Source organism: Kluyvera sp. 1366 (genome assembly GCF_054823405.1).
Genome location: NZ_JBTRDW010000001.1, coordinates 114,773 through 171,663 on the forward strand (window position 1 = coordinate 114,773; position 56,891 = coordinate 171,663).

Genomic DNA, 56,891 nt, shown 5'->3' on the forward strand with positions numbered 1-56,891 from the left:
ATGTCCCGTAAGTCGGCCTACCGCTGCGGCCATAAAGGCAGCATTTGCCTCATGCCTGACAGGGATGAGTTGAATGGGAGAATCCACTAATGAATCAAACACTTTGTCGATTTTGGCTCCGGGGATGCCAAACACGTGGTTTACGCCTTGTGCTTCAAGCTGCGCGACCACGAGATCCGCGCCGCTGTTCCAGTGAGTGTGGGTTTTTAACGTTTTCATATTGCCCCCTATTGTTAGCTTTCGACGGCGCGAATGGCTTCATCAAGATTGTGCGGCGTGAGCTCTGCCTGAAGAAATTCGGTATCCCGGGGAAGATCAATGACCAGCTTGTTAATGGAGCCAAAGGTCAGCGTTCCCTCCTTCAGCACATAATCAAGGATGTGCCCACCGCCTTGCCGGTCATCCGTAATAAAGTGCTCGTGATAACCCGCCACGTTGATTCCCTGCATGTACTGCGGCGTACGGAAGCCAATCAGTTCACCCTGCGTCTCTTTAAATGCGAAGGTTGGCTGATCGCCCAGCACTTCCGGCATCGAGCGATAAGGGCGACATTGGCAGGGAACGGTTCGAGTCCGTACGGCATGAAAGCGACCACTGATACGCATGGCACAGAATTGGTTATCTGAAGTGATTTTGCTGTCGATAACCTGATGAACCTCTTCTCGCGTGGCGGTTTCAGTAAAGAGGTGGCGATTTTCAGGTTTGAAAAAAGTCATCACAGCAAACGGCGTTTGTTGCTCGGGCTGGGCAGGATTGGCGCTGCCATCGGAGCGTAACTGATAGACCTGGCTGTCGAAGGCGATGAGTTCTCCATCCAGCTGGTTGAACGTACCCAGGCCAAAATCGCCTTTCTTTAACAGATCGGACACCGTGGTGGAACCGTCATAAACACCGCTCAGCAGCGCGCTCATCAGTGAAGTCTGATAGATAACCTTTTCTGGTGAATCATCATGGAGTTTAAAGACGGTTTCTTTCAGCTGTTCCTCACATGAACAGGCAGATACAAAATTACACATTTGCCACCTCGCAAACCAATAGTTAAGCCGTGTTAATATCATGGTGGGCTTTTTGGCTTAACGAATCCAATAGCGAAACCTGTTAACTTTGAGACGTTTTTGATATGGAACTTCGCCATCTGCGTTATTTTGTTGCTGTCGCCGAGACGCTTCATTTCACCCGCGCTGCAGAAATGCTCGGCATTTCTCAGCCACCGCTGAGCCAGCAAATACAGCGGCTGGAACATGAGATTGGGACACCATTGCTGAAACGTCTGACGCGCGGCGTTGAACTCACCGAGGCGGGAAGGGCATTCCTAAATGACGCCACTGAGATTGTGCAGCTGGCCGACCATGCGCTTGAGAAAGCCCGTGGTATGGCGCGGGGTATAAGCGGACAGATGTCGCTCGGGTTTGCCAGTTCTGTCGCTTTCGGGGCACCCGTGTTTGACCTTCTTCAGCGTTTTAGAACGCGTTATCCAGCAATGGAACTCATTGCCAGGGAAGAGAATATGGCTTTGCTGATGCAGGATCTGCGGGATGGGTTGCTTGATGCGGCGTTTATTCGTTTGCCGTGTGAAAGCAGCAAAGCGTTCAATTTGAAAGTCATCGCTACCGAAAGAATGATGATTGCGTTACCTGCGGGCCATGCATGTAGCTCCCAAGGCACCATTGCATTAGCGCAGCTGGTGGACGAAACATTGATTATGTTTCCGCGTGAAGTCGCTCCCAGCCTGTATGAGCTCATCGTAAGCACCTGTCTGCGCGCGGGGTTCACCACAACACGATTTATTCAGGCTCCCCAAATCACCTCGTCTCTCGGCATGGTCGGAGCAGGTTGCGGCATCGCGTTGGTACCAGAGTCCATGTGCTGTGTGAACAACCCGCATGTTACGTTTTGCGAAATAGAGAATAACACCCTGTTTACCGATATCGCCTTTGCCTGGCGGCGCAACAATCCCTCCAGGACGGTGATGCATCTACTCAGTTTGATTAGCCAGTGATACGGCTAACTCTGTGACATTGATGCAGTGCCTGAACATCGAAATGAGATACTCAGTCTCTTTTGTGCAAAACGCGTGAGGCCATCGCAGCTTACTTTTTTTGTTGCGACACCAGTGCAAAGTAAGGATGTTGACCAGCCAGCAACAATAACAATTCATATTCGCCTTGGCTGAGCTGCCCTGGATTCTTCGCAGACTCTTTCGACTGCCAAACACGCAGGCTAAGATCGAAACGCTCAGCGGCACTCTGTTGTGAAAGGCCAGCGGCAAGCCTGAGATCACGAATATTATGCTGTACGGCCACGGGCCGCTCTAAAAGTTGATTTCTCAAAGAAAACTCCTTAAATACGGGATGGAGTGAATTTGGGTGTATCGCTCACCCGCCTCTAAACATCACGTTAACTTGACCTGGATGCAGTGTTTTAATTTTCTCATTTATCAGAGGCTTATTAAGAAGAAATGAAAATAATTTTTTTTTAGTTTAATGAAATAGATATTGTTAACACATGTCAGAATAAATCGCTGGCCTCGCCAGGATTACTCTCCTTTTTTATCCCCACCTCAACAGCAAGAATATTCCTCTATTTTATCCAGGGTGATTGTTCAATATAGGGAATGTATTGCGCTGGCAAGCCTCATGCCGGGCGTTCCTACATAAAACAGAAAAGGATAAAAATAATGAAAAACCGTCAATACATTCAGCGGCGTATTCCCGCAGACCTCAGTCAGGTAGAGATACGCGAGCAGTGGCAAATCACGTTCTGGACTCTGAAGTTAAGCACCACACAAGACCGACTGAGTCAGGCCCTGCGCGAAGTCGGGCCGGACCTGGAGAACGTGCGCGCGTGGCTTGAGACAACCCCCACTTCTCGCCCAAAACGTTAGTGCCGGTCAACCGTTAACCACCCCCGTGAGGGTGGCGAACGGACCTTGTGGTAGCGAAGTGCTGCTTATACATGCCCGCGATAACTTGCGGCGCGTCGTAAACCTGCCCAACAAAAGCGTGTGTGCATAAGGTTTTCCCCGGTGTTGTCACTATAAATAAGAATTTTTATCATTTATATATATTGCGTGCTTTATAATAGCGCGCTATTTATGTAGCTTTTTTATTGTGACAGTTAGCTGGAAAAAGTAAAACGTTTGCACGATGAAATAAATGTATCGTCATTAGATAATTATTTCGTTAAAGAAAGTACAAATGGCTGCTTTCCCGACGGGACACTCTTTATGTTCCAGAATAATCATTCAGGCACGCCTTCCCTAAGCGGCAATACACTTCCACTGAGTAGATAAATTGAAATTCCGGTCGTTGCTCTTGGCTAGCCAGATAAAGGAATGAATTTAAAAAGTAACCAATTGATAACCAGCGCGGGAGATCTGTTTTTTTTTGCTACCTTCAAACTATCCATAACACCAGTGGATGAAGGGATATTCAGGCTCAGGTAACACCTGCACATATCGCTGTTACGTTAAGCAACCTCCGCAGGGGCTGCAGCATCATAAATTACATTCACGTGAGCCGAGTTTGTATGAGCAAAAAAAATCATCGCACAGTACCAGGTGTACACCCCTATGATGGCCCGGCAGGCGGCTGGGGAGCACTTAAGGCAACCGCAATAGCTGTTAAAAACCAAATGGATACCTTAAAAGCGCCGCCTACGCTGATGCGCACTAATCAGCCCGATGGGTTTGATTGCCCCGGATGTGCCTGGCCGGATAAGGATCATGGCTCAACCTTCCAGTTCTGTGAAAATGGCGCTAAGGCGGTCACATGGGAAGCGACCACCAAGCGCGTTACGCCGGCATTTCTTGCCGAAAACACTATCACGTCGCTGCTACAGCGTTCCGATTATGAGCTGGAGGGATACGGCAGGTTAACCACGCCGCTGCGCTATGATGCAGCAAGCGACACCTTCATCGAAGTGAGCTGGGAAGAGGCTTTTACGCGTATTGCCAATAAGTTAGCTGCACTGCCGCCAGATGAGGTTGAGTTCTATACCTCCGGTCGCGCATCAAACGAGGCGGCCTATTTGTTTCAGCTTTTTGCCCGGGAGTATGGCACTAACAATTTTCCTGATTGTTCAAATATGTGCCACGAGGCAACCAGCGTAGGTTTGCCTCAGTCGATTGGGATCGGTAAGGGCACCGTATCTCTGGACGATTTCGATAGTGCAGAGCTTATTCTCTCAATGGGTCATAACCCAGGGACCAATCATCCTCGCATGATGGGAACGCTGCACGAGCTGGCGCGCCGTGACGTACCGATTATCGTGTTTAATCCGCTGCGCGAACGCGCGCTTGAGCGTTTTGCCGACCCGCAGAATGTCATGGAGATGGCGACCAACAGCTCAACCGATATCGCGTCAACGTATTATTTGGTCCGTGCCGGTGGCGATTCGGCTGCGCTTAAGGGTATCGCCAAAGCGGTGCTGGCGATTGAGGCTGAAACCGGTACGGCACTGGATCATGCCTTTATCCGCGAGCATACAGAAGGGTTTGAGCGCTTCGCGGCGGACATCGAAGCCACATCCTGGGCATTAATCGAGCAAGACTCTGGCCTGAAGCAGGCAGATCTCAGGCGCGTCGCTGAAGCTTACGTCAAATCGAATGCCACTATCCTGACGTATGGTATGGGTATTACACAGCACAACCGCGGTACGGATAATGTGCGCCTGTTGGTCAATCTGCTGCTAATGCGAGGCAATATCGGTAAACCCGGCGCAGGCGTTTGTCCGTTACGAGGACACTCCAACGTGCAGGGTAACCGTACCGTGGGGATCACTGAGAAACCGTCGTCCGATTTTCTCAATAAGCTGGAAAACGTGTTTGGATTTACACCACCGTCGCATCATGGTCATGATGCGGTGCAGGCGATGAAAGCGATAGTCGACAAGCAGGCGAAGGCGCTCATTTGCCTCGGAGGAAATTTTGCCGTGGCGCTGCCCGATTCAGACGTGACCTTTCCGGCGATGCGTGAACTTGAACTCAGTGTTCACATCGCGACCAAGTTGAACCGTACTCATCTTCTGACCGGGAAAGAGACACTACTGCTGCCGTGCCTCGGCCGTACCGAACTGGATGAGCAGTCTGGCAATCGCCAGTCGATCACTGTTGAAGATTCCATGTCGATGGTGCACGCCTCTTCCGGAAAGTTGAAGCCAGCGTCGCCGCTGCTGCGTTCTGAACCGGCCATTGTTGCCGGGATGGCCAGCGCGGCTCTGCCGAGAACGCGGGTTAACTGGAATGAGTTGATAGCCGATTACGATCTCATCCGCGACCTGATCGAAAAAACCATACCCGGATTCGATGATTACAATGCCCGCATTCGCCAACCCGGTGGTTTTCAGATGCCACTGCCGCCGCGGGATCGCATCTGGCCGACCCCGAGCGGTAAAGCGATGTTTTCGCTTTATCAAGGCACGCATGAGGACCTGACGGTGCCGGGCGACGACGTGCTACGTCTGATTACGCTTCGCAGTCACGATCAATACAACACGACGATTTACGCCATGGATGATCGCTACCGCGGAGTATTTGGCCGCCGTGATGTCCTGTTTATGTGTGACTTTGATCTGGAACGTCTGGGGCTTGAGCACGGGGATGTTGTGGATCTGGAGTCAGCAGTGCCGGGCTACCGTATGCGTCTGGAATCCATGACGGTAATTCGCTATGCCATCTCACAGGGATCGATTGGAGCCTATTATCCGGAGGCTAACGTCCTGATCCCGCTGGATTACATCGACAAGGAGAGCGGTACGCCATCGTATAAATCTGCGCCGGTACGTATCACGCTGCGGTCACGCGACGTTGTCACTCCGCAGGCTGTTGAATCCCATTAAAGTGAAAATAAGGCAGGCTTGCCTGCCTTCTGATTGCCACAACCGCGGCAAAAGGGGCGCTAGTTTGCAATGTCTTGAGGTCTGCTATGAGTGAGGAGCAGAGCCCTCATCGTAAGGACAGCAAATGTCTACGGGAACGTGGTCACTCCAGAATGTCAACAAGCCGGTATGACATGCAGGGAACAGCAACTTATAAAAGGAGGATTAATTGTTTGACAGTTTAGTCTACCTACTAGTAGATTTGCAGGGCATCTTAAATAACTTCTGAATGTCATCCTGTTATCAAAAGCAAAATCTTAATGATTACGCTCGGATGAACAGTGAACTAAATTCTGCAATGTTGAGTGTTTTCATGAATAAACCTTTTCTTTCTGTCGGTCATAAAATAGTGCGCTTGGCGATAATAATTGTGATCCCATTACTGGTGATCGCCTTGTTCGTGTGGGCGGGCGGGTGGCTGGATACTGGCAGGCTGACATCGGATAAGCTGATTACTGCCTTAGAAAAATCTAATGGCAATCACCCGGGTTATCGCCGTAATCATGCAAAGGGCGTCTGTATCCTGGGGGATTTTTCTGCCAACGGTAACGCCAGCGCCTTGTCACGTGCGGCACTGTTTGCCTCAGGCGTTACGCCTGTGGTGGGCCGTTTAGCTATCGCAGGCGGAAATCCGAATGCGCCTGATTATGCAGTACCGATACGCAGTATGGCGCTGGCTTTCTATCAGAAAAATGGTGAACAGTGGCGCACAGGCATGAATGCAATGCCTTTTTTTCCGGTACAAAGCGTGCAGGGCTTCTATGACCTGCAAACCGCCACGCTACCAGATGCAAAAACCGGTAAACCTGATCCAGCCAGAATGCAGGCTTTTGTACGACAGCATCCAGAGATCAAACCTTTCTTTGCCTGGGCAAAGCAATATGTTCCCTCTTCCAGCTGGGTCCGCGATCAATTTAACAGTTTGAATGCCTTTAATTTCATTGATAAAGAGGGCCATTCCCACCTGGTGCGCTGGAGTATGGTGCCGCACGCTCATTATCAGGCGATGGATGAAAATGAGAAAAACGACGCCAATTTCTTGCAGCGTGATTTACAGCAGCGGCTAGCGAACGGGCCCCAGAAATGGGATCTGATGGTTACAGTGGCGGGCTCTGGTGATAAAGGCAATGACGCATCGATTGGCTGGCCTGCCGATCGTCAGGTGATCAATGCCGGAACGCTGACAATTAATAAGACAACGGCACAACAGCAGGGCGTTTGTAACGACATTAACTATGACCCGCTGATTTTACCTGAGGGTATTACGGCTTCGGATGACCCGCTTCTTAATGCCCGCTCATCCGCTTACGCTAAATCCTATAATGCACGCACTCATGAACAGGCCGGAGCCCACTGATGAAACATAACAACACTTTTCACCCGGCACTGCGCGTACTTCACTGGGTGATGGCTGCGGCTATTATGGCCATGTTATTTATTGGTGTCGCAATGGTGTCCACGGTTTCATCATTGCACGGCCTGCTGGTTGCGATTCATAAGCCGCTGGGTTTGATGATTTTAATGCTGGTCATTGTGCGGCTTTGGCTGAGATTCAGCACTGCTAAGCCAGCACTTCCAGCCACGCTGCCTGCCTGGCAGAAATTCTTAGCGCATCTGTCTCATTGGGCACTGTATGCCATGATGCTGGCTCAGCCCCTGATCGGTTGGGCGATGCTGTCGGCGGCGGGGTATCCCGTCACACTGGGTCATGTTGTGCTGCCGCCCATTGTTCCGATCAGCAACAACGCTTATGCCATTTTACGTCCGCTTCACAGCCTGGTAGCAATGGCGCTTTTCATCACTGTTATGTTGCATCTTGCCGCAGCTTTGTACCACGCTTTGATTCTGCGCGACGGCGTATTTAGCAGTATGGCGGGTGCCTATAAACGCAAACGCTTGACGCGCGGTGCGCTTGACAATCCGACTGACGCTGAGTAGGTTCGTGGCCGTTTATCGATTTGCAGTTATTTTACCGTTGCTGCTGGAGCAAGCATGAGTACAGAACGTTCACAGAAAGCCGAAGAGATTATGCACCACACCAGAATTCTGCTGACAGCGGGCGGTTATAACAGCTTCAGTTATGCTGATTTAGCCGAGCGGGTGCAGATTCGTAAGTCGAGTATTCACCACCATTTCCCTGGCAAAGCGGATCTGGTTCAGGCAGTCGTGAGTGATTATCGACAGCAGGCACAAGCAGGAATGGCGGCAACCAGCCAGCATTTCTCCGGTGATGCATTAGGTGAAATTAACAGCTACGTGAATTTCTGGGCGACCTGCATACGTGAGAACAATTCTCCTTTCTGCATTTGCGTGATGCTGGCTGTTGAATTAACGATTTTACCTAAAGAAGTGGCTAAGGAAGTCAGTGGGCATTTCAACGATCTCACTAACTGGCTCACTGATGTACTGAGCAGAGGTGAAAAAAATGGCGTTTTTATTCTGCGGGAAAGTGCAGCCACAGAGGCCAAATCGCTAATGGCTACGGTGCATGGTGCAATTATATCTTCGCGTGCCTTTAATAACGCTGATGTATTTCAGCAAATTGTCGAGCCAGTGATTAAAAGATTAACGAAAACCAGCTGAAGTAACTCAGACAATAAAACGTTACTAGCCGAACTCTTCACGTGTTCGGCTACTCGGGCTGAAATAGTTGATGAGCAGCCTTTATGTCGGTTAGATATTTGACTGGAATTCGTGACTATTTCGTGACGTTGAATGAAATATCCGGGTGATAGAAAGAATAACTGCACGTGGCATTGTAGTAATTCAACCTACCTTCTAGTAGGTTTATGGCGCAGTGTTTGTTCGTACCGACGTAAGCATGATTTGGAGGAAGTGATATAGCCAGCGAGGACTTTAATTGAGGCTATTTCAATGTGACTTTACTTTGATGGAGAAATTATTAATGAACACTATCCGTGCTTTGCATTCAATGCCGGGCCTGGCAGCATTAAACATCGAAAGAATGAATTCCCGATCTTCTGTTACCACTGCGTCAGGTTTTCAGCCCTTTTTACAGACTCAGCTCAAACTTTCCGGGAATTCTGGATTGAATGAGCCAGCCGTATTAAAGCAATCGATCAGTATGCCACCTCACCTGGCAGACATCGACTCGCTGGTTGCTCAACTACTCGCTAGCAGGAAGATGTTATTACAGCCATTCAGGTCAGTTTCTTTTTCAGGAAAACAGTATTGTGAACACCTTAGACAACGTAGCGTAACTGGCGGTTTTTGCAGGGAGATAGCTGACGTCATTAAGACGGAATATGTTCCTGAATCCGTTTCTGGTTCGTGTGTGATAATGAACAAAAAACATCCTGAAGTACGCAGGGATTCCTGCAATTATTCACTAAATACCGATTTCAAATATGAATGTCAGCAAACGATCCCGGTTGCTGTGATGGCGCCTTTAACCTACTTTTTTATCGGAGTTTTTCCTGATTTAGTCCAGATCTCTGTGTCAGGTTACATAAAGCAGCCCTTGCGTATACGCAGACTGCGTAGGTTAGACAGAACAGGTTACCGCCAGAATGCTTGCGACCTAAACCTATATCGTTAATCCAAGACTGTATAAAAAATTAAGATTAATTTTTTGACACAGTGTCGTCTTTTTTATCGAACAACCATTTTTATACGCTCTGTTTTTCCTTAAAAGTTGGTTGTTATAAGTTTTACACATTTTCTTAATCCTGCGACTGAATAATTGCCGACTCTAATTCGGCCATCATTCGTCTGGAATATTCTGTGAAGTCCAACCTATTTCGGAGAATCATCATGAAATCCAATTTCGCTACATCTACCTACATTCAAAATCAATGGCTTCAATCTTATTATTACATCCGTGCTGCGGGTTCAATTATCTGGATTGCACTTGCGCTATTCATTGGCAAACATAATCCCACAGTTGGTGGCATTCTGCTTGTTTTGTATCCTACATGGGACGCATTCGCCAATTATCTTGATGCAAGACAGTCAGGGGGCTTAGCACTAAACCCACCCCAAAAATTCAACTTTATTGTTAGTCTGGTGGTCGCAGCAGCTATTATCTGGGCTCTTTCTGTCAGCATGAATACAACCATTAAAGTCTTTGGAATATGGGCGATTTTTTCTGGTGTACTGCAGCTTTCTGCTTCCATCCGTCGCTGGAAAAATTCAAATGGACAATGGGCTATGGTCTTGAGTGGAGCGCAATCTGCGTTGGCGGGTGTGTTTATGTTTAAACAGGCGAGTAGTAATGCTGCTCTGGATGTCACCACGGTTGCACCCTACGCCGCTTTTGGTGTTCTCTATTTCCTGATTTCAGCCATCACGCTGACCATTAAGAATGGGCGTAAAGACAAAGCTGCCTGCTGAGTGTTCAGAAAAATGGTGCGACTGTTAGTATTTAATGGGCGGCTTAGGGCGAACTTGATAACCCGGCATGTAGGATAATCCATCTGGTCGACATTTTGATTATTATCAATTCGTCGTAAGTTAGCCCATGTCTTTGCTCAGATGAGTGTTCGTGAGGAAACGCACAAACATACCTGAAGCGCTTTTGCACGCTGGTTTCACCAGGATGCCCCGCCACGTCAGGCTATTCCTGTTGTGAAGCCAGCATACTATCTGCGATATCCAGCAATGCGCGCAAGCGATCCATATGACGAAGATCCTGATGGTAGCCGACCCAGATGTCTCTTGAAGGCGGAATGTCAGGCATTTCAATACGCTGCAGCCCGGTGGTGGCATCACCCAAAGGCCGTGGCAGCACGGCTACGCCCATCCCCCGCAGACACATCTGCGCCTGAACCGCACGGCTTGTGCTTTTAAAGGCAGGTTTTGACTGCGGGAAATGATCAAGAAGCCATGAGACGTCAGGAAAGTGTGACTGCCCAGTATTCATCAGGATCAGCCCCACCGAAGAGGGGGCTGTGAGCAGTGCCTGTGCATTCTGTGGCGTGCCATAAAGTGCGTAGGGCACACGCATCAAACGGCGCTGAACAATATTCGGATCGGTAAAAGGTACGATGCGAAACGCGATGTCGGCATCACGGCGCGACAGATCGAGCAGGCGGTAACCTGCAATAATTTCCGGCACAATCGCCGGATGACGACATGTCAATTCACTCAGCACGGGGGCCAGCACATAGTTAGTAAACCATTCTGCTGATGATATTCTCAGTATTCCTTCAAGGCGATCGTGATTGCCTGCCAGACGGCGTTCCATGGCAAGCGCGGAATTTTCCATCGCTTCTGCCAGCTTCATGATCCCGTCTCCGGCATCTGTCAGCACCAATCCCTCCGTTGTCCGGCGAAACAGCGCCTGCTGCGCTTCATCCTCAAGCGCCTTGATACGGCGTCCTACTGTAGGATGACTTACGCCCAGACTCAGGGCTGCTTTCCCGAAAGAGCCGTTACGCATGACCGCAAGCAATACCTGAACATCCCCCCAATCCATGCTTCGATTCCGCCGTTCAAAAATGAACATCCAATATACAAAAGTGTCAGTTCTCAAACAACTTTGTAGGCATCACCATGGCTTCTTTAAATTCGTCGCCTCAGGCGACACGAACAGGAAGCTGAGATTATGCATAAATTAAAAGACAAAGTTGCTCTGGTTACCGGAGGTTCAAAAGGTATCGGAGCAGGTATAGCCCGTCAGCTGGCAGCTGATGGTGCAAGGGTTATCGTCAATTACGCCTCAGATAGAGACGCTGCTGAAAAGGTTGTTGTCGATATCAAAGCCACCAAGGGTGAGGCTGTGGCAGTCGCAGCGGATGTCACCAGTCAGAAAGAGGTCGAGGCACTAATAAATACCAGCATTGCTCTTTTCGGGCGGCTCGACATCGTGGTGAACAACGCCGGTGTTTACCAGTTCGCCAAAATTGAAGAGAGCACTGAAGCGCTGTACCGCAGGCAATTTGATATCAATGTGCTTGGACCCTTGTTAGTAAGCGCCGCGGCCGCACCGCACCTGGGTCACGGCAGCAGCATCATCAATATCAGTTCATTCGTCACCCGTGTCTTTATTGCTGAAAGTGCCATCTACAGCGGTGCTAAGGGGGCGATTGATGCCATTACCGGAGTGCTTTCACTTGAGCTCGGTCCGCGGGGAATTCGCGTGAATGCGGTCAACCCGGGCCTGATCGAAACGGAAGGGAGCCATAGCGCAGGCGCAATAGGCTTGGACTTCCAAACCTGGAATGAAGAGCAAACGCCGCTTGGCCGTATAGGTCAGGTAGAGGACATCGCCCCAATCGTCTCATTTCTCGCCTCCGATGAGGCCAGATGGATCACTGGGGAGATTATTTTGGCTTCCGGCGGCATGCGCTGAACGGAGCGGTGTTGCGCTTCCCGGAGGCGGCCTCACCTGCACTGATTGGTCAACTGCGCATTCTGCGATGACCACACATCCCTAACAGGGACCGTACCGTTCCATAAGGAGTGATCTATGTCGGCACATAGCATCCTGCAAGCCGAGCCACGCCGTTGGGCTATGTTTGTCATTTTATTGGTAGGTGCATTTTTGCCGCCGCTCGATTTTTTTATCGTTAATGTGGCACTGCCTGCTATTCATAATGAATTGAGCACATCTTCCTCAGCGGAACAGCTGGTCATTTCATCGTACGCCGCTGTGTATGCCGTGACATTAATCACCGGAGGTCGCCTGGGCGATATTTATGGTCGGGGAAAAATGTTCTTTCTTGGGCTGATAGGTTTTACCGCGGCATCATTGCTGTGTGGTTTTGCCTGGTCATCCTGGATACTGATTGCTGGACGCATATTACAGGGCGCCACGGCCGCCATTATGGCTCCTCAGGCGCTCGCCGCCGTGCAGGTCATTTTCCCCGAAGCGGAGCGACCCTTAGCGCTCAGTATATATGGAGCCGTGTTTGGTCTGGCCTCTGTTATTGGACAGGTTCTGGGCGGCATTCTGATATCAGCCGATCTCTTCCACCTTGGATGGCGGACGATTTTTCTCGTTAATCTGCCTGTGACGCTACTGGTGATTCTCTTTGGCCTGCCGCTGCTGAAAGAAACACGGGCGCGAGCTGCTCAGCGACTTGACCCCGTTGGCACACTGCTGGCCACATTAACGCTGAGTACACTGATTGTGCCGCTAATAGAAGGGCGTGAGGCGGGGTGGCCCTGGTGGACGAGGCTGTTATTTTTTGCTTTCCCGCTGCTGGCCTCACTGTTATGGCGATATGAGCACCACCTCAGTCGCAAAGGGGGATCGCCACTGCTCAACCCGAGCGTATTACGTGCGCCAGGGCTGGGACAGGGACTTATGATTGTTTTATTGTTTTATTCAATCGGCGCGTTCTTTCTTCTGTTTTCTGTCTATCTGCAGAGTGCCTTACATTTAAATGCCTTGGTTGCAGGCACGCTTTTTCTACCCTTTGGTGTCGGCTTTCTCATTGGTCCGTTACTGACACCGTACCTGAGGCAGTATGCCGGGAATTACCTTAGCGCCATCGGAATGGGATGTGAAACCGCAGGTTTGGCAGGTATGGCAGGATTGATCGCTACGACGATGCCCGGTCACTCTCCCGCGATGCTGCCGCTCGCCATGCTGCTTTTCCTGACTGGGCTGGGGCAGGGGCTGGCGATGCCAACTCTGGTGCGGATGGTGACAGGCCGGGTCGCGCCACAGTTTTCAGGTATGATTGCTGGCGTAACCAGCTCGACATTACAAATTAGCACTGCGTTAAGTGTCGCGGTTATCGGCGGCATTTTTTACAGCATGCTGGGGAACGGTAACAGCGTCGCAATAATTACCCATGCTTTTATCGTCGCGCTTCTGACGATGGCTATCTGCCTGGCTGTAGGGGCAGGGTTAAGTATCAGGCTAATTCGGCGCTCCTTTGATCGCTCCATGACTGCGGATGGCTTATCTCAAAGGTAACGCGACAGTTCTCAGCTGACGGTAAGCGCCATATAATTAGGCAGCAAGCTGAGAACTTTTTTTATTTTTAGTTTCCTGACAGGCTGTTCAGTTTCTGCAGTTAATATGCACAACGATAATTCTTCGTTTTGCACGTACTTCAGGCAGATTATTTGTTTTATCGTATCAGAGGTTTATTCGGTATTCATGAATAAATCGTGACATCAGAGTCGTCCGCTACTGGCACAATAAGGATATGCGCGCATGGCAATATCTTCTATGAGCAATCAACAATGAGCAATGGGTGGATGGGTTGAACATCCTGAGCGCCGAGGGCATTTAATGTTGAAAATGCTGACATTTATCAACTCATCAACTGGTGATGAAATTATGAAAAAATCTATCGTCCCTGAAGAATTTCAACACTATTTCGATGATTGGCACTTTTCCCCCGTTATCGAAGCAGATGGCACAGTATATCTTTCCGGTGTTACCGCAGCACGAAGAGATAAACCTATAAGTAAGCATCCTGAAGAACAATTTCATGATGCCTTTTATAAGCTTGGCGTTTATTTAAATGCCGCTGGTTTAAACTATGAACACATACTTGAGATGACCACTTTTCACATTGACCTCAAAAAACATATCGACGTTTTTTCCAGAGTAAAAGATGAGTATGTAAAGGCGCCATATCCAGCTTGGTCAGCTATAGGCGTGTCAGAGTTCATTCCTGAAAATGCCCTTGTGGAAATGCGGATTGTAGCCAAAAGATAGTTTTAGGCGTGGGCCCTAAAATAATAGTTGTGTCGGTTTCTGGCATTAAGCGGACCGGTATGTCAGGTCCGCTATGAGCGAGAAGCGGACATCCGACTTTTCCATAAAAACCGTTAGCTTTCAGTTAATCAAACAAAAGAGGGCGGAAATTCTCCTAAACTTTCTTCCTCCCTTTTATGGAAAATTAATTATTTTTAAACGACTGGTCGTAGATAATGCAATTTCTACCTGCTCTCTTAGCTCTGTACAGGGCATCATCAGCTGCATTGATAGCAGAAGAAGATGAGTCATGTTTAAGCTTGGTTGCCACACCAATACTTAGCGTGATACCGAAACTTCCGTTGCATGCATCTGAAACCGAAGTTTTAATTTTTCTGATGATATCTTCTGCATTGATATTATCAAAGATAACGATGGCAAATTCTTCACCACCCGATCTTGCAATAAAAACATTCTCGCTTACAAGATTACTTAGCCTCAGCCCGGTATCTCTCAACACCCTGTCTCCAGCCTCATGACCATATGTGTCATTAATTTTTTTAAAGTGGTCAATATCAGCAATGCAGATAGTTCCTGACCGGTTCTCCAATCCTCTCAATATAACATTCAAATGTCTTCTGTTAGGCAACCCTGTTAATTCGTCTGTAAGTGAAAGATTAACCGCTGATTTATAATTATGGTTCACATAGGATATAAATTTTTCAAATAAAAAAATAATCATTAATATGGCTGGAATATAAATAATTGAAGCAATTAATGATGCTGTATCTCTTTCTATTAACCCCAGTCCGCCTGCCATTGAAGCCAGGGATGAGTTCAAAAGCAGAAACAAACTCACTCTAAAAACAAGCAAGTTCACCTCAGTAGATTGGATATTAAAAGATTTCCTGATAAACCATGCCATCACTGCTACAGTGCAAGAATTAATGAAGAAATAAAAGTTGATTTTTGAAGTGTCACCAACAGCAAAAGAGAGAACAATAATCAAGGTTGCCATAAAGCAAGTATAAGTGATCACCATCCTATAAAGAAGTCCTTTAGGAGATTCAACTTCATGTATGAGTTTGTCATGTATCTTGAAATTCATCACGCTATCCTGTTTTGGTCAGGTATAAATAGTACCACATAATTATTTATGGAGGTGATGGTTTGCGTGGCTGAGGTGACTAACCAGGTATGCTAATTTATTGTTTCAAATGAATAAAAAAGGCTTCCAACTCAATCCTGCTGATTTGCTTTCTATTTATGATTAGATACTTATGGTTTCAATATTGTTCAGGATATACCTGACCTGCTCTGAGACTATTAATGCAATGCAGGACTACCAGCGCCCATTTCTGGCACAAAGGGGACATGTTTAGAAATGAGGTCTGCAATGAGTGAAGAGGGAAAAATAACGCTTCAGGCTCCGTTCATACAGTCTAACCTTACTGACATATGCAGCATAAAAACTTGGCGGCTTTATACTCAGCGCCATAAGTCGGTGGATCTTTCCGTCAGCCCCGGTAACTTCCGCAACTGCGCGTGCGCGATTCCACCAGCGTCCTCAAGGCCGAAAACCCGCATACTGACGTCAAGTTCACCGGCAAATACTCCCAGCCGCTGCCTGTTTCTGCCGGCAAGGATAATATTCAGGCTGGCACTTTTAGCCTGGGCGGCGGTCATGTGTCCCGTGTATCCGGTGGCGCCATAAATCAGTAGTGTTTTCATGATTGAGGGTGCTGCCATTCTTTAAAGACAAATTCAAGGCTGTAGCCATCGGGGTCGAAAACGCCGGCGGCGTAGTAGCGGGGATCGTAGTGAAGCCGGGCGCCAGGTGCGCCATTGTCAGACGCGCCGGCACGCATGGCTGAAGCATAGGCTTCATTCACCATTGTTTGATTTCGCGCGACAAACCCGACATGTACAGCAGCTGGCGCAACAGTTCCTTCGCGTAGCCAGAAAAAGATCCGGCCCTGAGCACCGAACCCTTTCAAATCCGGATGGCCTGGCGGCCCCTCTTTTCCGTCATAATCATGACGAACCGTGATGCCGAGAGGAGCAAGCGCTTCCGTATAAAAACGGACAGAACGGTCTGTATCGCTGACCGTTAAAAACAGATGATCGAGCATAAAACCTCCGGAAGGATTCAGATTTGGTAGCCGCCGGCGACCTCGATGGATTGTGCGTTGATCCAGACGCTGTCATCAGAGACCAGGCCTGCGATTACCCGGCCGACATCATCCGGCTCCCCCACGCGTTCCAGCGCGGTCTGTGAGGCGAGCAGTTTCTCAAATTCTTCGTTCAGTCCTCCGCCCAGCGACGTACGGATTGCACCCGGAGAGACTGCGTTTGCCCGGATGCGCCGCGACCCGAACTCTTTGGCCATATAACGGGTCAGTACTTCAAGGCCGCCTTTAAAGGCAGCGTAGGGCGCAACACCTGTCGTGGCCATGCGCGTGGTGGCGCTGGTAACGTTGATGATGTGTCCTCCATCACAAATCAGAGGCAGCAGCTTTTGAGTCAGGAAAAAAGGGCCCTTCAGGTGTACGGCAAAAAGAGTGTCGAACTCACTCTCCGTCACCGTTTCAATCGGGTTGAAGAGTCCAAACCCGGCGTTGTTAACCAGCACGTCAATGTGCTCACGTTCCCAGGTGATATTGGCTATCTCCAGTAAGGCATCGCGGAAAGTGCCGAAGGTTTCGGTGCGAGCCACATCCAGATGCAGCGCAACGGCATGTCTGCCTGACGCTTCAATCTCCTTCACAACCCTCAGGGCAGATTCAGGATGGCTGTTATAAGTCACAATCACCCCCATCCCTTTAGCCGCGCACTGCTGCGCCACACTGGCGCCAATTCCGCCACTGCCGCCGGTAATCAGTACAATTTTCAAGGTTTCATCCTTTCTGTCTGCGAGAGGAAAAAGGATAAAACCTCCGGGACAGCTCTGCCTCTGCGTTCCTGCTCGATTCTTGCCTTTTTCTGCTTTATGCTCGCTTTAATCATCATACTGAGGAGGCTGACCTTGGCACTGGAACCCCTGCTTGACGAACTGCGCCTTCTGGCCGCTCATGCCCGAAACTGGCGAACCGAAACCGGTATACCGCGTGTGGCAATGGTGCAGGGGGACGTTCCCGCGCATGCGCTGGCTGCGGTCTATGAGCCGATGGTTAATCTCATACTGCGGGGAAGTAAATCCATGACGGTAGGTGACCGGATATTCCACTACAATCCTGCTTCTTACTTTGTCATGTCAGTAGATTTGCCAGCCGTAGGCGAAGTCCTTCCCGAGGCCACCGGTGCTCCTTATCTCGCGATCAGTCTGACCCTGAAACCTGAGCGGATAGCGACGTTGTTGGCTGATTTACCTCCCGTGAAGGCTGATCCACAGTCGAGTGCTTTTTCCGTTGCTGCCGTCACGCCCGAGCTGCTGAATGCCTGGGTAAGAATGCTTCGCCTGATGAAGAGCCCTGAGGATATCCCGGCTCTCGCACCGGTATATGAACGTGAAATCCTATATTATGTTTTGAAAGGCCCACATGGCTGGATGCTGAGGGATATCGCTTCACCGGGAACCATGCTGGCGCGGATAGGTAATGCGATTCGCTGGATAAGACATAATTTTGCTGATGAATTTGTGGTTGAATCACTGGCCGCACAGGAAGCCATGAGCGTATCGGCTTTTCATCGTCATTTTAAGTCCGTGACAAACATGAGTCCGGTCCAGTATCAGAAGCGCGTCCGTCTTCTCCATGCCAGAACCAAATTACTGGCGCGCCAGCAGAGCGTCACGTCTGTTGCCATGGAGGTGGGTTATCGCAGCGTGCCTCAGTTTAATCGCGAGTACGCCCGTTTCTTTGGCCGCTCTCCTTTGAAAGACGTTGCAAGTCTAAGGTACGACGCTGATGGTGCAGAAAGCCCGCTGAATCACCACGTTTGATGCGGCAGTAAATTTTGCTGCCGTAACAAAGCAATAACTCACCACACGATATTTCACTTCGCGGGTAGCAGCCAGGCGAAACTAACAGGCCGTAATTCAAATGGGGTTCAATTTCGCAAAGTGTCGTCCGGCCATCTTACTCATCCTTTCTGACAGACGACTTCGATGTTATTACCGTCAGGGTCTAAGATATAAGCGGCGTAATAGTGAGAGTGGTAATGATGGCGAATTCCCGGTTCGCCATTGTCTCTACCGCCTACCTGTAGAGCGGCACGCCAGAATTCGTCGACTATGGCCCGTTCACTGGCAGCAAAAGCCAGATGTGTTGAAGCGCCTGTTATGTCTTTATCATGAAGCCAGAGCCTCGATGCAGGGAACGTATACCCGCTATGAGTAAGAAGTGTCAGTTCATGATGCTGACTTTTGCTATCAGCCCTATGGATATTTCATCTCTTTCATCAAGTGAAAAGGAAGTCTTCAGCCTAAAGCTGTAGGGCTAGAGGGCATCTTATGCACCCGGATTATGATGGCGATACGGACGTTGTCTGACTGTCAGACGGGCCGGTAAGGGCAGGTGTATTTACAGTCCCGGCAGAGGCTAAATTTTCTTCAAACCATCCCAGAAAATTCTGCAGCTTTGGCCTGCTCCGGTAGCCCAGCGGCATGACGAGATGATGTGCGCTGATGGTATGGCTAAACTGCTCAGGAAGGATCCTGACCAACGTACCCTGACGCAGGAATTTCTCTGCCAGAAGCTCGCTTTCAAGCACTACACCGTGCCCCATCGCGGCGGCTTCCAGGCTCATGTATGAACGATCAAACCTGAAAAGCCAGGGCTGGGCGGGCTGGGCGATGTTATGTGCCCGGAACCACTCAGGCCAGCGTAGTAATGTATTTTCCGAATAGATAAGCCTGCGTGAGATCAAATCCTCAGGCGCACTAACGGGTGCGTGCGCAAGGTACTCCGGTGATGCCATGGGCAGAATGCGTTCATTTCTCACGGACCTGATATCGAAACCTTCCCATGACGGAAAGCCATGTCGGATAGCGATATCCACTTCGCCGCGTCCGAAATCCACGTCCTCATACGAGCATGCCAGCGTAACTTCGGTGCCGGGATACTGCTGCTGAAATGACTGAATGCGCGGTAAAAGCCACAGGTACCCGAGGACGCGCCGGTAACCAGTGCAACACGTTTTTTTGCCATGCTGAATAAGGCCTTCATGAGATGTTTCAGGTTTCTCATCGCTGATGAGACGACAGGCTGTAATTGATTTATGTCGGATTTACCGCTGTGCAGAACAGCCGGAAGACCGTTCTGCACAGGACACCTCATTGATTACAGTGATTTATATCGTTCTGCGGATTCATCTTGTTTGATGTCTGAAAGCAGAGCCTGACGCGAAGCATCCAGGGTGTCCCAGCGGGCAGCACTATGTAAAGGCGGAATGGTGACCCGTTCACGGCGGTCAAAACCTACCAGTGCGGCATCCACTAATTCGCCCACTTCCATGAATTTTGCCGAGTTAGTGATGTCGATACCCGCACGGTCCCAGATTTCCGTGTAAGTGCCGGCAGGGAGCACCGCCTGGATATAAATGCCTTTAGATGACAGCTCGACATTCATTCCCTGAGACAGGAAAAGCACGAAGGCTTTGGTGGCGCCGTAAACCGTCATGGCAAATTCTGGGGCGAGGCCGACGATGGAACTGATGTTGACGATCGATCCCTCGCCCGCTTGCACAAAGCGTGGTGCCACGGCACTGGCAAGTCTCGTCAGCGCAGTAACATTAAGCGCGATAAGGCTTTCTATTGAATCAGGTGTCTGCTCTGTAAAACTGCCGGACTGTGCAATACCCGCGTTATTGATAAGAATGCCAATCTGCGCGTCTTCACGCAGGCGAGCTTCGACCACAGCTAAATCGCTCGTTTGCGTAAGGTCAGCAGGCAAAACATCGACAGAAATGCCATTTTCCTGTCGCAGGCGATCGGCCAGTATTTCTAACTTCGTTTTGTCGCGCGCAACCAAAACCAGGTCGTGGCCCCGGCGGGCGAACCGTTCAGCGTAAACCGCACCAATACCCGTGGATGCGCCTGTAATGAGAACTGAAGCTTTAGTCATAATTTGATCTTCTTTATTAAAGTGTAAACAGAATTCGCCATGTGCGATGTATGAAGAACCGTCACACCGGTGCTTTACTTACTGGTCTCAGTCAGCGACGGGTAATCGGTATATCCCGCTGCGCCACCGCCATAAAGTGTTTCAGGATTGATTGAGGCCAGAGGTGCGCCCGTCTTCAGCCTTTCGACCAGATCGGGGTTGGAGATGAATGGGCGACCAAACGCGAACAGATCGGCTTTACCCTGCGCAAGCTGAGCGGACGCCAGTTCCAGGTCATAGCCATTGTTGCCAATGTAGGTGTTTTTAAAACGCTGGCGCAGGGAGTCGTAATTGAACGGGGATACATCACGCGGGCCGCCCGTCGCACCTTCAACTACATGGAGGTACACGATGCCTAATGCGCTGAGTTGGTCAGCGACGTAATCATATTGCTGCTGCGGATCACTGCACGAAATCGCATTAGCAGGAGAAACCGGTGAAATACGTACGCCGGTGCGGTCAGCACCAATCTCATCTTTTACAGCCGCCGTGACTTCCAGCAACAGGCGCGCACGATTCTCAACAGAGCCGCCGTATTCATCAGTACGCTGATTTGCGCCATCTTTGAGGAACTGTTCCAGTAGATAACCATTCGCGCCGTGAATCTCTACGCCGTCAAAGCCGGCGGCAATGGCATTGGCCGATGCCGTTCTGAAATCGTCGATAATCCCCGGTATTTCCTGCAACTCCAGCGCACGTGGCTCAGAAACATCAGCAAAGCCATTGTTCACAAAGGTTTTTGTCTCGGCGCGAATGGCTGACGGCGCGACCGGTGCAGCGCCACCCGGCTGTAAATCGACATGAGAAATTCGTCCTACGTGCCATAACTGTACAAATATGCGCCCACCTTTGGCATGCACCGCGTCAGTCACTTTACGCCAGCCATCGATCTGAGCCTGCGTGTAAATCCCCGGCGTATCCTGATAGCCCTGCGCCTGTGCGGAGATCTGCGTGGCTTCAGTGATCAGCAATCCTGCTGTGGCACGCTGGGCGTAGTAGGTCGCCGCCAGTTCGCCCGGCACCAGCCCCGTTCCGGCCCGGTTACGTGTCAGCGGTGCCATCACGATGTGGTTGGCCAGTGTTAGTGAGCCAAGTTCATAGGGTTGAAATAATGTCTGATTCGTCATGCTTATTCGCCCGTTAATGGTGGGTTGAGGTGTCAATATAATGATGATGATCATAATCTATAATGTCAACTCGTTTGATTACGGTCATCATCAATGTATACTTAAACTCAACTTTTAAGAGGGGCTGGAAAGCATGAAAGTGTCGAAAGAGCAGGTTCGGGAAAACCGGACACGCATTGTTGAAACGGCCTCAGAACTCTTTCGCGAACGCGGTTACGATGGCGTGGGCGTGGCGGAACTGATGTCAGCGGCAGGCTTAACCCATGGCGGGTTTTACAAGCACTTTGGTTCAAAGGCAGACCTGATGGCGGAAGCGATGAGCTGCGGATTTACGCGTACTGCAGAAAGCACGGCAGGTGTGGACCGGGAAAAATTTATTGCATACTACCTCTCCCGACAACATCGCGATGATATGGGAAAAGGGTGCGTGATGTCAGCACTGGGCACCGATACATCCCGTCAGTCTGAATCAATTAAGGCGACATTTGCCGCTGGAATTGAACGCCAACTCGCCGTTTTAGGAACTGAAAATGGCACGCGCGCTGACCTGATAGATACCATCGCCCATCTTGTGGGTGCACTGGTGTTGTCTCGTGCCTGCCCAGATAATTCCGCTCTGGCTGATGAAATTCTGGATGTCTGCCGTGCGCGTCTTGTTAATCATGAAGCCAGTGAGGATTGAATGTGTTGGGCTAAGGGGACTTGTTTTCAGCAGTGCATATAAATAAATCACCAACGTCCGCTTCTGGCACAGAGCGGACATGCTCTCGTGGCAAGGTCTGATGTGAGCGAGAAGCGGACGAACCATTACTTTCTTTGTTAGGACGTAACTGTAACCAGTACTTTCGTTAGAAGTTGTATCCATTCCTTTACGCTCGTACCCCTTATGATAAATCTGTCTCTTAGACTGAAACGCTCCCGTTTATCAGGATAAAGAAATCATAAGGAACACACTCATGGGAATAAGTATCCGGACTCCTCTTATACATTCACTGCCTTTAAGTCAGCATTGCGAATGCCATGTCTGGCTTAAAATGGAATCTTCCCAGCCGACGGGCTCGTTCAAGCTCAGGAGCGCGGAGAATATTTGTCGTCACTACGCGGAAAGGGGCGCAACAGCCTTCATCAGTTCATCTGGCGGCAATGCAGGCATAGCGGTGGCACATTGCGGCCGCAAACTGGGGTTGCCGGTCACTGTCGTGGTGCCAGAAAGCACGTCTGCCAAGGCAAAAGAGCTTATCGAGCAGGAAGGCGCGAGGCTTATTGTGCACGGGAAGGTATGGAGTGAGGCGAACGACTACGCCCTGTCACTGGCGACAGATGACATCATCTGTGTGCATCCCTTTGATCATCCACTTTTGTGGGAGGGCATCAGCACAATCGTGGATGAGGTCATCAGCGAAGGGGTAAAGCCTGATGCGGTGATCCTTTCCATTGGTGGCGGAAGCATGCTGTCCGGCATCGCTCAGGGGCTGGAGAAACATCAGCTTGGCCATATTCCGCTTTACGCCGTGGAAACCCACGGCACGGCCTCTCTTCACGCCTCGCTTAATGCCGGTAAGCTGGTGCGTCTTGATAAGGTCAGCGGCATAGCCACGACGCTGGCCGCAAGTCAGGTGTGCGAAAATGTTTTCAATGTGGCCAGACGGCTGGATGTCAGAAGTATGCTGGTTTCCGACCAGGAAGCGTTGCAAGCCTGCCGGCGCTTTCTCGATGACCATCGAGTACTTACTGAGCCGGCATGCGGCGTGTCACTCTCACTCTTGTACGACCGTAAAATCAGGTTTAACGCTGCTGATAACGTACTGGTCATTGTTTGCGGCGGAGCATCGGTCACGCTGGAAGGGATAGCGGGCTGAGAGAAAAGCAAATTGATTCTGCCAGGGTTTATGCACAAAAAGGTTTTGCGAATTGTCGGTTAGCTAACCTTTAAAGTAAATTGAGTCCGCTTTGGCACAACGCAAACAGGCTCGCGAGTCAAAGCCCGCTATGAGCGAGAAGCGGACTCTTTTGCTTTGGATTACATCATCTTCTTAGCATGGTTTAAAATCACAACCAGTGGCGGGTTCTGCAAAAAGAATGTCTGGTAAAGTCTGCGTCAGAAAGTCATAAGGATTCGTGCTCCCTTCTATGCGTATACGTACCATAACTCCTTCATAACTATGAATGAGCAGCTTTGCCGCGCTTTCCGGCGACATCACCGGCGATAAAGTCTGAGCATGCTGAGCGTCATTAAATACGTTTATCAGATCGCGCTCCCAGCAGGAAAAAAACGACAGCAGTTTTTGCCGAATTTTTTCACTGTTTACCGAACTTGTCTGTCCAATAATACCCGCCAGGCAGCCTGTTGCTTCAGGATCTCGCTCAATATATTCCCTATGCCCGTTAAGCCAGCTCATCAGGCGCATGCGGGGAATCATGGCACTGCCCAGCAACGTATCTGTCCGGAGCTGAGCAAAAGTCTCGATATAGGCGTCGAGCGTGGCACAGGCAAATTCTTCTTTACTCGGAAAGAGATTATAAAAAGACCCTTTAGGCATTCCTGCCTCACTCAGAATCGTCGTGATCCCCCCGCCTTCGTAACCCTCCCTCATGAAAACTCGTATACCAGCTTGCAAAAGACGTTTGCGCGTGTCACTTTTCGCCATAATAATTAGACCATTCTACTTTTTTTATAAGACTAACATAGGCAGGGATAAAAGATGCCACTTATTAAGACCGTGAGCAGGCACACTCTGGGGCTGATTATGGTGTGCCTTTCTGCCCTCCTGTGGAGTTCAGCGGGATTTTTCGTGAGAATGATCGATATGAACACATGGGCTATGGTCGCATGGCGCTCACTGTTTGCTTTCCTGTCGCTGATTCTTTTGCTTGCGTGGGGCGGGTATCTACGCCGCTTTTCATTCCGTAATGATGTGGGCTTAAAAGGTCTGATAACTGCTGCCGTAATGGCAATTTCTATGTTCTGCTACGTAGCGGCACTGAAACTCACCAGCGTCGCAGGCGTGATGACCGTCTATGCCACAATTCCTTTTTTTGCTATGGGGTTGGGCTGGCTGATACAGAGTAAAGAAATTACGAAACGCGCGCTTATCTCCGCAGCAGTTAGCCTCGTCGGCGTTGTAGTTATGGCTGCCTCCGCATCAGGTACGGGCGATACGGCAGGTAACGCTTTGGCTCTTATAATGACTGCCGGGTTTGCCGCCAGCATAGTTATGTCCGGAAAGTGGCCGGAAATGAACCTGCCTGCAGTCACAGCTCTGGCTTGCGCCCTCTGCGGAGCGTTCAGCGTTGCGATGATGCCACAGGGTCTCCCTGTTCCAGGTATGCATGACATCTTATGGTTAATTGCTTTTGCGATGTCCACACAGAGTATCAGCTATCTATTGTTCATGGCAGGAAGCCGGCATCTTGACCCTGCAGAGGCCAGTTTGATTGCACAAGCTGACATCGTATTGGGGCCGATGTGGGTTTGGGTGTTCTTCAGTGAATTGCCAGCCAATAATACGTTGTTGGGTGGAGCAATAACCTTTGTTGCAGTCACGGGTTACCTTGCAGGTGAGTATTACCTGAAAAGAAATTCAGCACGGAAAAACTGAACGCTTTCGTTGTGTATGGATATACCTGATCGTTTTCAAATCATTCGCTTACAACGTCCGCTTCTGGCACAGGGCTGCTGTTGCAGCCCTGACATGTTCGACTTCAATCGATTCAGATATCTCCAGGGCATCATCGACTTCAATGCCAAGATACGAACTGTGCTTTCGAGTTTTTTATGGCCCAACAGTAGCTGGATTACCCTCAGATTTTTTGTTTTCTTGTAGATTAGATAAGGTTTAGTTCTGCGCATAGAATGCGTGCTGTAAAGCGAATCGTCGAGACCGAGCTTATCAATCCATCCGTGAAAAATAGGGTTATATTGCCGGGTTGAGATGTGACATTCTGAGCTGACGCGGGACTGGAATAGATAGCCGCCACTTCGCAGGTGAGCCATTTTGATCCAAGCCGTTACTGCCTCCTTGGTTCCTTATGTCAGTTCAAACTGAACAGAACTCCCCGTTTTTTTCTGGAGCAAAGCCGCTCTGCCCGAAACTGAGTGCCCATAGACTACATCAGAAACCTTCAGCTTCACCAAATCACAGCCGCGAAGTTTACCGTCCAGAGCCATGTTAAACAGAGCTAAGTCGCGTACTTTGCCTTCGAGCTCAAGTCGGATACGAATTCCCCAAATATGAGATATCTGAAGAGGTCGTTTCTGGCCAATGATACGGCTTTTGTTCCAGGGGGGGACGTTGTCATGTTCAATCTCCATTGTGATAGGAGATTTGATTGTGGATGTCCCATATGAGCGAAAAGCAGACTTCAGTGCTTTGGACAAACCCATAATGCAACTAAGGATCATTTGTGTTAAAAAAATGTTTCTTGGTAGTTATGTCTGAAACCTAATGGAACAGAAATGAGAACGCAGAAGCGATGCATGGGATATGTGGCCATAGTCGTTGATGACTATGATCGGGCAATTGAGTATTACACGGAAACGCTGGGGTTTACTCTCGTTGAAGATACACCTCAGCCGGGTAAACGTTGGGTCGTAGTCACACCTAACCCGGAAAGCGATTGCAATCTTCTACTGGCACGCGCTTCAAATGAGAGGCAGGAAGATTTTATAGGCAATCAATGTGGTGGAAGGGTATTCCTTTTTCTGCAAACTGATGACTTTTGGCGCGACTACAACTCCATGAAATTAAAAGGCGTTACATTCTCCCAAGAGCCTCGCGAAGAGGAGTACGGAACAGTAGTTGTATTTGAGGACCTGTACGGCAACCGCTGGGATCTTTACCAGAACAAGCAAAATTAAAACTCCCTAACGGTTGAGTCATTACGACGTTTCCGCCCCCAAATTAATGTCCGCTTTTCGCTCATAGCGGACATGGGCCTGCACAACGTCCGTTATGAGCGAATAGCGGACATTGCCAGAAGCATTTTATGAGAATTATCAGGGAGCAGGTCGATCTTGGGATATTATGTTAAGCAACATATTAGTGAAAATCTAAACAGGATGTCATTCCAGTGAATGTAAACAGTTGCCAGACCTGCGGCCAACCGATGAGCAAAACACCAGAAACTATGAATTTTGACTGTGGTGGCGATTGTTTATATTGCATGGCTCGCTATGGTGATCCAGACGCAATTGAGGCCATTGAGAGACTTACTGGCAAAAAAGTTAATGTCTGGGGAAGTTTATATAGTTCAAGTGAGGCTAAGGGACGGTCATGAGCGAAAAGCGGAAGCCAATTCGATACTACGATCAAAGTTATCCTGCTGGACGTTTAACGATTTTGTCCAGCTAAAGATAATTCACATTACTGAATGAATCTGCGTACCCAAAAATTCTATAACCGGTTGCAGTCTCCATTCCAGGTAGATGAATAGTCCGAAGAATAGCGCCAACTGAAGCATGCTGATCAGCTGAATTTGTTATCACATCAAGATAGTAGATGTCTAAATAGCCGCCCTCGCTGAAATGATAAAACCACTCGCCATCAACTGCAGTTTCATAGCCATTGATATAAGTGATTTTCCATATAGGAGGCGATTTCATACTGACCATTGCCAGCCTGATCTCATTCCATTTTGTGTTATTCATGCAGCTATAGCGCATTCAATTAACCTCCTAAGAGCAGCTTCGTAGAAGTTAGCACACCTTGCTTTTAACAACGTCCGCTATTGGCACAAAGCCGACATGCGCACTGCACGATCCACTTTAACCACGAAGCAGGTCATGTGTTTACAGCTCGGAGAGCGATGAGAAGAAAGCAAAGTATGATGACTCAATACTCACCTATAATTGCCCGACTGAAGACGGAGCGGTGAATATTGCCCAGGCATTTTCAGTCGCGCCCACGCGTATGGCATGAGCATCAGATGTCGCTGGATAATACCTGCTCGATAAAAAGCACGAAGCGAAACGCCGTGTCGAGGTCGGCGATGTTTAATGCGGGGCACTAAAGATCCTGAACTCATCAGCCGATAAAGAGAGATCAGCTTTTGCAGCCCTAAGATGCCTGATAACAGGCTCTGGCAGTGCTGCGATGGAAAGCATGACGTTATCATTATCAGGCACTTTTTCAGCACCTGATGGGTTTTAGCAGCAGAAATAAATGTGTTCAGCATCATCGGCAAACAACGGAATCACCAGCATGAATATCGCGATCAAACCCACACTTTCTGCCGTTTGGTCGACGGATGCACGGGGCATTTGCATTGCCAGCCAGGAAAGCCCTGAAGGCTTATTGCCCCTACTTAAAGGCATAACGCTTTGTGAGTGGCTTAGCCTTGCGCTGGTAGAGGAAGATGCAAAAATCGCGATGCAGCTGACAGCGGCATTAGAGTTTAAGACGCCATTTAATATAGAGGTGCCGATCAAGTGTCTGGATGGAACGATGCGCCATGTGATTGTTTCAGGTCTGCCGGCATGCCAACCAGGTGATTCTCATACACAGTTTAGCGGCTTCGTTTTAGATGTTACCGGACAGCGCAAAGCCCTTCAGGACGCGCTGCGCACGGCGACAGAATATCGTTTGTTGATTGAAAACAGTACTGATCTGATCGCCCACTGTGATGCGGATGGTCGGTACGTTTCGATCTCTCCTTCGTATAGCGAAATGATAGGCTGGTCAGCCGATGAAATAGTGGGCCAGCTGGTGGTGGACTTCCTGCATATCGACGATCAAAAGCCTGCTGCGGCAGTTCTGGCAAATATCTTCAACGGTGCTGAGTTACCAGACGTCGTCGAGGTGCGTAAAAGGCATCGTAACGGTCACTACATTACACTTGGCACTAAGGCCTGCGGCGTAAGCGATCCCTCTACAGGTAAAAATATCGGAGCAGTGCTGGTTTCGCGTGACATCACCCGTGATAAAGAAAAGATGTTGATGCTTGAGCTGCTCGCGACCCGCGACACCTTAACCGGACTGCCAAACCGAGCCTGGATCAACGACAAAGTGCAATCCATGCTTACGCACGTAGAAGATCCTGCGTATACGACTGTCCTGTTTATCGATCTGAATGGATTCAAAGCAGTTAACGATTCGATGGGGCACGCAATAGGGGATATGTTGCTGCAGCAGGTAAGCGAACGGCTACAAAGTTGCATGCGCCAGGGCGACTCGTTAGCACGTCAGGGAGGAGACGAGTTTGTCGTGGCAGCAAAGTGCAGTAGTCATGATGCTGCAGCCGCTATTGCACTGCGCCTCATAGACGGCCTGAAGGGTCCTTTTGCTATCAATGGCGTAGAAGTAAAGATCGGCGCATCGATTGGCATCAGCCTGGCACGATTTGGGACAAAAACGGTAAATACGTTATTTGAAAATGCCGATACAGCGATGTATCAGGCTAAAGCACGACGTGATGGGTCATATCAATTTTTCCAACCTGATACGCTGCCAATGTGAGATTAAGCCAGCCCGTTTCACATGCTCTCTCCGGCGCTCAACTTCTTTTCCATTTAGCATGATCTTCAAGTATGTGATGAAGTTGGCCAGAGGAGGGCATGCCGGTCGCCGTTACCACGGTGAGGACAAAATAGGACAGACTTTCAGTATGATTATGGCGTTTTCTGGTATTACAGGAAGCTGTCGTTTCCTTTTCAATCCAATCTGAGTAATGGTAAGAGCGTAACATAAGTTAAATTTTCTCGAAGTAAGCGTGTTTTTAAAACACGCTTCGTTTTTAAAATAATGTAACTAAAAAAATATAAAATATTTTCCCTAAAATAAAGGTTAATTTAAATTGAGTTATTTACGGGGTTAAATTAATCCAAAGCATTTAAAAATGCCAAATTTAACTTAAGTAATCCGTGATAACTCAAGCAGTTCTTATATTTTCCGTGCGTGATGAATTTGAGTGAAGCCCTTATTAATTTGTCGCGCAGGCAGGGTTAATTTCACTGTCTATAATTCCTCTTCTTCGGCAAAGCATCTTGAACTTTAAGAGAATTATAAATGAAAATATCTACACGTCTGGCTGCGGGTTTCAGTCTGCTCATTATTCTTTTCGTATTGTGCACGGGGATTGCTCTGAACGCATTATGGCAGGCGCGGGATGGGATGGAAGATACGGTCAATAACAAGATGAAGCGCTTTACGCTGGTTCAGGATATGCGGGGAATTGCTCGAGATATGGCCATTGCCGTGCGCAACCTGGCTTTACTGAGCGATCCCGTAGAAATGCAGCCTGAATGGCAAAGATTAATCTCGCAGCAGAAAAATTATATTGAGAAGCGCCGTGAGCTGGTAGATAGCATGAGGTTCAATGTTTCCTCTCACGGGAAGGAGGCTCTTGAAAAAGTCGTTGCCTCTGAGAGCGCCGCGATGGAGACGTTAATGATCGCAGGGCAGATGGGACTCGATAACCGTCAGCAGGAAGCAACGGTTTACCTCATGAAAACGGCGCGACCGGCGCAGCAGGCATTAATGGGATCGCTGGATGCGCTAACAAACATCGAAATGACACTCAGCAAGGATACGATGGCTGAGAACAGTGCATCCACGACACGCACAGCGTTTATTTTATTAATAATGGCGGCGCTTTCAGTGATTATTTCTGTGGTGACCGGTTATTTAATCGTACGTGTACTGATGCGTCAGCTAGGCGGCGAGCCCGGCCAGGCACAGGCACTTGCGGCAGCCATCGCCGCGGGGAATCTGACAACCTCAATAACCTTGCGCCGTAACGATAAGCACAGCCTACTGGCATCGTTAGATCGTATGCAGGAGAGTCTACGTGGACTGGTATCACAAATTAAAGACTCGGCTGGATCCGTTGCTCTAGCCGCGGATGAGATATCAAAAGGCAACACTGAACTTTCATCCCGTACTGAACAGCAGGCCGCTGCGCTTCAGGAAACGGCCGCGAGTATGGAGCAACTCACGGCAACGGTGAAAAGTAATACTGCAGGTGCACAGCAGACGGCACAAGTTGCACGTGGGACAGCAGAGCTGGCGCGAGCTGGCGAGGCGGATGTGCAGAAAATGTCGGATACGATGAACGAGATTTCTCTCAGCGCGACAAAAGTGAGGGATATTACTTCCGTCATTGAAAGCATTGCCTTCCAGACCAATATTCTTGCACTCAATGCCGCCGTTGAAGCTGCTCGCGCCGGTGAAGAAGGAAGGGGATTTGCCGTGGTTGCCGGTGAAGTCAGAACGTTAGCACAACGAAGTGCGACTGCTGCACGGGATATCAAACAACTCATTGAGCAGGCCGTAGGGCAGGTGGAAAGTGGTGTGAACGTGGCGACTGGAACCGGGCAGAGCATCATGAAAATCGTCAGCATGGTAGGTGAACTCGCGGATGCGATGGACGAGATATCTCTGGCTTCTTCCGAACAAATGCAGGGAATTTCACAGGTCAGCATCGCCGTCAGCCAAATGGATGGCGTAACACAGAACAATGCTGCATTGGTTGAAGAGTCCTCCTCTGCGTCGCAAGAGCTTTCTGCTCAGGCACATGCTTTACGAGGCATGGTTGAAGCGTTCCAGGTTTAATATTTTCATTCACATTGGGCTCTTATTTAATCTGGGCCCCGCATTGTTTGATTTCTTTCGTTCGACTCCGTGTGAAAACAGCCTCAGGCAAGCTTACTCTGTGGCTCTTCCTGTTAAGGATGGGTCGCTGAGATGGCGCTAAATACCTCGTCAGTGACGATGGCCGGGTATTACCGCAATATGAACTGCTCAGTTAACAATAAACACGATGCCAACAATGTCCGCTCCTGCCAAAGGGGACGCTGTGCATGACAGCGTCCCCTATGAGCGAAAAGTGGGTCTTCGCGTTTAAAGCAGGGTTTATTAACATTGTCGATGAATGGCAATGCAATCAACTCAGGATTGCCTGGGCTTAGCATTCAGCCTTTATTTACCCTTTTCAGCAAGCCGCTAAGCTTTTGCACAGCCGATGTGATAATCACAAAAAATACGGGCACAAAGAAGATGGCCAGCAGCGTACCGCTAAGCATCCCGCCGAACACGCCTGTGCCAATCGCATTCTGGGTGCTCTTACTGGCACCGTTTGCCATCATCAGGGGAACCACACCAAGAGTAAAAGCCAGTGACGTCATGATAATTGGCCGCAGGCGTAGTCGGGCTGCTTGCTTGGTTGCCTCAAGCAGCGGTTCACCCTGCGCATAAAGTTGTCGCGCAAACTCTACAATGAGGATGGCGTTTTTGGTTGAAAGTCCGATTAGTGTGATCATACCGACCTTGAAAAAAACATCGTTAGACATACCTGCGAGAAATACTGCCAGTAGAGCGCCAGCCATACCCAGCGGAACGACAAGTATTACTGAAAGCGGTACTGACCAGCTCTCATACAGCGCGGCAAGCACCAGGAAAACAACAAGAACGGATAAGGCGATCAGCAGCGGCATTTGAGCCGCTGAGCTACGTTCCTGCAGCGAGGTGCCAGTCCACTCGGCGTAATAGCCTGCTGGAAGAGAAGCGGCAAGTCGGTCCATTTCAGCCATCGCTGCCCCGCTGGAGTAGCCAGCAGCGGCGCTGCCAGTGATTTTAATCGCCGGATAGCCCTGATAACGACTGAGCTGCTGCGGCGACTGGGTCCAGTCCGTCGAGATAAAGGCCGACAGCGGCACCATCTCACCCGAGGCATTCCTGACGTAAAGCTTAAGTAAATCTGCCAGTTGCATACGGTAACGGGAGTCCGCCTGCACAATAACCTGTTGTACTCGCCCGTTATCTACGTAGTCATTGACGTAGTTTGAGCCAATCGCGACTGACAGCATCTGATTAATGTCGTCAAAGCTGACGCCCATTGCCTGCGCTTTTTCTCTGTCTACCTCAAGAGTGGCACTTACACCCGCAGGTAAACCCTCAATGTAGACATCACTGACCACGCCACTGTTATTGGCTTTCTCCGTTAGCTCTGAGGCTGTCTGCAACAATGCTGCAAAACCGCGGCCGGCACGATCTTCGAGGTAGAGATCAAAACCCGATGAAGTCCCCATATCAGAAATCGCGGGCGGCATCAGGCTCATTACCGTGGCGGCGGGATCGTCATTCATCTTCGTCTGGACAAATTTTGCTTCACCATCAGCGGTTGCGCCTTGCCGTTCGCCCCATTCTTTCAGGGTGGTAAAGGCCATCGCGGTGTTCGGACCGGATCCGGAAAAACCAAAGCCAAAGATGGAGATATTACTGGCAATGCCGGGCCTTTCCATGATCGTTTTTTCAAGCCGATCAACCACATGACGGGTTCTTTCTTGTGTGGCATCTGACGGCAACTGGATCGACGTCATAAAGTAGCCCTGATCGTCTTCAGGGATAAAGGATGAAGGCAGCGCCAGATAGGCAGCAAAAATCACCGCACTCAGCATGGCATAAATCAGCATGACGCGGCCGCCACGGCGTAGCGTGGCGTGCAATGCCCGCTCATAGCTTGTCGTTAGGGCACTGAAGCGGCGGTTAAACACGCCTGCAAAGCCTTTCTTTTCTTCGCCGTGCTGCGCAATCGGCTTCAGCAGGGAAGCACACAGTGCAGGGGTCATCGTCAGCGCAAGAAAAGCCGAGACCAAAATGGAAACAGCCATCGAAAGTGTGAACTGCCGATAGATGACGCCAACCGAGCCGGTGGCGAATCCCATGGGAATAAACACGGCGGTAAGCACCAGCGTAATACCGATAATCGCTGGCGTAATCTCGCGCATCGACTCACGTGTTGCTTCTTTTGGCGACAGGCCTTTTTCAACCATCAGGCGCTCAACGCTCTCCACTACCAAAATCGCATCGTCAACAATGATGCCGATAGCCAGCACCATGCCAAACATGGTCAGCACATTAATGGAAAATCCGCTCATCAGCATTACGGTAAAAGTGCCGAGCAGCGCCACCGGCGCGACAATTGCCGGAATAAAGGTATAGCGCAGATTCTGCAGAAATAGCAGCATCACCAGGAATACCAGCACCATGGCTTCAATAAAAGTGTGGATGACTTTCTCAATCGACAGCTTCACAAACGGCGCGGTATCAAACGGCACCGAGAACGTCATGCCCTGCGGCAGCACCGTTGAGAGTTCATTTAGCCGAGAACGCACGCCCTCCGCCGTGCTGACGGCATTGGCACCCGGCATCAGCTGGATCGCTGCGGCAGTAGCCGGATGGCCGTTTTCACGAATCGCGTACGCGTAGCTCTGTAGACCCTGTTCCACGCGCGCCACGTCAGCCAGCCGGACGCGCGAACCGTTACTTAGCGCCTTAAGCGTAATGTTGCGGAACTCTTCCTCAGAACTAAGCTGCCCGCGTACGTTAAGCGGGTAGGTCACCGCTTGTCCGGGCTGCGCCGGTTCATCGCCGATTCTGCCCGGCGAGACCTGGGCGTTCTGCTGGCTTAGCGCGGTGGTAACGTCGCTGACCGAGAGCTTATAGTTAAATAGTTTGACCGGGTCCAGCCATACGCGCATTGCTTTCTCAGCGCCGAACAGCTGTACTTTGCCAACGCCTGGCACGCGACGTAGTTCCTCAGAAACGTTACGCGCAAAATAGTCGCTTAGGTCCTGTTCGCTGAATCGACCCGAGGGCGAGCGCAACCCGACGATCATCAGAAATCCCGCGTTTGCCGCCTCCACGTTCAGACCGTTCTGACGTACGGTCAGCGGCAGCCGGGATTCAACCACCTTGATTTTGTTCTGCACATCAACCTGAGCGAGCTTGATGTCCGTTCCGGGTTTAAAAGTCACTGTAATGCTGGCAGTGCCTGACGTATCACTTGAAGACTCGAAGTAAAGGATGTCGTCAACGCTGGAGATTTCTCTCTCGATCAACGAAATGACCGACTCATTCATCGTTGCTGGCGTGGCGCCGGGATAGGTCACCGTAATGCTGACGCTCGGAGGAGCCACAGCGGGGTACTGCGCCACGGGCAACCGCGGAATGGCAATTATGCCTGCCAGTACAATAAACAGGGCGATAACCCATGCAAAAACAGGCCTTTCAATAAAAAATTGCGGCATCGGAATATCCGGGAATTAAGCAGTAAAATTTGCAGTGTGCGTTAGGATCAGATTTGTTCCGTATGGACGCGGCGGCCGATATCACTCAGCTGGGAGTATTTCTCCAGCAGTTGAGGGCCATTATCCAGGCTGGTAGCGAACATCCACATATAGGTCATGACCGAATAAATGTGCCCGGCACTGATCCCCGTTGTCTGCGTCATCCAGATAATGGTCAGACTAAATAGCATGGCGACAAGCACGCCGATTGACAGATATCCCATTGCTTCGCGATCGGAGAGGCGTATGCGTAATCTGGCGAGCGTGGAGTAATGTCGCTGTAAAGATAACGATGTCGCCCTGCTAACAAAATCAACCTCTTTTTCCAGCCGATTATTGAGTTTGTTATAGAGCACTTCATTTTTACGGGCAAAACCAGGCAGGAAACAGGCCAGTAAAGCCAGGATGACCAAACAGGCAATACCCGCCCAGAATTCGATAATCAGCAACATTACTGCGGCACCCATCATCGAAAACAGCGAAGTGATGAGCATAGGAAAGTGCAGTTCAAAAAAATCAACAAACTCTCTCGACAACACAACCCGTGCTGCAACGGTTGAATGATTAAAGTTATTTTTACGTTGAGTCTTAATCACGGATACCGCCAGGGCCGCATAAATCCTGGCAAAAGTGCGGGTATCAACGCTTCTGCGCGCTGCACCCAGACACCAGATAAATAAGATCAATACGCCATAGAGCATCGCATTTATCGTCTGCCCGGACATGATGGCGTTAATGGAGACGCCAGCCAGAATCGGATACAACAGATAAGTGACGTTTTCGGCAACGACCAATAAAAAAGTAAAGAACAGCTTTTTGCGGTAGCGGTTAGCCAGTGATTTCAGCGTGCCGGAGGCGCTTGTGGTCGGGGAGATAGCCTTTATATTTTCAGTGTTCATGAGTGGTACTTCTGTTAAAATAGAGCAAGTGCTCAATAATGGTATATGTTATTTGAGCAACTGCTCAAAGTCAACTGAGGTAAGAGATGAACGCTAAATCTGAGCTAATGAAAGAGAAAATTCTTAATGCGGTTATTGAGTTATTTACAGAGAAGGGTATTGATAAGGTTAAAACGCGAGATGTAACAGAGTATCTGGGCCTATCACGAAGCCATATTTACCATTATTTTAAAGACTGGCAGTCGCTGAGTCTCGCGGCAGTAACAAGTTTTATCAATGCAGAAATTAAGGAATTTCGTCTCATCATTCAGCCTTTATCCGCCAGGCAAAAATTGCAGGAATTTATTAACGGGATGATTACCGATGCCCCCGACCCGACCCGTAAATTATATGGTTCCTTATGGTTACTCTCTACCCATGACGAAGCTTACGCGAGTCTGATGCAAACCTTTCTGGATGAGTGGCATGAGGTGCTGGCAAACATTATTCAGACAGGCATGGACGAGCAGTCGTTCCGAAGTGTTGATGTGCACCGCGTAGCGCGCCAGTTGGATGCAATGCTGTTTGGTTATAGTGAGCAGATCTTAACCCTGCCATCTAAAGGCTTAGTAGAGCAGGCGAAGGAAGATATCGACGATTTTATCCATAGAAACATACTAACATGCTGATAAAACATTAATTTAGCGTGACGGCCCTGAACTGCAAGGGTGGAGCGGTCAAGACTTAGGGGCGGCAGAAGCGTTTTGCTTCAACTCTGTCTCCTGCAAGCCCCCCGGATGAATATGTTTAAATTATGAAGTGGGCTATAAAACGGGAAAAAGCTCTACTAGCAACATCCACTGCTGGGGCTAACCAAATACAAATGCAGAGCCATGCCCGTTCATCATTTATTTCAGACGACAACTCATTCATTCGTAACAGGCGCGGTTTTCGCATCGTTGTTAACCGGCCTGGTAGTCGTGGCAGGTTGGCTTTTTATCAAATAATCGTTGGGATGGTCACCAAGAGTTAAAATTCGACATCCCTGCCTCAACCATTCACCTGCCCGAAAGGATTGTAAAATGTGTGTACGATCAGAGATATTGATGCGGCTATTCGCAGCGCAGGTGACGAAAGGGAAGGGAGCAAGGTGAAAACGTCGGGAACCAATCTGGAACACGCACGGGCGCACAATCGCCGCGTGATCATTGAAGCTATTCGCCTGCACGGCGAATTGACCCGCGCCGAGCTGGCTCGTCTCACCGCCCTGACGCCGCAAACCGTGTCGAATATCGTGGCTGAGCTGGAGCAGGCCGAACTGCTCACCAGCCGTGCGCCGCGCAAACAAGGACGCGGGCAACCGGCAATTCCGGTGACGCTTAATCCCGCCAGCGCCTTTTCGATCGGCATCCATCTTGATCACCAAACGTTGCTGATTGTGCTGGTGGATCTCACCGGCGAAATTCATTTCCGCCGCCTGATTCTGGTACAAAAACCCCAGCCGGATGCCACATTAGCGCGCATCGCCGACGTGCTCAGCGAAATTAAAACGCAGCTGGGCGATCGCTGGCAGAAAGTGCTGGGCATTGGCGTGGTGATGCCCGGTCCGTTTGGTGTTGAGGGCATCTCGTCGATGGGGCCGACCACGCTGCACGGCTGGGAACAGGTGGATATCGAAGCCAAACTCGCCGCGATGAGCGGCGTGCCGGTGACGTTGGAAAACGACGCCACGGTGGCAGCAATTGGTGAGCGTTTTCATGGCGTCGCGCGTCAGCTCAATTCGTTTGTCTATCTCTACATCGGCACCGGTTTAGGCGCGGGCATCATCATGGATGGCCACGTCTATAGCGGCCATGCGCATAACGCCGGCGAAGTCGGGCATGTGGTGGTGGAGCCGGGCGGACGCGAATGTTACTGCGGCAATCACGGCTGTTTAGAACGCTATGTTTCACTGCAGGCGGCGTACGAGTTTTGCGGGCTCGATCCGATGACCGCTTTGCCGGAAGATTTGCTGGAAGTCGATCCGGCGCTGTTCGATAAATGGATCGATAGCGTGTTAACGCCGCTGCGTCAGGCGATTAACCTGCTGGAATGCATCTTCGATGCCGAGAGCGTGATAATCGGCGGCATGATGCCTGCGGTGCTGCTGGATAAAATCATGCGTCGCCTGCCGCCGCTCTATCAGTCAGTGCGCGGTCGCTACCTCACCGGAACACGCGTAAAGATCGGTATGACCGGCAGCGATACCGCCGCGCTGGGTGCCGCCGCGCTGCCGATTTTCGACGAGTTCAATCCACAGTTTAACGTGTTGATGAAGTAGCGGCCTAATCATGCCGCTACCTTCACTGCCGTTTTCCGCTTCTCCTTCATCTTCCAGCAAAGCCACAGCGCAATGAACCACACCGGCGAAGCGGCTAGCGCGGCGAGCGTGTCGGAATCAAATATCATGATCACTACCGAAAACAGGAAGAACATCAGCGTCGCCCACGCCATCATCCTGCCGCCGGGCATCTTAAATTTGGATTTTTGATGCAGATCCGGACGCTGCCGGCGGTACACCAGATAAGAGACCAGAATCATACCCCAGCAATAGATCACCAGAATGGCGGCCAGCGTCGAAACGATGGTGAACAGTGTTGTCACATTCGGCACCAGGAACAGCAGCAAGGTGCCGCTCAGCATGCAGAAGCAGGAGAACAGCAGGCTGCGCAGCGGGATACGCGTGGTGCGTGAAAGAATACGAAACTGCCAGTGCGCATGCTTCTCGATCGATAAGCCGTATAACATGCGGGTGCTGGAGTAGACGCCGCTATTGGCGGAAGACATCGCCGAGGTGAGTGCGACGAAATTAATGATCGCTGCCGCCGCAGGCAAGCCGGCTTTGGCAAACAGCGTCACGAACGGGCTGGTATCCGGCGATACCCCTTGCCAGGACGTCACCGCGATGATCACCATCATCGAGAGCAAGTAGAAAATCACAATCCGCAGCGGCAGAGAGTTGATCGCGCGCGGCAAAATTTTCTCGGGATCGCGCGTTTCTGCCGTCATGGTGCCGAGCAGCTCAATGCCGGTGTAAGAGAAAATCGCGATCTGAAAACCAGCCAGAAAACCGGTGATGCCATGCGGCATGAACACCGCAGGATCGGTGAGGTTGTGCACCGAGGCTTTAACGCCATCCGGCGAGGTCCAGCCGGTAAATACCATCCATCCGCCGGTGATGATCAGCGCGATGATGGTGATCACTTTGATCAGCGCAAACCAGAATTCAGCTTCACCAAAAGCCTTCACCGACAACATGTTAAACAGACACAAAATACCGAGGGTAAATAACGCGGGTATCCACGCCGACATTTCCGGGAACCAATACTGCATATACGCGCCGCATACCACCACATCGGCGATGCAGGTTACCACCCAACTTAGCCAGTACGACCAACCGAGAAAGAAGCTGGCTTTGGGGCCGAGATAATCACTGACAAAATCGGCAAACGAGCGATAGTCGAGCCGACTTAGCAGCACTTCCCCCATTGCCCGCATCACCATATAGCTAAAAAAACCCACCAATAGGTAGATGATTAATATCGAGGTTCCGGCTACCGCAATATTGCGTCCCGCGCCCATAAACAGCCCGGTACCGATCGATCCGCCCAGCGCGATCATCTGAATATGGCGTTCGCTCAGCCCTCGCTGCAGTTTTTGCGGGGCGTCGTGAGCCCGAGCAGGCTGAATCTGCCCTTGTGTAGGTTTGTTAGACACAATGATTCCTTCAGTCTGGCGAAAAGACGCATGACGATGCCTGCCCGCAAGCATCAATGGCAAATATGGGTTGAACCTTAAAGAGGCACGTTTAAATAGATGAAAGAAAAACGAAATTAATAAAACGCTAATTCATGATGGAGGTTTCCAGCTGGGTTTTACTCATCGTGGTGGCGAGTGTTAACAAAGTCAATGCGGAAAAATAACAGTTTATTCACTTTTTGATGACCATCAAAGAACTGAAAAATAGGGATAAAATCAAAATTTATGCAATTAAGTGCATAATTAATGCATGGATATGCGCCATATGTGGCTCTTTTTTAATGCTTAGTTATTCATTTATTCAGGCATTTTTGTGTCGAAAAAGTTAAACCCCTCTTATTTGGCCTGACCCGCTTGTCTGAAAAGGTGTTAAATTACTTTCCGTCTAGTGCAATGCATTACCTTTCCACGTCTTTTCAATATAAATAACTCTGAACCTACAGGCTTCTCATGGAAAAGTTATCTTACGCTTCTGAAAGCAGTACATCTCCCTGGACTACCTACCTGAGCCAAATTGACCGTGTTGCGCCTCATCTTGGTGAATTGTCTCGCTGGATAGAAACCCTGCGCCACCCCAAAAGAGCACTGATTGTCGACATCCCGGTGCAGATGGATGACGGCTCGATTCGCCACTTCGAAGGCTATCGCGTACAGCACAATCTCTCACGCGGGCCGGGCAAAGGGGGCGTGCGTTACCATCCTGCTGTCGATTTGAATGAAGTGATGGCGCTATCCGCCTGGATGACCATCAAGTGTGCGGCGGTTAACCTGCCTTATGGCGGCGCCAAAGGCGGCATCCGTGTCGATCCGCACTCGCTGTCTGAAGGTGAACTGGAGCGATTAACCCGCCGCTACACCAGTGAAATCGGCTTGATTATTGGCCCGCAGAAAGATATTCCCGCACCCGATGTCGGCACCAATGGCAAAGTGATGGCGTGGATGATGGATACCTACTCCATGAATCACGGCACCACCATCACCGGTGTGGTCACCGGTAAACCGATCCATCTTGGCGGCTCGTTAGGGCGTGAGAAAGCGACGGGGCGTGGCGTATTTATTACCGGTCGGGAAGTGGCACAACGCTCCAATATCACCATTGAAGGCGCACGCGTGGCGCTGCAGGGCTTTGGTAATGTCGGTAGCGAAGCCGCGCGTCTGTTCGCCGAAGCCGGTGCGCGTGTGGTGGTGATTCAGGATCACACCGCAACCTTACTCAACGAAGGCGGTATTGACTTAGCCGCGTTGACTGCATGGCAGATCGAACATAAACAGATTGCTGGCTTCCCTGGCGCGCGAGAGATCGACAGAGAGCAGTTCTGGACCACTGCCATGGATATTCTGATCCCGGCGGCGCTGGAAGGACAAATTACCCGCGAGCGCGCAGAAGTTATTAGTGCCAAACTGGTACTGGAAGGGGCAAACGGCCCAACTTATCCGGATGCAGATGATATGCTCGCGAGTCGCGGCGTGCAGGTGGTGCCAGACGTAATCTGTAACGCTGGCGGGGTAACGGTGAGTTACTTCGAATGGGTGCAGGATATGGCGAGTTTCTTCTGGAGCGAAGATGAGATTAACCAGCGTATGGACCGCATCATGACCGAAGCCATGGTTCACGTTTGGGACAAGGCCGCCGAAAAGCGCTGCTCGCTGCGCACTGCCGCTTATATCGTTGCCTGCGAACGTATTTTACTGGCACGTAAAGATCGCGGTATTTATCCGGGCTAATTAATTATATTTTAAGTTTATTTAAATCAAAGGATAAACGCCTTCGTAGTGGGCAGAGGGCGTTTATATTCGCTATTAAGCGAGGTTTACGCCGCGTAAACCTGACCAGCACCTTGCGGCGGATTGAGTAATCATCACCGAAGGATCCTCACTGAACTCGCTCACCAAAGTCACCACCCGGTCGGTTAAACTCCTTATATTCTCGCTGCCTACATAAACGTATTCATTGGTGGGTAACACATAAGTGTAGCCTTTCTCGCACACCAAGCTACGCGCGAAACCATTCTCAAGCATCGCATAGAGCAATTCAATTTGCGCGCCAGCGGTGGGTTCTTTCAATTCGATACGGATAGTATAACTGAGCATGATATTATCTCCGGTGGCTTAATTTAAGTTTACTTAAGTTTAATTGACCAGAAATGAATTTCATTTTTTTAAGATAAATCTTAGCGCGAATTTATAAGTGATGACCGCCGTTAACAGTAAATACTGGCCCTATTAAGCGCAGCGACAAAAAGGGTTAAATAATAGTTATTAAATTACTCTTTTATTACGTTCGGCTTAAATAAGTTTATTTTTAATTAAAGACAGCCGACTCCACGCAGACTATAATTATTTTATGGCTCACTTTGGGCTGATTACTAAAAAGTGTACAAATAGTATCCGCAACGGGCGATTTTAAAGATTTTTATTAATTAGTATTTATCTCTGCCCATGAGGAGTAGCGGATGAACTTAAGCATCACGGATTTTTATGTCTTTAGTCAGGCAGATACAGAAGGGTGCTGCAATCTACACCGCGATAGTTGCCGCCTGGCTCCTGCCTATGATAATCGTGTGTTCATGGGATCATTTTATTCTCCTGACCATGCCTGGCAATATTTCCATACGCATTATCCCGACTGCCGAGCGGTATTTTGCCTGTTGTGTATGAAACAATAATGCGGGAAACATTCTGCACGGATCGATAGGTAATCACAGATTGTCGCAGGGTCGCCATTCATGGCGACCTGCTTCCATGTGCGCATTAATACGCACCCTAAAAAGCGCTTACTCCATTACCCAATGCCCCTCACTCACCTCACGATAACGTCGCGCTTCGGGCACAAATCCCAATGCACGCACCGGGCTTTTCAGCTCGCTGATGTCAATCTGGCGCTTCACATGACGTCGCGCCGGATCGGGCACCGGCACCGACGACAGTAATTTGCGCGTGTAATCATGCTGCGGATTTTCAAATATTGCCGCGCGCGGGCCGATCTCGACGATTTCACCCAGCAGCATCACCGCCACGCGATGACTGATGCGCTCAACCACCGCCATATCGTGGGAAATAAACAGATACGACAAGCCGAGGCTCTGTTGCAGGTCGAGCAGCAGATTGATGATTTGCGCTTTCACCGTGACATCCAGCGCCGACACCGATTCATCGGCGATGATCATTTTTGGATCAAGCATCAATGCGCGAGCAATGCAGATACGCTGGCGCTGGCCGCCGGAAAATTCGTGCGGATAGCGTTTCATCATGTCAGCGGATAACCCGACGCGCTCCATCAGCGAGGCGGCTTTCGTGCGCGCCTCGGTTTTGCTGCCTAAACGATGTTGCAGAAAAGGCTCGGTAAGCGCTTCCAGCACCGACATGCGCGGATTGAGGCTGGCAAATGGATCCTGAAAAATCATCTGCATGGCGCGGCGCAAAGTGCGCAGCTCATGAACAGAAAGATTCAGTACGTCGTAACCATCAAAGGCCACTTCACCCGCGTCGGGTGTGACGAGGCGCGTCAGTGAACGTCCGGTGGTGGATTTTCCACAGCCCGATTCACCAACCAGCGACAAGGTTTCGCCCGGCATTAGATCAAACGAGATGTTCTCCACCGCATGTACCGCGCCGGTTTTGCGGCTGAATACGCCTTCGTGGATGCTGAAGCGGGTGCTGAGATTTTTCACCGACAGCAGCGGCTGCTGCGATGTCGATACAGGGTTGGTCTCAGATGCGTCGCGCGGGTCAAAGGAAAACTTACGCGGCCCAGCAATGCCGCGCATTGCACCAAGCTGCGGCACGGTCGCAATCAGCGTGCGGGTGTAATCGGCAGCGGGCGCGGAAAAAATCGCGGGGGTGGTGCCGGTTTCCATCACATCGCCTTGATACATCACCAGCGTGCGATCCGACACTTCTGCCACCACGCCCATATCGTGGGTGATAAACAGCACCGCCGTGCCTTCCTCTTCCTGCAACGTCTTGATCAGGTCAAGAATCTGCCCCTGAATGGTGACGTCCAGCGCGGTGGTCGGTTCATCGGCAATCAGCAGTTTTGGCCGCAGCGCCAGCGCCATCGCAATCATCACGCGCTGGCGCATGCCGCCGGAAAAGTGGTGCGGATAATCATTGAAGCGTTTCGCCGCGTTGGGAATACGCACTTTCTCCAGCAGCCGAATGGTCTCTTCACGCGCGACGCGTTTACTGATTTTGCGGTGATTGATCAGCGCCTCAGCAATTTGATTGCCGATGGTGAACGACGGATTCAGGCTGGTCATCGGCTCCTGAAAAATCATCGCCACCGCATTGCCGCGAATGTCACGCATGGTGGATTCACTCAGCGTCAGCAGATCGACGCCGTTCAGCAGCACTTTGCCGCTGACCCGCGCGTGGCGCATGTTGAGTAAGCGCATGATCGCCATCGAGGTGACGCTTTTCCCCGAACCGGATTCACCGACAATCGCCAGCGTTTCACCGGCATTAACGGTGAGCGACAGGTTCTTCACCACCTCGCGCCAGTGATCCTCAACGCGAAAGGCGACGGTCAGATTTTCGATGCGCAGCACCGGTTCGACTGCTGAAGCGGGCGCGTTCATTTCGCTGCCATAAAGCGTGCCGATAAGTGGCTAACCGGCAGATAAGTGAAATCGGTATCGAACGGATAGGCGGGCTGCAATTTGCGCTTGCGGGTTAAGCGCTCCACATATTGATCGACCACGCCTTCTGACAGCGCCATCAGGTTGGGATTAGCCAGCGGTGCCAGCTCCGGCGACAGATAACCGGACTTTACCACCACGATTTTGGCCGCGGCGGGATCGAGGCCGAGCAGGGCGAAATCCGCCAGGTTGTGATAAGGACGGCGGCGATCGGCGACCACCAGCGTGATGCCGCCGGTTTGCAGCAGCGCCTGTTTCGCCAGCGAACGCGGATCATCGCTGAGATGTTTCACCACAAATTCGGCCTGCACTTTGCCGCCCGCCGGATCTAGCGACGCGCCAACGGTCAGCGTTAAGCTTGCGCCAACGCCAGCAGCAAAGGCCGCGTCAGTGGCCGGTTTATCGGTGATACCAGCCACGATCACCTGCTGCGCATCCTGGCGAATCAGTTCCGCCAACACATCCGCGCGATCGCCGACGCCGCCGCCGGTGGGATTATCCCCAGAATCAGCCAGAATCACCGGCGCGGTTTCGCTGGCGATGGCCATGCTGACGCACTCTTCAATGCTGCCGGTGACGCAGCCAAAGCTGAACTCATCGCGCGCCTGCCAGTAAGCCAGCGCCAGTTTAGCCGCCTGTTCCGCCAGCACATCGGCATCGATGCCGGTCATGATCGCGGCGGCGGTGGCGCGCGGTTCATCGGCCCAGACGTAACCGACCATCAGCGATGCGTCCCAGATGTGCTCCAACTGGTTTATCGCGGGCAAGCGGGCATACAAACTTTTCGCCGGTTCATCTTCGGTGCTGGTGCGCTCGCCGGGTAACACCACTGGAATCGGCGCCCACACCACGCCAGGTTTGACGCCGGTTTGCAGGCTTTTCACCAGCATCGATACTGAGCGACGCATGGTCTCTTCCACATCAATGTGCGGCGCAGTGCGATAGGTCGAGAACATATCAATGGCATCGATGATGCGTTGCGTAACGTTGCCATGCAGATCGTAGCTGACGGTGATCGGGCAGTTCGCGCCGACCAGCTCGCGCGTGGCGCTGATCCAGTCGCCTTCGGCATCTTCCATACCTTCAACATAAACCGCACCGTGCATCGCGAGATAAACGCCATCCACCGGCAAATGTGCCGCGAGGCGCGTCAGGAAATCCTGCTTAAAATCGTCGTAGGTGACGCGCGCCACCGGACCACCGGCGATGGCGCGCGCGTGGAAAGTCGGCAGAAACTCGGCATCATAATCCTGCAAAAAGGCGAAATAAGGATTGGTGGTCAGTTCATCCCCGCGCACGATGCGGAAGTCGTCGGCATAATTCAGCACCGGATTATAAGTACTGCACTCAGTATGAATGCCACCAAAAGCAATGCGCATAGCAGCCTCCGCTAGTCGGGTAAGTGAATGATAAAACGATACGCCGCCACACTGGCTGCGGCTCTGGCCCAGCTCTCTTCGTTGATCACCATGCTGGCGATCGGTGTTTTGCCGATAATCGACGGCAGCACATGGCTGTCGATGGCCTGCATCACCACGGTTTTTAGCAATCCATCAAACGCATTGGGCTGATGCGCAATCACAATCAACTCGGGATCGTTCATCTGGATAATATTGGCGATGGATAAGCCCAGCGCATGACCGGCCTGATGCAAAATGGCAATCGCCGCGCTGTTACCTTTCACCGCCAGCGCTTCCAATTCGGTAATCGATTCACACTCTAGCGCTTTATCACGCACGCTTTCGCGGATGGCGGTTAACGAGGCCAGCGTATCGAGGCAGCCGCGTTTGCCGCAGCGGCAGGGACGTCCGCCGGGCTCGATGGTGCAGTGGGCGATTTCACCGGCAGCGCCGTGCGCGCCCCGATGCAGTTGGCCCTGAAAGAAATGCGCCGACCCAATGCCATCACCGTGCGAAATCAGGGTGAAGTTGCGCGCCTTTTTTGCCACGCCGAAAATCTTCTCGCTCACCGCCAGCGCTTTGGCATCGTTCTCTAAGGATACTTCCAGCCCGGTTTGCTGTTTTAGCAGTTCCGCCAGCGGCACGTTCTTCCAGCCCAGCAGCGCCGACTGCACGCAAATCGCCTGATGTTCATCGACAAAGCCGGAAAGCGTCACGCCCAGGCCAATCAGCTGATCCTGCGTAATTGATTTCTGCGCAATCAGGTCCGGGATTGCCGCTGCAATGGTTTTGGCCAGCTGCGGCGGATCGAGATTCAACGGCATCTGGGTGGCGGCCAGCGTGCGGCCGTGCATATCAATCAGCACCAATACCACGCGTTCGTCCAGCAGCGAGGCACCGAGAAAATAGGCGCTGTCGGCACGCATTTTTAATAACACCGATGGGCGACCCTGGCCGCTGGATTCCGGAATACTCTCTTCCAGCAATCCGGCCTGCAGCATCTCTTTCACCAGCGTGCTAATTGCGGCTTTGCTTAATTTCATTTTTTCCGCAAGCACGGTGCGGCTCATGCCATGCGACGCAATAAGTAAGCGCAGAATTTGTTGCTGGTGGGCATTGAGCATTGAAGTTCTCACAGCGTTAGCACTATGCGCTGACAATAATAAGGACAGAAAACAAATACAACGCTATTTAGTTAAATTTCTGAATGCAGATCTGATTATAAGTAAATTATATGAACCAACCTATTGGCTTTTGTTTAGTGAGTGTGGCTTATATAGCGTGGATATTTCACCGATCGTTTCAATGATTCATTGAGGGCCTTCATGGAAAGCAAAAATAAGCATTTCAAGGTACTGACGCTGGCCGGCTGTTTACTGGCGTCGATGGCGAGCGCCTCCGTTTTTGCCAGCCAGCTGGTGATCATGCAGAACGAACCACCGCGCAGCATGGATCCTGGCAACCAAACCGCGACCTTTACCGGCACGGTGCTGGACCCAATGTACGAAGGCCTGACGCGTCTCGGTGATGACGGCAAAATCATTCCGGCATTGGCATTATCCTGGACATCCGATGACAGCGGACTTAACTGGACCTTTACCCTGCGACCCAATGTGAAATTCCACGACGGCACGCCCTTTAATGCCGATGCGGTAGTGGAAAACTTCCAGCGTCATTTAAATACGCAGCGCGGTTTAGCGGGTAGTGGGAAAATTCGCACCTTTATTCAGGACGTGAAGAAAAAAGACGATCTTACCGTCACGTTTCAGCTGAAAAAAATTAATCCGGCTTTTTTAACTGTTTTAGCCTCCGGCCCAGGATTAATGGTGAGCCCAAAAGCGGACAAGGCGGGCAGTATTAACAATAAAGCCGACGGCACCGGGCCCTATAAACTGGTGCAGTACAAATCTGGTGAATATGTACTTGAACAAAAGAATCCCGACTATTGGGGAAAATCTTCCGGGCCGGATGAAATTAAATGGACGTGGAGCAGCGAGCCTTCGGTGATGAATATGGCGCTGCAATCGGGTCAGGTTGATATTATTAACCCGGTGCCGCCGCAGTTTGCCGGCATGTTGAAAAACAACGCCAACGTAAATCTTAAACAGTCGCCGGGCGCGGCGGTGTTCTGGGTCGATCTCAATACCCAAAGCAAAGCGCTGAGCGATGTGCGCGTGCGTCAGGCGCTGAATTTCGCCACCGACCAGCAGGCGCTGGTGAAAGCCATCATGTTTGGTTATGCGCAACCGGCAAACTCCGCGTTGGCACCGGTCGATCCCAACTACGACAATAGCTTGCATAACTATCCGTACGATCTGCAAAAAGCCAAAGATTTGCTGAAAGCGGCGGGCTATGCCGACGGTTTCCCGATGTCGATTGCGGTGCAGGCGCCGGATGCGCGTACCGCACAAGTGCTGCAGGGCATGTGGAGCAAAATCGGCGTGAAACTTAACGTGCGCCAGATGGAGAGCGGCGTGTGGACCAAAGCAGCATTTGCTGATGGCAAAGAGAAAGCCGCGCAGGGCACCGATGCGGTGCTGGCGTCCTGGTCTTCCGGTTTATATGGCTCGGATCTGCAGCTGCGTCCGCTGTATCACACCAGCAGCTTTGCGCCGGGCGGGGCTAATCTGGGCTTCTTCAGCGACAAGCAAACCGATGATCTGATCGATACCGCCGCATCCACACTCGACGATGCCAAACGCAAAGATCTCTATTTCCAGGCGCAAAAACAGATCAGCGGATTAGCGCCGCAGGTGCTGCTGTTCTATCAGGACGATCTCTATGCCACACGTAAAAATATCAGCGGCGTGGTTATGCAGCCGGGCGGACAAATCGTCGTGCGCGACGCAGTGAAGCAATAACCTCATGGCTGATGTGATATGAAAGCGTACGTCGCAAAAAAGGTGCTTTCGCTGCCGTTAATCATTTTCGGCGTGTCGATTATCGTGTTTATCGCCATCCGCGCGCTGCCGGGCGATCCGGCGCGGCTGATGGCGGGACCGGAAGCGCCGCAGGAAGCGGTGGACAGTATGCGCGTGCGGCTCGGGCTCGATCAGCCGCTGCCGCTGCAATACGTCAGGTTCGCGGCGGAAGCGCTGCACGGCAACCTTGGCTTGTCGTTGCAGTCGCAGCGTCCGGTGATGACGGAGATCAGCGAGCGTTTGCCGTACACCTTATCGCTGGCGGCGCTGGCGTATCTGCTGGCGATTGCGATAGGTGTTCCGGCGGGCATGACCGGCGCCATTTATCGCCAGCGGATTCCGGATCAAATCGTGATGGTGCTGACCATTGCCGGTGCGTCGATTGCCAACTTCTGGCTGGCGCTACTGGCGATGAATTACTTCGCGGTCGAGTTGGGCTGGTTACCGCTGCTGGGCGCCGATTCGTGGAAAAATTACATCATGCCCACGGTTACGCTGGCAATCCTGCCGATGGCGATGATCGCCCGCATGACGCGTTCCAGCATGCTGGATGTGCTGAGTCAGGATTACATCCGTACCGCCAGAGCCAAGGGATTATCCTCCGCCAGCATTAACTGGAAGCATGCGCTGCGAAATGCACTGATCCCGATTGTCACCATTGTGGCGCTCAACTTCGGCAGCCTGATTGGCGGCGCGGTGGTCACTGAATCGGTGTTCAATTGGCCGGGCATTGGCCGCTTGCTGGTGGATTCGGTGCGCTACCGCGATTATCCGGTGATTCAGGGCGTGACGCTGGTGGCCGTGACTGGCGTGGTGCTGATGAATCTGGTGGGCGAAATCCTGATTGGCTTGCTCAATCCAAAAATAAGGTTCGACTGATGAACAGCATTGATACTTCCGTGCTGCCGCCGCGTTCGCGCAGCCGACACCTGATCAGCACTTTACTGGCAAATCCGTCCATTGCCATCGGCGGTGCGTTAGTGCTGCTGGTGGTGCTCGCTGCTGCGCTGGCTCCGCTGATTACCCATTGGGATCCAGTGGAGCAGGATCTGCTCAACACCTTGCAAGCGCCATCGGCCGCGCACTGGTTTGGCACCGACGATTATGGCCGCGATATTTTTTCGCGCGTGATTTACGGCGCGCGTATCACGCTGTTTGAAGTGAGCCTCAGCGTCGCGATCTCCATGGTGATCGGTATTCCGCTCGGCATCATTTCCGGCTTAGCGGGACGCAAGATGGATGCGCTGATCATGTGGGTAATGGATATCATCTTCGCCTTTCCCGGCATCGTGCTGGCGATTTTGATCGTTAGCGTGCTCGGCGAAGGACTGACCAATATGCTGATCGCCATTTCACTGTTTTCGATTCCGGTGTATGCGCGTCTAAGCCGCAACCTGACGTTGGGCCTGAAGAACATGGAGTACATCGAAGCGGCGCATATGCTCGGGGTGCGCTATCCGCGCATCATTACACACTACATTCTGCGCAACTCAATTGGACCGCTGATTGTACAATCCACGCTGACGGCGGGCGCGGTGGTGCTGTCCGCCGCCAGTTTGTCCTTCCTCGGTTTAGGCGTGCAGCCACCGATGCCGGAGTGGGGCACCATGATGAGCGATGGGCGCAACTTCCTCGGCCTGAATATTTATGTGTCACTCTTCCCTGGATTGGCGATTTTGATTACCGTGCTGGGCTTCAATGTGCTGGGCGACGGTTTGCGTGATGTGATGGATAAACGTTTATGAGAAGACAATCTGCGGTGATTTGCCTCGATCTGGGCGGCTCTTTTATCAAGCTAGGCGTGATGAATGCGCAGGATCAATTAATCCTGCTCGATCAGCATAAAATTCCGGCTACCAGCTGGGACGATTTCACCGCGCTGGTACGTCGCATGATAGCCCAGCATCACCTGCAGTTTACCGCCAGCAGTGCGGTCGCGATCTCCACCGCGGGCATTGTGGCACCTGAAACTGGCGAGATATTTGCCAGCAATATTCCCGCGTTTCACCAGCGCAGTTTGGCGAACGAGCTGGGCGCGCTGCTGCAACGCCGGGTGATTGTGCATAACGATGCCGACTGCTTCACGCTGGCGGAAGCGCTGGCGGGCGCGGGAAAAGGTCACAAAGTGGTGTTTGGCGCGATTCTGGGTTCGGGCGTTGGCGGCGGATTGGTGGCAGATGGCCGCATCATTACCGGGCAAAACGGATTGACCGGCGAATGGGGACATGGGCCGATCACGTTAACCGAAGTGGAGATTGATGGCGTCACGCGGCGACTGCCGCGTAAGGCGTGTCCATGCGGGCAAAAGGGCTGTCTCGACAGCTACGGCGGTGCGCGCGGGCTGGAAAATCTGCATCAGACGTTACATGACCGCACGGCGAGCAGCGTTGAGATTATCGAATGCTGGCAGCAGCAGGATGCGCTGGCGCAGCAAACCGTTCAGGCATGGCTGCAAATTGTCGGTCAGCCGCTGGCATACACCATCAATATCACCGGCGCGTCGCGCGTGGCGGTGGGCGGCGGATTGGCATCGGTGGCTCCGCTGATCGCGGCGTTAAATGAGGTGGTGCAGGGTTACGTATTACGCCGCACCGCACATCGTCTGGTGGTGCCAGGTGAGTTCGCGCATCACGGCGGCATGATGGGCGCAGCGCTGTTGGCGCTGCAGAATACGCACACTCTGTAGTGGGGCGATTTATCGCGCAATGAATTGCGCCGCTACGGAAGCGGGATTTTGCGCTATCATAAGCCGCTCACTCTGCTCAGTCCTGACGATGATTGTTTCAGGCAATCACGATCCTGACTGAGTTCTTCACTTGCGGTTCGGAAAACTCATGTCATCAGTACAACCCCAACTTACTCAGCTGCCGGATGAGGCATCGCTGCCGCGTCAGAGCGTGCTAAAAGCTTTGTTCGCGCTCGGCACCGGCGGCTTTGCCATTGGTACCGGCGAATTCGTCATCATGGGACTGCTGCCCGATGCAGCCAAAGGTCTCAACGTATCGATCCCCTCGGCCGGGCATCTCATCAGCATCTATGCGCTGGGCGTGGTGATTGGTGCGCCGCTGCTGGCGGTGCTGGGCGCGCGCGCTTCACGTCGTAATTTCCTGATGACGCTAATGGGCCTGTTTGCCGCCGGCAACCTGCTGAGCGCCATAGCGCCGGGATACTACTCGATGCTGCTGGCGCGTTTCCTCGCCGGTTTCCCACATGGCACCTTCTTCGGCGTGGCGGCGCTGGTCGCAGCCGGTTTGGTTGAACGGCGCAAACGCGCGCAAGCGGTCTCGATGGTGCTGTTCGGCCTGACCATCGCCAACTTACTCGGCGTGCCCGCCGTCACCGCTATCGGCCAATGGTTTGGTTGGCGCGATGCCTTTGCCATTGTCGGCGGTCTGGCGCTGGTGACCTTGCTGCTGATCTGGCTGTGGGTGCCAAACGTAGCGGGCGACAAAAATGCCAGCCCGCTGCGCGAATTGTCGGCGCTGACGCGCAAACAGGTACTGCTGACGCTGGCGATTGGCGCGGTGGGCAGCGGCGGTTTGTTTTCGGTGTTTAGCTACGTGAAGCCGACCATGACCGAACTGGCGCAGATGCCGGTGAGCTGGATCCCGGCGGTGCTGGCGTTGTTTGGTTTAGGCATGATCATCGGTAACATCGCTGGCGGTCGTCTGGCCGATCGCGGCATTGAAAAGACCATCCGCATTTTGCTGATCTGGTCATTTTTGGTGCTCAGCGCCTTCGTGTTTGCCGCGCATTATGCGCTGGCAGGTGCCATCAACGTCATGCTGGTGGGCACCATGGTAGCGCTGGCGGCGGTGTTGCAGATCCGTTTGATGGATGTTGCCGGTGATGCGCAAACCATGGCGGCGGCAATGAACCATTCGGCGTTTAACCTCGCTAACGCGCTCGGTGCATGGCTGGGCGGCGTGACCATTTCAGCTGGTCTGGGATGGCAATCCACCGGTTGGGTAGGCGCGATTCTGGCGGTGTTGGGTCTGCTGATCCATGCGGTGGCGATGCGCGATGCGCGCCGTAAATCGATTACCTTTGCACACGAAAGTCATTAACACCCTACCTACCGTAGCGGCGCGATATATTACGTATTGCCGGGATGGGCACATTGCCGCCCTTGATATGCGCATTAGATCGCGCCGCAACGGGGACTTAATTTTTACGCCAACTTCTGCTGCAAAAATGTCATAAACACCCGATTGATCTCACTGCGCTGACGGTGCTGCGGATAGAGCGCATTGAGATGGAGCGAGGTCGGCTGCCACTCTTCCAGCACCTTCACCAGCTCACCGCTCGCCAGCGCTGGCGCCACAATAAACTCTGGCAGCATAATCAGACCCAATCCGGCCACTGCTGCGTCGCACAGCATTTCCCCGTTATTACTCACCATCGGCCCATGCACGCTAATCACTTTGCGCTGGTCGCCGTTAAACAGTTCCCAGCCGGTCTGGCTTTCGCGCCCGTAGCGCAGACACAAATGCTCGCTCAGCTCCTCCGGCGTTCGCGGTGCGCCTGCGCCCTGCAGGTAGGACGGGCTGCCGCAGATCACGCGGCGGAACTCGCCCAGTCGCCTGGCGATCAAACTCGAATCTGGCAGCGTACCGATGCGAATCGCCATATCAAATCCTTCACCCACCATATCGACATGCCGATCCGCCAGCTCAACCTGAAACTGCAACCCCGGATGCTGGCTGAGAAACTCGGCAATAAACGGCGACAAATGGCTGATACCAAACGACATCGGCACGCTCAGGCGGAAGCTGCCCTGCAGCACCTGACGACGCCCCGATACCGCTAGCTCGGCTTCCTGCACATCATCCAGAATGCGCTGCGCGTGCTGCGCAAACAGCTGGCCGTTATCGGTTACCGACAACTTCCGCGTGTTGCGATTCAGCAGCCGCGCGCCAAGCGATTCCTCCAGCGCGGCGATGCGGCGGCTGACATACTGCTTCGACAGCATCAGCTGTTCGGCGGCAGCGGTGAAGTTGCCGGCTTTGATGACGGCTACATAAATACGGAGATCTTCAATCTGCATATTGTCCACTTATCGGTGACAGTCATTGTCATTTTGACGCATTGTTAGGCAAATCAGTTTACGTATACTTGTTTGCAACGGGAAGGGCAATCGCCCCCCAACAGCAAATTTGAGGAGCAGACCATGATTGAACAACGCCTGTCAGAACAACGCGGAGTGGGTGACCACGGTTGGTTGAATTCGCATCATACGTTCTCTTTTGCCAGTTACTGGGATCCAAAACAAACCGGCTTCTCAGACTTGCTGGTGATCAATGATGACCGCGTTGCACCGGGTCGCGGTTTTGGTGCGCATCCGCACAACAACATGGAGATCATCTCCTACGTGCTGGAAGGCGCGCTGGAGCATAAAGATTCCATGGGCACCGGTTCGGTGATTGTGCCGGGTGATGTGCAGCTAATGAGCGCCGGCAGCGGCGTCACGCACAGCGAGTTTAACCACTCGAAAACGGACAACGTGCACTTCCTGCAAATCTGGATTGTGCCTGGCGAGCGTAATTCGCCTCCCGGTTATCAGCAGATTTCAGTGGCGGAACGTGACAAACGCGGTCAGCTGCGCCTGATTATTTCGCCGGCAGGGGATAACGGTTCACTCAGCGTGCGTCAGGATATTCGCGTTTATGCCGGACTGTTCGACGGTGTCGAGCAGCAAACCTTCGCGTTGGATGCCGATCGTTACGCCTATATTCACGTGGCTCGCGGCAGCATCGAAGTGAACGGCGTGAAGTTCAAAGAGGGCGACGGTGCACGCGTTCGCAACGAAAGCGCGCTGCAGTTTGCTAACGGTGATGATGCGGAAGTGCTGGTGTTTGATTTGCGTCCGCTGGAAGTGAATCATCCACAGCGTTAATGACGAATAGCTGATACTTTATTCGTAAGACTATTTTACGAGATGATTAGCACTATTCTGAAAATGAGCCGTTGAAGGTCATCATAAATAAAAAGGGAGCGCCTGAAGAGGTGCTCCCTTTTTAATGCATCAATCAATCGACAAATTATGGATCGCTAACACCGCGCGTGCCGCTTCTTTGCCTTTCTTAATGAAATGCTCGGTATAGAAGTTTTCAATCACATCAACCGGCTGGAAATTATGTGGCGTCAATGAAACGGAGAACACCGGTACGTTGGTGGTCAGCTGCACATTCATCAAGCCATCAACCACCGCAGCGGCAACGAAATCATGGCGATAGATACCGCCGTCAACCACCAGCGCAGCGCAGACAATCGCATCGTATTTGCCGGTTTCGGCCAGACGCTTAGCCAGCAGCGGCATTTCAAATGCGCCAGGCACTTCCAGCACTTTTAATTCCGCTTCTACGGATTGATCGGCTAATTCTTTTTCAAAACCCACCAGGGCATTATGGACAATTTCTTTGTGCCAGCCGGCTTTAATAAATGCAATTTTAATATTGTTCATGGTTATTCCGACATCACCTGTAATCTGTTCTTGCGCATAAAATAATGTGTTTGTATACCATATGTTACGTTTGTGATCCACAAAGCCTAAGTAGCGATAAATGCCGTGATGCTAAATGCCACGTAAAGCATCCGGTTATTCCGCGCTTGACGGCGACCATCGCCTGCAATACAAATAGACGCGTCGGGGGAGTCTCGCCAAAGAGACTGAGAGGCTAATAGCGCACTGCGCGGTTTAGCGACCCTTTGAACCTGACCCAGTTGATACTGGCGTAGGAAGACTGACAGTCTTGTTTTTTGGGCTGTCTGGCGCTCAAACAATCTCGATGGACGCGCCATTTCCCTTCTCCTGTATCTGCGGGTCTCAGCTAACACTGAGAGGCCGATGTGAATTCCCCCTGTTTGAACATCCTGGAACCGGCGCTGTGAGCCGCTGGAGCGTGCTTGGCTGCGGCGTGGCGGGCCTATGCGTAGCCACTTTGCTGGCGGAACGCGGTGAAGACGTTGAGGTGATGGGCGATGACGCGCGCCGCCCGGCATCGTGGTTTGCTGGCGGCATGCTGGCGCCCTGGTGTGAAGCCGAAAGCGCGCCGCGCGATGTTATCACTGTTGGGCAACACGCCGCCGCGTGGTGGCAACAGCGCGTCAGCAGCGTCGAGCATCAGGGCACGTTGGTGGTTGCGCCGCCGCGCGATAGCCAGGAACTCAACCGTTTCGCCCGCATGACCGAGCAGCATCAATGGGTCGATCCCGCCAACATTGAACCGGCGCTGGAAGGGCGCTTTGCGCGCGGTCTGTTTTTCGCCGGGGAAGCGCATCTCGATCCGCGTCTGGCGTTGCAGGAGATGCGTGACGCGCTGATCGCCCGCGGCGTGTCATTCAGCAATCACGCGCCGAGCGGCCAAATTATCGATTGTCGCGGCATCCACGCCGCGCCGCAACTGCCGCGCCTGCGTGCGGTGCGCGGCGAGATGCTGATTTTGCACAGCGATGAAGTGCAGTTTTCCCGCCCGATTCGTCTGCTGCATCCGCGTTTTCCCTGCTATCTGGTGCCGCGTCGCGGCGGCCACTTTATGCTCGGCGCCACCATGATTGAGAGCGACGATGCCAGCGCCATCAGCGCGCGCGCCATGATGGAGTTACTCAGCGCCGCCTATGCCATCCATCCCGCCTTAGCCGAAGCGCGCGTGATTGAGAGCGGTAGCGGGCTGCGTCCGGCCTATCCGGCGAATCTGCCGGAAATCGACTATCACAATCACACCTTTTATCTCAACGGCATGTATCGCCACGGTTTTCTGCTGGCGCCAATGCTGGCAGAGCAGCTAATGCAACGCATTTCTGGGGAACTTAATAATGAATATTCAGCTTAACGGCCGCCTCATCAACACCCAGGCAACAAGCCTGAGCGAATTGCTGATCGAGCAGCAAATTGATGTGGCCTGCGTCGCCACCGCCTACAACGGTGCGTTTGTGCCAAAAAGTCAGTACGACACGCAGCGGCTGGATGAAGGTTGCCAGCTCGAAGTGCTGTCACCGATGCAGGGAGGTTAAGCGATGTTTTACGATTTTGAACCGCAATCACGCTTCCTGCTCGGCACCGCTGGCTATCCTTCGCCCGCTATTTTGCAGCAGGCGATTGCCGCCTCCGGTACCGACATCATCACCGTCAGTTTGCGTCGCGAAGGTGCGGCTGGCGCGGCATTCCGCGAACTGCTAACCGGCCTTAACATCCGCGTGTTACCGAATACCGCCGGTTGTCACACGGTAAAAGAGGCCGTCACCACCGCGCACATGGCGCGCGAACTGTTCAACACCGCGTGGATCAAACTGGAAGTGATTGGTCACGCCGACACGCTGCAACCCGATCCTTTCGCACTGGTGGAAGCCGCGCGCATCCTCAGCGCAGAGGGTTTTCAGGTATTTCCGTACACCACCGAAGATCTGATCGTCGGCGAAAAGCTGCTGGCAGCGGGTTGCGAACTGTTGATGCCGTGGGGCGCGCCGATT

Annotated in this window: 54 protein-coding genes, 1 pseudogene and 1 riboswitch (2 of these 56 running past the window's edge); of the genes and pseudogenes, 31 read left to right on the plus strand and 24 right to left on the minus strand. The window is 51.6% G+C overall.

Annotation, left to right across the window (positions count from 1 at the left end; all coding sequences use genetic code 11):
- Positions 1 to 219 carry the beginning of an acetolactate synthase AlsS gene (gene alsS / locus ACVLVH_RS00540; protein ID WP_222234215.1) on the minus strand. Its footprint begins 1,461 nt before the window's first position, so 219 of the gene's 1,680 nt are visible here — the first part of the coding sequence; it begins with the start codon at positions 217 to 219; its stop codon lies beyond the left edge, outside the window.
- A gap of 14 nt (positions 220 to 233) precedes the next feature.
- Entirely contained in the window at positions 234 to 1,016 is a 783-nt protein-coding gene (gene budA / locus ACVLVH_RS00545; RefSeq protein ID WP_280173301.1) for an acetolactate decarboxylase, read from the minus strand.
- 104 nt (positions 1,017 to 1,120) lie between these two features.
- Here budA and ACVLVH_RS00550 point away from each other — a divergent pair, with 104 nt between their 5' ends.
- Complete coding sequence (locus ACVLVH_RS00550; protein ID WP_222213982.1) at positions 1,121 to 1,999, plus strand: LysR family transcriptional regulator; 879 nt, start codon at positions 1,121 to 1,123, stop codon at positions 1,997 to 1,999.
- A gap of 91 nt (positions 2,000 to 2,090) precedes the next feature.
- Here the strand turns inward: ACVLVH_RS00550 and ACVLVH_RS00555 are convergent, their stop codons facing one another.
- Positions 2,091 to 2,330 carry a transcriptional regulator gene (locus ACVLVH_RS00555; RefSeq protein WP_110868383.1) on the minus strand — a complete coding sequence of 80 codons (240 nt, stop codon included), beginning with the start codon at positions 2,328 to 2,330 and terminating at the stop codon, positions 2,091 to 2,093.
- 347 nt (positions 2,331 to 2,677) lie between these two features.
- On the opposite strand from ACVLVH_RS00555, the gene ACVLVH_RS00560 reads away from it, so the two are divergent.
- The 7 genes from ACVLVH_RS00560 (at position 2,678) to ACVLVH_RS00590 (ending at position 10,230) form a co-directional block, all read left to right on the plus strand.
- Complete coding sequence (locus tag ACVLVH_RS00560) at positions 2,678 to 2,884, plus strand: DUF3606 domain-containing protein (protein ID WP_101761078.1); 207 nt, start codon at positions 2,678 to 2,680, stop codon at positions 2,882 to 2,884.
- Positions 2,885 to 3,528: 644 nt separating this feature from the next.
- Positions 3,529 to 5,838, plus strand: a complete 2,310-nt coding sequence (locus tag ACVLVH_RS00565) for an FdhF/YdeP family oxidoreductase (RefSeq protein ID WP_498948343.1) — start codon at positions 3,529 to 3,531, stop codon at positions 5,836 to 5,838.
- A gap of 352 nt (positions 5,839 to 6,190) precedes the next feature.
- Positions 6,191 to 7,234 carry a catalase family peroxidase gene (locus ACVLVH_RS00570; protein ID WP_498948747.1) on the plus strand — a complete coding sequence of 348 codons (1,044 nt, stop codon included), beginning with the start codon at positions 6,191 to 6,193 and terminating at the stop codon, positions 7,232 to 7,234.
- Positions 7,234 to 7,815, plus strand: a complete 582-nt coding sequence (locus ACVLVH_RS00575) for a cytochrome b (protein ID WP_277975113.1) — start codon at positions 7,234 to 7,236, stop codon at positions 7,813 to 7,815. Before ACVLVH_RS00570 ends, ACVLVH_RS00575 begins: the two co-directional genes overlap by 1 nt.
- A 54-nt stretch (positions 7,816 to 7,869) precedes the next feature.
- Entirely contained in the window at positions 7,870 to 8,460 is a 591-nt protein-coding gene (locus ACVLVH_RS00580) for a TetR/AcrR family transcriptional regulator (RefSeq protein ID WP_101761074.1), read from the plus strand.
- Between the two features lie 322 nt (positions 8,461 to 8,782).
- Positions 8,783 to 9,436 (plus strand): hypothetical protein, encoded by a 654-nt coding sequence (locus ACVLVH_RS00585; RefSeq protein ID WP_192413380.1) that lies wholly within the window; start codon positions 8,783 to 8,785, stop codon positions 9,434 to 9,436.
- A gap of 215 nt (positions 9,437 to 9,651) precedes the next feature.
- Positions 9,652 to 10,230 (plus strand): DUF308 domain-containing protein, encoded by a 579-nt coding sequence (locus ACVLVH_RS00590; protein ID WP_192413378.1) that lies wholly within the window; start codon positions 9,652 to 9,654, stop codon positions 10,228 to 10,230.
- A 223-nt stretch (positions 10,231 to 10,453) separates the two neighbouring features.
- Here ACVLVH_RS00590 and ACVLVH_RS00595 read toward each other — a convergent pair whose 3' ends face one another.
- Positions 10,454 to 11,314 (minus strand): LysR family transcriptional regulator, encoded by an 861-nt coding sequence (locus ACVLVH_RS00595; RefSeq protein WP_192413376.1) that lies wholly within the window; start codon positions 11,312 to 11,314, stop codon positions 10,454 to 10,456.
- A gap of 129 nt (positions 11,315 to 11,443) precedes the next feature.
- On the opposite strand from ACVLVH_RS00595, the gene ACVLVH_RS00600 reads away from it, so the two are divergent.
- From ACVLVH_RS00600 to ACVLVH_RS00610, 3 genes are all read left to right on the plus strand, one after another.
- Positions 11,444 to 12,190 carry an SDR family NAD(P)-dependent oxidoreductase gene (locus ACVLVH_RS00600; RefSeq protein WP_498948345.1) on the plus strand — a complete coding sequence of 249 codons (747 nt, stop codon included), beginning with the start codon at positions 11,444 to 11,446 and terminating at the stop codon, positions 12,188 to 12,190.
- Between the two features lie 117 nt (positions 12,191 to 12,307).
- Positions 12,308 to 13,765 carry an MFS transporter gene (locus ACVLVH_RS00605; RefSeq protein WP_498948347.1) on the plus strand — a complete coding sequence of 486 codons (1,458 nt, stop codon included), beginning with the start codon at positions 12,308 to 12,310 and terminating at the stop codon, positions 13,763 to 13,765.
- Between the two features lie 369 nt (positions 13,766 to 14,134).
- A complete protein-coding gene (locus tag ACVLVH_RS00610) occupies positions 14,135 to 14,518 on the plus strand; it encodes a Rid family hydrolase (protein ID WP_101761070.1) in 384 nt (127 codons plus the stop codon).
- Positions 14,519 to 14,702: 184 nt separating this feature from the next.
- On the opposite strand, the gene ACVLVH_RS00615 is transcribed toward ACVLVH_RS00610, so the two are convergent.
- The 4 genes from ACVLVH_RS00615 to ACVLVH_RS00630 all read right to left on the minus strand — a co-directional run bounded on the left by ACVLVH_RS00615 (position 14,703) and on the right by ACVLVH_RS00630 (position 17,390).
- Positions 14,703 to 15,605 carry a GGDEF domain-containing protein gene (locus ACVLVH_RS00615; protein ID WP_280173255.1) on the minus strand — a complete coding sequence of 301 codons (903 nt, stop codon included), beginning with the start codon at positions 15,603 to 15,605 and terminating at the stop codon, positions 14,703 to 14,705.
- Between the two features lie 380 nt (positions 15,606 to 15,985).
- Positions 15,986 to 16,228, minus strand: coding sequence for a hypothetical protein (locus tag ACVLVH_RS00620; protein ID WP_462063295.1), 243 nt, complete (start codon positions 16,226 to 16,228; stop codon positions 15,986 to 15,988).
- Entirely contained in the window at positions 16,225 to 16,629 is a 405-nt protein-coding gene (locus ACVLVH_RS00625; RefSeq protein WP_280173254.1) for a VOC family protein, read from the minus strand. Before ACVLVH_RS00625 ends, ACVLVH_RS00620 begins: the two co-directional genes overlap by 4 nt.
- 17 nt (positions 16,630 to 16,646) lie before the next feature.
- Complete coding sequence (locus ACVLVH_RS00630) at positions 16,647 to 17,390, minus strand: SDR family NAD(P)-dependent oxidoreductase (RefSeq protein WP_498948348.1); 744 nt, start codon at positions 17,388 to 17,390, stop codon at positions 16,647 to 16,649.
- 96 nt (positions 17,391 to 17,486) lie between these two features.
- On the opposite strand from ACVLVH_RS00630, the gene ACVLVH_RS00635 reads away from it, so the two are divergent.
- A complete protein-coding gene (locus ACVLVH_RS00635; protein WP_498948349.1) occupies positions 17,487 to 18,437 on the plus strand; it encodes an AraC family transcriptional regulator in 951 nt (316 codons plus the stop codon).
- A gap of 140 nt (positions 18,438 to 18,577) precedes the next feature.
- Here ACVLVH_RS00635 and ACVLVH_RS00640 read toward each other — a convergent pair whose 3' ends face one another.
- The 4 genes from ACVLVH_RS00640 to ACVLVH_RS00655 all read right to left on the minus strand — a co-directional run bounded on the left by ACVLVH_RS00640 (position 18,578) and on the right by ACVLVH_RS00655 (position 21,725).
- Complete coding sequence (locus ACVLVH_RS00640) at positions 18,578 to 18,880, minus strand: VOC family protein (protein WP_498948749.1); 303 nt, start codon at positions 18,878 to 18,880, stop codon at positions 18,578 to 18,580.
- Between the two features lie 78 nt (positions 18,881 to 18,958).
- On the minus strand, positions 18,959 to 19,723 hold the full coding sequence (locus tag ACVLVH_RS00645) for a LysR substrate-binding domain-containing protein (RefSeq protein WP_498948750.1): 765 nt from the start codon (positions 19,721 to 19,723) through the stop codon (positions 18,959 to 18,961).
- 53 nt (positions 19,724 to 19,776) lie between these two features.
- On the minus strand, positions 19,777 to 20,559 hold the full coding sequence (locus ACVLVH_RS00650; RefSeq protein ID WP_192413339.1) for an SDR family NAD(P)-dependent oxidoreductase: 783 nt from the start codon (positions 20,557 to 20,559) through the stop codon (positions 19,777 to 19,779).
- Between the two features lie 74 nt (positions 20,560 to 20,633).
- Positions 20,634 to 21,725 (minus strand): alkene reductase, encoded by a 1,092-nt coding sequence (locus ACVLVH_RS00655; protein ID WP_192413337.1) that lies wholly within the window; start codon positions 21,723 to 21,725, stop codon positions 20,634 to 20,636.
- Positions 21,726 to 21,858: 133 nt separating this feature from the next.
- Here ACVLVH_RS00655 and ACVLVH_RS00660 point away from each other — a divergent pair, with 133 nt between their 5' ends.
- Entirely contained in the window at positions 21,859 to 22,407 is a 549-nt protein-coding gene (locus ACVLVH_RS00660; protein ID WP_222213997.1) for a TetR/AcrR family transcriptional regulator, read from the plus strand.
- Positions 22,408 to 22,681: 274 nt separating this feature from the next.
- Entirely contained in the window at positions 22,682 to 23,584 is a 903-nt protein-coding gene (locus ACVLVH_RS00665; protein ID WP_498948352.1) for a pyridoxal-phosphate dependent enzyme, read from the plus strand.
- A gap of 174 nt (positions 23,585 to 23,758) precedes the next feature.
- On the opposite strand, the gene ACVLVH_RS00670 is transcribed toward ACVLVH_RS00665, so the two are convergent.
- A complete protein-coding gene (locus ACVLVH_RS00670) occupies positions 23,759 to 24,373 on the minus strand; it encodes a TetR/AcrR family transcriptional regulator (RefSeq protein ID WP_312463761.1) in 615 nt (204 codons plus the stop codon).
- A gap of 54 nt (positions 24,374 to 24,427) precedes the next feature.
- Here ACVLVH_RS00670 and ACVLVH_RS00675 point away from each other — a divergent pair, with 54 nt between their 5' ends.
- Positions 24,428 to 25,324 (plus strand): DMT family transporter, encoded by an 897-nt coding sequence (locus ACVLVH_RS00675; RefSeq protein ID WP_312463762.1) that lies wholly within the window; start codon positions 24,428 to 24,430, stop codon positions 25,322 to 25,324.
- 48 nt (positions 25,325 to 25,372) lie between these two features.
- Here ACVLVH_RS00675 and ACVLVH_RS00680 read toward each other — a convergent pair.
- Positions 25,373 to 26,037: pseudogene (locus ACVLVH_RS00680) on the minus strand (tyrosine-type recombinase/integrase).
- A 144-nt stretch (positions 26,038 to 26,181) separates the two neighbouring features.
- On the opposite strand from ACVLVH_RS00680, the gene ACVLVH_RS00685 reads away from it, so the two are divergent.
- The gene (locus tag ACVLVH_RS00685; protein WP_176973798.1) at positions 26,182 to 26,583 is read left to right on the plus strand and encodes a VOC family protein; all 402 of its coding nucleotides are present in this window, start codon (positions 26,182 to 26,184) and stop codon (positions 26,581 to 26,583) included.
- Between the two features lie 489 nt (positions 26,584 to 27,072).
- On the opposite strand, the gene ACVLVH_RS00690 is transcribed toward ACVLVH_RS00685, so the two are convergent.
- On the minus strand, positions 27,073 to 27,372 hold the full coding sequence (locus ACVLVH_RS00690) for a DUF6678 family protein (RefSeq protein ID WP_225614495.1): 300 nt from the start codon (positions 27,370 to 27,372) through the stop codon (positions 27,073 to 27,075).
- 553 nt (positions 27,373 to 27,925) lie between these two features.
- Between ACVLVH_RS00690 and ACVLVH_RS00695 the strand changes: the two genes are divergently transcribed.
- Positions 27,926 to 29,179 carry a sensor domain-containing diguanylate cyclase gene (locus ACVLVH_RS00695; RefSeq protein ID WP_280173236.1) on the plus strand — a complete coding sequence of 418 codons (1,254 nt, stop codon included), beginning with the start codon at positions 27,926 to 27,928 and terminating at the stop codon, positions 29,177 to 29,179.
- 549 nt (positions 29,180 to 29,728) lie between these two features.
- Positions 29,729 to 31,273: a methyl-accepting chemotaxis protein gene (locus ACVLVH_RS00700; RefSeq protein WP_498948354.1), complete on the plus strand. Its 1,545-nt coding sequence runs from the start codon at positions 29,729 to 29,731 to the stop codon at positions 31,271 to 31,273.
- Between the two features lie 359 nt (positions 31,274 to 31,632).
- Here the strand turns inward: ACVLVH_RS00700 and ACVLVH_RS00705 are convergent, their stop codons facing one another.
- A complete protein-coding gene (locus ACVLVH_RS00705) occupies positions 31,633 to 34,749 on the minus strand; it encodes a multidrug efflux RND transporter permease subunit (RefSeq protein ID WP_498948356.1) in 3,117 nt (1,038 codons plus the stop codon).
- 47 nt (positions 34,750 to 34,796) lie between these two features.
- Entirely contained in the window at positions 34,797 to 35,687 is an 891-nt protein-coding gene (locus ACVLVH_RS00710; protein WP_110866708.1) for an ABC transporter six-transmembrane domain-containing protein, read from the minus strand.
- Between the two features lie 86 nt (positions 35,688 to 35,773).
- On the opposite strand from ACVLVH_RS00710, the gene ACVLVH_RS00715 reads away from it, so the two are divergent.
- Positions 35,774 to 36,355, plus strand: a complete 582-nt coding sequence (locus ACVLVH_RS00715) for a TetR/AcrR family transcriptional regulator (protein ID WP_498948360.1) — start codon at positions 35,774 to 35,776, stop codon at positions 36,353 to 36,355.
- Positions 36,356 to 36,816: 461 nt separating this feature from the next.
- Complete coding sequence (locus ACVLVH_RS00720) at positions 36,817 to 37,986, plus strand: ROK family transcriptional regulator (protein ID WP_137387222.1); 1,170 nt, start codon at positions 36,817 to 36,819, stop codon at positions 37,984 to 37,986.
- Positions 37,987 to 37,994: 8 nt separating this feature from the next.
- Here ACVLVH_RS00720 and ACVLVH_RS00725 read toward each other — a convergent pair whose 3' ends face one another.
- Positions 37,995 to 39,422: an amino acid permease gene (locus ACVLVH_RS00725; protein WP_277975105.1), complete on the minus strand. Its 1,428-nt coding sequence runs from the start codon at positions 39,420 to 39,422 to the stop codon at positions 37,995 to 37,997.
- A gap of 492 nt (positions 39,423 to 39,914) precedes the next feature.
- On the opposite strand from ACVLVH_RS00725, the gene ACVLVH_RS00730 reads away from it, so the two are divergent.
- Complete coding sequence (locus ACVLVH_RS00730; protein ID WP_110866711.1) at positions 39,915 to 41,189, plus strand: Glu/Leu/Phe/Val family dehydrogenase; 1,275 nt, start codon at positions 39,915 to 39,917, stop codon at positions 41,187 to 41,189.
- A 75-nt stretch (positions 41,190 to 41,264) separates the two neighbouring features.
- Here the strand turns inward: ACVLVH_RS00730 and ACVLVH_RS00735 are convergent, their stop codons facing one another.
- Positions 41,265 to 41,555, minus strand: coding sequence for a hypothetical protein (locus ACVLVH_RS00735; protein ID WP_101761060.1), 291 nt, complete (start codon positions 41,553 to 41,555; stop codon positions 41,265 to 41,267).
- 362 nt (positions 41,556 to 41,917) lie between these two features.
- On the opposite strand from ACVLVH_RS00735, the gene ACVLVH_RS00740 reads away from it, so the two are divergent.
- Positions 41,918 to 42,130: a hypothetical protein gene (locus tag ACVLVH_RS00740; RefSeq protein ID WP_192413270.1), complete on the plus strand. Its 213-nt coding sequence runs from the start codon at positions 41,918 to 41,920 to the stop codon at positions 42,128 to 42,130.
- 108 nt (positions 42,131 to 42,238) lie between these two features.
- Here the strand turns inward: ACVLVH_RS00740 and ACVLVH_RS00745 are convergent, their stop codons facing one another.
- Genes ACVLVH_RS00745 through ACVLVH_RS00755 form a run of 3 tightly spaced genes read right to left on the minus strand, consistent with a single transcriptional unit; the run spans position 42,239 to position 46,625 of the window.
- On the minus strand, positions 42,239 to 44,041 hold the full coding sequence (locus ACVLVH_RS00745; protein ID WP_309837328.1) for an ABC transporter ATP-binding protein: 1,803 nt from the start codon (positions 44,039 to 44,041) through the stop codon (positions 42,239 to 42,241).
- Positions 44,038 to 45,480 carry a M81 family metallopeptidase gene (locus tag ACVLVH_RS00750; RefSeq protein ID WP_498948362.1) on the minus strand — a complete coding sequence of 481 codons (1,443 nt, stop codon included), beginning with the start codon at positions 45,478 to 45,480 and terminating at the stop codon, positions 44,038 to 44,040. Before ACVLVH_RS00750 ends, ACVLVH_RS00745 begins: the two co-directional genes overlap by 4 nt.
- Before the next feature lie 11 nt (positions 45,481 to 45,491).
- Positions 45,492 to 46,625: an ROK family transcriptional regulator gene (locus ACVLVH_RS00755; protein WP_101761056.1), complete on the minus strand. Its 1,134-nt coding sequence runs from the start codon at positions 46,623 to 46,625 to the stop codon at positions 45,492 to 45,494.
- A gap of 201 nt (positions 46,626 to 46,826) precedes the next feature.
- Here ACVLVH_RS00755 and ACVLVH_RS00760 point away from each other — a divergent pair, with 201 nt between their 5' ends.
- From ACVLVH_RS00760 to ACVLVH_RS00780, 5 genes are all read left to right on the plus strand, one after another.
- The gene (locus ACVLVH_RS00760; protein ID WP_498948363.1) at positions 46,827 to 48,362 is read left to right on the plus strand and encodes an ABC transporter substrate-binding protein; all 1,536 of its coding nucleotides are present in this window, start codon (positions 46,827 to 46,829) and stop codon (positions 48,360 to 48,362) included.
- Positions 48,363 to 48,380: 18 nt separating this feature from the next.
- Positions 48,381 to 49,301, plus strand: coding sequence for an ABC transporter permease (locus ACVLVH_RS00765; protein WP_137387229.1), 921 nt, complete (start codon positions 48,381 to 48,383; stop codon positions 49,299 to 49,301).
- Positions 49,301 to 50,167: an ABC transporter permease gene (locus ACVLVH_RS00770; RefSeq protein WP_137387230.1), complete on the plus strand. Its 867-nt coding sequence runs from the start codon at positions 49,301 to 49,303 to the stop codon at positions 50,165 to 50,167. The genes ACVLVH_RS00765 and ACVLVH_RS00770 overlap by 1 nt, the downstream gene beginning before the upstream one ends.
- Positions 50,164 to 51,108 carry an ROK family protein gene (locus tag ACVLVH_RS00775; RefSeq protein WP_498948365.1) on the plus strand — a complete coding sequence of 315 codons (945 nt, stop codon included), beginning with the start codon at positions 50,164 to 50,166 and terminating at the stop codon, positions 51,106 to 51,108. Before ACVLVH_RS00770 ends, ACVLVH_RS00775 begins: the two co-directional genes overlap by 4 nt.
- Before the next feature lie 148 nt (positions 51,109 to 51,256).
- A complete protein-coding gene (locus ACVLVH_RS00780) occupies positions 51,257 to 52,489 on the plus strand; it encodes an MFS transporter (RefSeq protein WP_101761051.1) in 1,233 nt (410 codons plus the stop codon).
- A gap of 104 nt (positions 52,490 to 52,593) precedes the next feature.
- Here ACVLVH_RS00780 and ACVLVH_RS00785 read toward each other — a convergent pair whose 3' ends face one another.
- Complete coding sequence (locus ACVLVH_RS00785; RefSeq protein ID WP_498948366.1) at positions 52,594 to 53,469, minus strand: LysR family transcriptional regulator; 876 nt, start codon at positions 53,467 to 53,469, stop codon at positions 52,594 to 52,596.
- 123 nt (positions 53,470 to 53,592) lie between these two features.
- On the opposite strand from ACVLVH_RS00785, the gene ACVLVH_RS00790 reads away from it, so the two are divergent.
- Complete coding sequence (locus ACVLVH_RS00790) at positions 53,593 to 54,318, plus strand: pirin family protein (protein ID WP_101761049.1); 726 nt, start codon at positions 53,593 to 53,595, stop codon at positions 54,316 to 54,318.
- 129 nt (positions 54,319 to 54,447) lie between these two features.
- Here the strand turns inward: ACVLVH_RS00790 and ACVLVH_RS00795 are convergent, their stop codons facing one another.
- Positions 54,448 to 54,885 carry a 6,7-dimethyl-8-ribityllumazine synthase gene (locus ACVLVH_RS00795; protein WP_101761750.1) on the minus strand — a complete coding sequence of 146 codons (438 nt, stop codon included), beginning with the start codon at positions 54,883 to 54,885 and terminating at the stop codon, positions 54,448 to 54,450.
- A 175-nt stretch (positions 54,886 to 55,060) separates the two neighbouring features.
- A riboswitch (TPP riboswitch) is annotated at positions 55,061 to 55,180 on the plus strand.
- A 129-nt stretch (positions 55,181 to 55,309) separates the two neighbouring features.
- Between ACVLVH_RS00795 and ACVLVH_RS00800 the strand changes: the two genes are divergently transcribed.
- The 3 genes in view from ACVLVH_RS00800 to ACVLVH_RS00810 are tightly spaced (at most 3 nt apart) and all read left to right on the plus strand, a layout consistent with a single transcriptional unit that may run on beyond the window.
- A complete protein-coding gene (locus ACVLVH_RS00800; protein ID WP_498948368.1) occupies positions 55,310 to 56,254 on the plus strand; it encodes an FAD-dependent oxidoreductase in 945 nt (314 codons plus the stop codon).
- Positions 56,238 to 56,435: a sulfur carrier protein ThiS gene (gene thiS, locus ACVLVH_RS00805; RefSeq protein ID WP_101761748.1), complete on the plus strand. Its 198-nt coding sequence runs from the start codon at positions 56,238 to 56,240 to the stop codon at positions 56,433 to 56,435. Before ACVLVH_RS00800 ends, thiS begins: the two co-directional genes overlap by 17 nt.
- Before the next feature lie 3 nt (positions 56,436 to 56,438).
- Positions 56,439 to 56,891 carry the 5' portion of a thiazole synthase gene (locus ACVLVH_RS00810; RefSeq protein WP_210081959.1) on the plus strand. Its footprint extends 306 nt past the window's final position, so 453 of the gene's 759 nt are visible here — the first part of the coding sequence; it begins with the start codon at positions 56,439 to 56,441; its stop codon lies off the right edge, out of view.

What these genes read in the sequence shown, in the direction of transcription:
- ACVLVH_RS00700 (WP_498948354.1), top strand. Translation starts at nt 29,729, where the DNA reads ATGAAAATATCTACACGTCTGGCTGCGGGTTTCAGTCTGCTCATTATT.
- ACVLVH_RS00635 (WP_498948349.1), top strand. Translation starts at nt 17,487, where the DNA reads ATGCTCGCTTTAATCATCATACTGAGGAGGCTGACCTTGGCACTGGAA.
- ACVLVH_RS00750 (WP_498948362.1), bottom strand. Translation starts at nt 45,480, where the DNA reads ATGCGCATTGCTTTTGGTGGCATTCATACTGAGTGCAGTACTTATAAT.
- ACVLVH_RS00580 (WP_101761074.1), top strand. Translation starts at nt 7,870, where the DNA reads ATGAGTACAGAACGTTCACAGAAAGCCGAAGAGATTATGCACCACACC.
- ACVLVH_RS00710 (WP_110866708.1), bottom strand. Translation starts at nt 35,687, where the DNA reads ATGAACACTGAAAATATAAAGGCTATCTCCCCGACCACAAGCGCCTCC.
- ACVLVH_RS00780 (WP_101761051.1), top strand. Translation starts at nt 51,257, where the DNA reads ATGTCATCAGTACAACCCCAACTTACTCAGCTGCCGGATGAGGCATCG.
- ACVLVH_RS00765 (WP_137387229.1), top strand. Translation starts at nt 48,381, where the DNA reads ATGAAAGCGTACGTCGCAAAAAAGGTGCTTTCGCTGCCGTTAATCATT.
- thiS (WP_101761748.1), top strand. Translation starts at nt 56,238, where the DNA reads ATGAATATTCAGCTTAACGGCCGCCTCATCAACACCCAGGCAACAAGC.
- ACVLVH_RS00590 (WP_192413378.1), top strand. Translation starts at nt 9,652, where the DNA reads ATGAAATCCAATTTCGCTACATCTACCTACATTCAAAATCAATGGCTT.
- ACVLVH_RS00695 (WP_280173236.1), top strand. Translation starts at nt 27,926, where the DNA reads ATGAATATCGCGATCAAACCCACACTTTCTGCCGTTTGGTCGACGGAT.
- ACVLVH_RS00675 (WP_312463762.1), top strand. Translation starts at nt 24,428, where the DNA reads ATGCCACTTATTAAGACCGTGAGCAGGCACACTCTGGGGCTGATTATG.
- ACVLVH_RS00560 (WP_101761078.1), top strand. Translation starts at nt 2,678, where the DNA reads ATGAAAAACCGTCAATACATTCAGCGGCGTATTCCCGCAGACCTCAGT.
- ACVLVH_RS00775 (WP_498948365.1), top strand. Translation starts at nt 50,164, where the DNA reads ATGAGAAGACAATCTGCGGTGATTTGCCTCGATCTGGGCGGCTCTTTT.
- ACVLVH_RS00565 (WP_498948343.1), top strand. Translation starts at nt 3,529, where the DNA reads ATGAGCAAAAAAAATCATCGCACAGTACCAGGTGTACACCCCTATGAT.
- ACVLVH_RS00755 (WP_101761056.1), bottom strand. Translation starts at nt 46,625, where the DNA reads ATGCTCAATGCCCACCAGCAACAAATTCTGCGCTTACTTATTGCGTCG.
- ACVLVH_RS00575 (WP_277975113.1), top strand. Translation starts at nt 7,234, where the DNA reads ATGAAACATAACAACACTTTTCACCCGGCACTGCGCGTACTTCACTGG.
- ACVLVH_RS00615 (WP_280173255.1), bottom strand. Translation starts at nt 15,605, where the DNA reads ATGAATTTCAAGATACATGACAAACTCATACATGAAGTTGAATCTCCT.
- ACVLVH_RS00595 (WP_192413376.1), bottom strand. Translation starts at nt 11,314, where the DNA reads ATGGATTGGGGGGATGTTCAGGTATTGCTTGCGGTCATGCGTAACGGC.
- ACVLVH_RS00655 (WP_192413337.1), bottom strand. Translation starts at nt 21,725, where the DNA reads ATGACGAATCAGACATTATTTCAACCCTATGAACTTGGCTCACTAACA.
- ACVLVH_RS00760 (WP_498948363.1), top strand. Translation starts at nt 46,827, where the DNA reads ATGGAAAGCAAAAATAAGCATTTCAAGGTACTGACGCTGGCCGGCTGT.
- ACVLVH_RS00660 (WP_222213997.1), top strand. Translation starts at nt 21,859, where the DNA reads ATGAAAGTGTCGAAAGAGCAGGTTCGGGAAAACCGGACACGCATTGTT.
- ACVLVH_RS00620 (WP_462063295.1), bottom strand. Translation starts at nt 16,228, where the DNA reads ATGAAAACACTACTGATTTATGGCGCCACCGGATACACGGGACACATG.
- ACVLVH_RS00735 (WP_101761060.1), bottom strand. Translation starts at nt 41,555, where the DNA reads ATGCTCAGTTATACTATCCGTATCGAATTGAAAGAACCCACCGCTGGC.
- ACVLVH_RS00665 (WP_498948352.1), top strand. Translation starts at nt 22,682, where the DNA reads ATGGGAATAAGTATCCGGACTCCTCTTATACATTCACTGCCTTTAAGT.
- ACVLVH_RS00770 (WP_137387230.1), top strand. Translation starts at nt 49,301, where the DNA reads ATGAACAGCATTGATACTTCCGTGCTGCCGCCGCGTTCGCGCAGCCGA.
- ACVLVH_RS00740 (WP_192413270.1), top strand. Translation starts at nt 41,918, where the DNA reads ATGAACTTAAGCATCACGGATTTTTATGTCTTTAGTCAGGCAGATACA.
- ACVLVH_RS00670 (WP_312463761.1), bottom strand. Translation starts at nt 24,373, where the DNA reads ATGGCGAAAAGTGACACGCGCAAACGTCTTTTGCAAGCTGGTATACGA.
- ACVLVH_RS00605 (WP_498948347.1), top strand. Translation starts at nt 12,308, where the DNA reads ATGTCGGCACATAGCATCCTGCAAGCCGAGCCACGCCGTTGGGCTATG.
- ACVLVH_RS00790 (WP_101761049.1), top strand. Translation starts at nt 53,593, where the DNA reads ATGATTGAACAACGCCTGTCAGAACAACGCGGAGTGGGTGACCACGGT.
- ACVLVH_RS00730 (WP_110866711.1), top strand. Translation starts at nt 39,915, where the DNA reads ATGGAAAAGTTATCTTACGCTTCTGAAAGCAGTACATCTCCCTGGACT.
- ACVLVH_RS00585 (WP_192413380.1), top strand. Translation starts at nt 8,783, where the DNA reads ATGAACACTATCCGTGCTTTGCATTCAATGCCGGGCCTGGCAGCATTA.
- ACVLVH_RS00600 (WP_498948345.1), top strand. Translation starts at nt 11,444, where the DNA reads ATGCATAAATTAAAAGACAAAGTTGCTCTGGTTACCGGAGGTTCAAAA.
- ACVLVH_RS00715 (WP_498948360.1), top strand. Translation starts at nt 35,774, where the DNA reads ATGAACGCTAAATCTGAGCTAATGAAAGAGAAAATTCTTAATGCGGTT.
- ACVLVH_RS00625 (WP_280173254.1), bottom strand. Translation starts at nt 16,629, where the DNA reads ATGCTCGATCATCTGTTTTTAACGGTCAGCGATACAGACCGTTCTGTC.
- ACVLVH_RS00550 (WP_222213982.1), top strand. Translation starts at nt 1,121, where the DNA reads ATGGAACTTCGCCATCTGCGTTATTTTGTTGCTGTCGCCGAGACGCTT.
- ACVLVH_RS00570 (WP_498948747.1), top strand. Translation starts at nt 6,191, where the DNA reads ATGAATAAACCTTTTCTTTCTGTCGGTCATAAAATAGTGCGCTTGGCG.
- ACVLVH_RS00690 (WP_225614495.1), bottom strand. Translation starts at nt 27,372, where the DNA reads ATGAATAACACAAAATGGAATGAGATCAGGCTGGCAATGGTCAGTATG.
- budA (WP_280173301.1), bottom strand. Translation starts at nt 1,016, where the DNA reads ATGTGTAATTTTGTATCTGCCTGTTCATGTGAGGAACAGCTGAAAGAA.
- ACVLVH_RS00745 (WP_309837328.1), bottom strand. Translation starts at nt 44,041, where the DNA reads ATGAACGCGCCCGCTTCAGCAGTCGAACCGGTGCTGCGCATCGAAAAT.
- ACVLVH_RS00685 (WP_176973798.1), top strand. Translation starts at nt 26,182, where the DNA reads ATGAGAACGCAGAAGCGATGCATGGGATATGTGGCCATAGTCGTTGAT.
- ACVLVH_RS00610 (WP_101761070.1), top strand. Translation starts at nt 14,135, where the DNA reads ATGAAAAAATCTATCGTCCCTGAAGAATTTCAACACTATTTCGATGAT.
- ACVLVH_RS00650 (WP_192413339.1), bottom strand. Translation starts at nt 20,559, where the DNA reads ATGACTAAAGCTTCAGTTCTCATTACAGGCGCATCCACGGGTATTGGT.
- ACVLVH_RS00795 (WP_101761750.1), bottom strand. Translation starts at nt 54,885, where the DNA reads ATGAACAATATTAAAATTGCATTTATTAAAGCCGGCTGGCACAAAGAA.
- ACVLVH_RS00785 (WP_498948366.1), bottom strand. Translation starts at nt 53,469, where the DNA reads ATGCAGATTGAAGATCTCCGTATTTATGTAGCCGTCATCAAAGCCGGC.
- ACVLVH_RS00705 (WP_498948356.1), bottom strand. Translation starts at nt 34,749, where the DNA reads ATGCCGCAATTTTTTATTGAAAGGCCTGTTTTTGCATGGGTTATCGCC.